General features: G+C 52.0%; 44 protein-coding genes (1 of these 44 only partly in view). 23 read left to right on the forward strand and 21 right to left on the reverse strand.

The window, feature by feature from the left end; all coding sequences use genetic code 11:
- Positions 1-72: 72 nt before the first annotated feature.
- Positions 73-1,473: an MBL fold metallo-hydrolase RNA specificity domain-containing protein gene (locus tag H144_RS0123850; protein ID WP_019944626.1), complete on the reverse strand. Its 1,401-nt coding sequence runs from the start codon at positions 1,471-1,473 to the stop codon at positions 73-75.
- A 39-nt stretch (positions 1,474-1,512) separates the two neighbouring features.
- Complete coding sequence (gene hpt / locus H144_RS0123855) at positions 1,513-2,040, reverse strand: hypoxanthine phosphoribosyltransferase (protein ID WP_019944627.1); 528 nt, start codon at positions 2,038-2,040, stop codon at positions 1,513-1,515.
- A gap of 268 nt (positions 2,041-2,308) precedes the next feature.
- On the opposite strand from hpt, the gene H144_RS0123860 reads away from it, so the two are divergent.
- Positions 2,309-3,424: a tetratricopeptide repeat protein gene (locus H144_RS0123860; RefSeq protein ID WP_229207978.1), complete on the forward strand. Its 1,116-nt coding sequence runs from the start codon at positions 2,309-2,311 to the stop codon at positions 3,422-3,424.
- A gap of 90 nt (positions 3,425-3,514) precedes the next feature.
- Here H144_RS0123860 and H144_RS0123865 read toward each other — a convergent pair whose 3' ends face one another.
- The 5 genes from H144_RS0123865 to H144_RS0123885 all read right to left on the reverse strand — a co-directional run bounded on the left by H144_RS0123865 (position 3,515) and on the right by H144_RS0123885 (position 13,238).
- Entirely contained in the window at positions 3,515-4,915 is a 1,401-nt protein-coding gene (locus H144_RS0123865; protein ID WP_262485421.1) for a dipeptidase, read from the reverse strand.
- 66 nt (positions 4,916-4,981) lie between these two features.
- A complete protein-coding gene (gene plsY / locus H144_RS0123870; RefSeq protein WP_026350949.1) occupies positions 4,982-5,632 on the reverse strand; it encodes a glycerol-3-phosphate 1-O-acyltransferase PlsY in 651 nt (216 codons plus the stop codon).
- A 154-nt stretch (positions 5,633-5,786) separates the two neighbouring features.
- The gene (locus H144_RS0123875) at positions 5,787-10,466 is read right to left on the reverse strand and encodes a hypothetical protein (protein ID WP_019944631.1); all 4,680 of its coding nucleotides are present in this window, start codon (positions 10,464-10,466) and stop codon (positions 5,787-5,789) included.
- Between the two features lie 10 nt (positions 10,467-10,476).
- Positions 10,477-11,313, reverse strand: coding sequence for a 50S ribosomal protein L11 methyltransferase (prmA, locus tag H144_RS0123880; protein WP_026350950.1), 837 nt, complete (start codon positions 11,311-11,313; stop codon positions 10,477-10,479).
- Between the two features lie 110 nt (positions 11,314-11,423).
- Positions 11,424-13,238, reverse strand: a complete 1,815-nt coding sequence (locus tag H144_RS0123885) for a glycosyltransferase (RefSeq protein WP_019944633.1) — start codon at positions 13,236-13,238, stop codon at positions 11,424-11,426.
- Between the two features lie 392 nt (positions 13,239-13,630).
- Here H144_RS0123885 and H144_RS0123890 point away from each other — a divergent pair, with 392 nt between their 5' ends.
- Together H144_RS0123890 and H144_RS0123895 are read left to right on the forward strand one after the other, a co-directional pair.
- Positions 13,631-15,136, forward strand: coding sequence for a glycoside hydrolase family 10-like protein (locus H144_RS0123890; protein WP_229208000.1), 1,506 nt, complete (start codon positions 13,631-13,633; stop codon positions 15,134-15,136).
- A gap of 2 nt (positions 15,137-15,138) precedes the next feature.
- On the forward strand, positions 15,139-16,356 hold the full coding sequence (locus H144_RS0123895) for an NADH-quinone oxidoreductase subunit D (protein WP_019944635.1): 1,218 nt from the start codon (positions 15,139-15,141) through the stop codon (positions 16,354-16,356).
- A gap of 46 nt (positions 16,357-16,402) precedes the next feature.
- On the opposite strand, the gene H144_RS0123900 is transcribed toward H144_RS0123895, so the two are convergent.
- Both H144_RS0123900 and H144_RS0123905 read right to left on the reverse strand, forming a co-directional pair.
- Positions 16,403-17,413, reverse strand: coding sequence for an aspartate-semialdehyde dehydrogenase (locus H144_RS0123900; RefSeq protein WP_019944636.1), 1,011 nt, complete (start codon positions 17,411-17,413; stop codon positions 16,403-16,405).
- A 187-nt stretch (positions 17,414-17,600) separates the two neighbouring features.
- Positions 17,601-18,185 (reverse strand): 5-formyltetrahydrofolate cyclo-ligase, encoded by a 585-nt coding sequence (locus H144_RS0123905; protein ID WP_019944637.1) that lies wholly within the window; start codon positions 18,183-18,185, stop codon positions 17,601-17,603.
- Positions 18,186-18,301: 116 nt separating this feature from the next.
- Here H144_RS0123905 and H144_RS0123910 point away from each other — a divergent pair, with 116 nt between their 5' ends.
- The 3 genes from H144_RS0123910 (at position 18,302) to H144_RS33725 (ending at position 21,027) form a co-directional block, all read left to right on the forward strand.
- Positions 18,302-19,513, forward strand: a complete 1,212-nt coding sequence (locus tag H144_RS0123910; protein ID WP_019944638.1) for an NADP-dependent isocitrate dehydrogenase — start codon at positions 18,302-18,304, stop codon at positions 19,511-19,513.
- Between the two features lie 117 nt (positions 19,514-19,630).
- Positions 19,631-20,875 carry a BamA/TamA family outer membrane protein gene (locus H144_RS0123915; RefSeq protein WP_033403265.1) on the forward strand — a complete coding sequence of 415 codons (1,245 nt, stop codon included), beginning with the start codon at positions 19,631-19,633 and terminating at the stop codon, positions 20,873-20,875.
- A gap of 8 nt (positions 20,876-20,883) precedes the next feature.
- Complete coding sequence (locus tag H144_RS33725) at positions 20,884-21,027, forward strand: hypothetical protein (RefSeq protein ID WP_019944640.1); 144 nt, start codon at positions 20,884-20,886, stop codon at positions 21,025-21,027.
- A gap of 3 nt (positions 21,028-21,030) precedes the next feature.
- On the opposite strand, the gene H144_RS0123925 is transcribed toward H144_RS33725, so the two are convergent.
- Positions 21,031-22,557, reverse strand: coding sequence for an RtcB family protein (locus H144_RS0123925; protein ID WP_019944641.1), 1,527 nt, complete (start codon positions 22,555-22,557; stop codon positions 21,031-21,033).
- 182 nt (positions 22,558-22,739) lie between these two features.
- On the opposite strand from H144_RS0123925, the gene H144_RS0123930 reads away from it, so the two are divergent.
- Positions 22,740-23,954, forward strand: coding sequence for a pyridoxal phosphate-dependent aminotransferase (locus H144_RS0123930; RefSeq protein WP_019944642.1), 1,215 nt, complete (start codon positions 22,740-22,742; stop codon positions 23,952-23,954).
- Positions 23,955-24,055: 101 nt separating this feature from the next.
- Positions 24,056-25,132 carry a ferredoxin--NADP reductase gene (locus H144_RS0123935; protein WP_019944643.1) on the forward strand — a complete coding sequence of 359 codons (1,077 nt, stop codon included), beginning with the start codon at positions 24,056-24,058 and terminating at the stop codon, positions 25,130-25,132.
- A gap of 55 nt (positions 25,133-25,187) precedes the next feature.
- On the opposite strand, the gene H144_RS33475 is transcribed toward H144_RS0123935, so the two are convergent.
- The 10 genes from H144_RS33475 to lipB all read right to left on the reverse strand — a co-directional run bounded on the left by H144_RS33475 (position 25,188) and on the right by lipB (position 36,391).
- Complete coding sequence (locus H144_RS33475; protein WP_026350951.1) at positions 25,188-27,098, reverse strand: M56 family metallopeptidase; 1,911 nt, start codon at positions 27,096-27,098, stop codon at positions 25,188-25,190.
- Positions 27,099-27,100: 2 nt separating this feature from the next.
- Positions 27,101-27,475 carry a BlaI/MecI/CopY family transcriptional regulator gene (locus tag H144_RS0123945; protein WP_015813170.1) on the reverse strand — a complete coding sequence of 125 codons (375 nt, stop codon included), beginning with the start codon at positions 27,473-27,475 and terminating at the stop codon, positions 27,101-27,103.
- A gap of 184 nt (positions 27,476-27,659) precedes the next feature.
- Positions 27,660-28,784 (reverse strand): DNA polymerase III subunit beta, encoded by a 1,125-nt coding sequence (dnaN, locus tag H144_RS0123950; RefSeq protein ID WP_026350952.1) that lies wholly within the window; start codon positions 28,782-28,784, stop codon positions 27,660-27,662.
- 105 nt (positions 28,785-28,889) lie between these two features.
- Entirely contained in the window at positions 28,890-30,545 is a 1,656-nt protein-coding gene (gene gldG / locus H144_RS0123955; protein ID WP_019944645.1) for a gliding motility-associated ABC transporter substrate-binding protein GldG, read from the reverse strand.
- Between the two features lie 114 nt (positions 30,546-30,659).
- Positions 30,660-31,550: a 3-keto-disaccharide hydrolase gene (locus H144_RS0123960; protein WP_019944646.1), complete on the reverse strand. Its 891-nt coding sequence runs from the start codon at positions 31,548-31,550 to the stop codon at positions 30,660-30,662.
- A gap of 83 nt (positions 31,551-31,633) precedes the next feature.
- Entirely contained in the window at positions 31,634-32,005 is a 372-nt protein-coding gene (locus H144_RS0123965) for a GxxExxY protein (protein ID WP_019944647.1), read from the reverse strand.
- 55 nt (positions 32,006-32,060) lie between these two features.
- Positions 32,061-34,445 carry a ribonuclease R gene (gene rnr, locus H144_RS0123970; protein ID WP_019944648.1) on the reverse strand — a complete coding sequence of 795 codons (2,385 nt, stop codon included), beginning with the start codon at positions 34,443-34,445 and terminating at the stop codon, positions 32,061-32,063.
- Between the two features lie 35 nt (positions 34,446-34,480).
- Positions 34,481-35,215, reverse strand: coding sequence for a 3'-5' exonuclease (locus H144_RS0123975; RefSeq protein WP_019944649.1), 735 nt, complete (start codon positions 35,213-35,215; stop codon positions 34,481-34,483).
- Positions 35,216-35,255: 40 nt separating this feature from the next.
- Positions 35,256-35,669, reverse strand: a complete 414-nt coding sequence (locus H144_RS0123980; RefSeq protein WP_019944650.1) for a hypothetical protein — start codon at positions 35,667-35,669, stop codon at positions 35,256-35,258.
- Positions 35,669-36,391 (reverse strand): lipoyl(octanoyl) transferase LipB, encoded by a 723-nt coding sequence (lipB, locus tag H144_RS0123985; protein WP_019944651.1) that lies wholly within the window; start codon positions 36,389-36,391, stop codon positions 35,669-35,671. The genes H144_RS0123980 and lipB overlap by 1 nt, the downstream gene beginning before the upstream one ends.
- A 182-nt stretch (positions 36,392-36,573) precedes the next feature.
- Here lipB and H144_RS0123990 point away from each other — a divergent pair, with 182 nt between their 5' ends.
- The 14 genes from H144_RS0123990 (at position 36,574) to H144_RS0124055 (ending at position 56,424) form a co-directional block, all read left to right on the forward strand.
- A complete protein-coding gene (locus tag H144_RS0123990) occupies positions 36,574-36,804 on the forward strand; it encodes a hypothetical protein (RefSeq protein ID WP_019944652.1) in 231 nt (76 codons plus the stop codon).
- A gap of 317 nt (positions 36,805-37,121) precedes the next feature.
- Positions 37,122-37,481 (forward strand): YraN family protein, encoded by a 360-nt coding sequence (locus H144_RS0123995; RefSeq protein ID WP_019944653.1) that lies wholly within the window; start codon positions 37,122-37,124, stop codon positions 37,479-37,481.
- 81 nt (positions 37,482-37,562) lie between these two features.
- Positions 37,563-38,429: a sugar phosphate isomerase/epimerase family protein gene (locus tag H144_RS0124000; RefSeq protein ID WP_019944654.1), complete on the forward strand. Its 867-nt coding sequence runs from the start codon at positions 37,563-37,565 to the stop codon at positions 38,427-38,429.
- 81 nt (positions 38,430-38,510) lie between these two features.
- A complete protein-coding gene (locus H144_RS0124005; RefSeq protein ID WP_019944655.1) occupies positions 38,511-41,420 on the forward strand; it encodes a PVC-type heme-binding CxxCH protein in 2,910 nt (969 codons plus the stop codon).
- A gap of 110 nt (positions 41,421-41,530) precedes the next feature.
- Positions 41,531-42,106, forward strand: coding sequence for an RNA polymerase sigma factor (locus H144_RS0124010; RefSeq protein WP_019944656.1), 576 nt, complete (start codon positions 41,531-41,533; stop codon positions 42,104-42,106).
- A 198-nt stretch (positions 42,107-42,304) separates the two neighbouring features.
- Positions 42,305-43,357 (forward strand): FecR family protein, encoded by a 1,053-nt coding sequence (locus tag H144_RS0124015; RefSeq protein ID WP_019944657.1) that lies wholly within the window; start codon positions 42,305-42,307, stop codon positions 43,355-43,357.
- A gap of 223 nt (positions 43,358-43,580) precedes the next feature.
- Positions 43,581-46,964, forward strand: a complete 3,384-nt coding sequence (locus H144_RS0124020) for a TonB-dependent receptor (RefSeq protein WP_019944658.1) — start codon at positions 43,581-43,583, stop codon at positions 46,962-46,964.
- 26 nt (positions 46,965-46,990) lie between these two features.
- Positions 46,991-48,559 carry a RagB/SusD family nutrient uptake outer membrane protein gene (locus H144_RS0124025; RefSeq protein ID WP_019944659.1) on the forward strand — a complete coding sequence of 523 codons (1,569 nt, stop codon included), beginning with the start codon at positions 46,991-46,993 and terminating at the stop codon, positions 48,557-48,559.
- Positions 48,560-48,756: 197 nt separating this feature from the next.
- Positions 48,757-51,510: a DUF1553 domain-containing protein gene (locus H144_RS0124030; RefSeq protein WP_019944660.1), complete on the forward strand. Its 2,754-nt coding sequence runs from the start codon at positions 48,757-48,759 to the stop codon at positions 51,508-51,510.
- On the forward strand, positions 51,510-52,991 hold the full coding sequence (locus H144_RS0124035) for a DUF1501 domain-containing protein (protein WP_019944661.1): 1,482 nt from the start codon (positions 51,510-51,512) through the stop codon (positions 52,989-52,991). The genes H144_RS0124030 and H144_RS0124035 overlap by 1 nt, the downstream gene beginning before the upstream one ends.
- A 3-nt stretch (positions 52,992-52,994) precedes the next feature.
- The gene (locus H144_RS0124040; RefSeq protein WP_019944662.1) at positions 52,995-53,315 is read left to right on the forward strand and encodes an L-rhamnose mutarotase; all 321 of its coding nucleotides are present in this window, start codon (positions 52,995-52,997) and stop codon (positions 53,313-53,315) included.
- 48 nt (positions 53,316-53,363) lie between these two features.
- Complete coding sequence (locus H144_RS0124045) at positions 53,364-54,869, forward strand: c-type cytochrome domain-containing protein (protein WP_019944663.1); 1,506 nt, start codon at positions 53,364-53,366, stop codon at positions 54,867-54,869.
- A gap of 134 nt (positions 54,870-55,003) precedes the next feature.
- Complete coding sequence (locus tag H144_RS0124050) at positions 55,004-55,906, forward strand: sugar phosphate isomerase/epimerase family protein (RefSeq protein WP_229207979.1); 903 nt, start codon at positions 55,004-55,006, stop codon at positions 55,904-55,906.
- Between the two features lie 71 nt (positions 55,907-55,977).
- Positions 55,978-56,424, forward strand: coding sequence for a barstar family protein (locus tag H144_RS0124055; RefSeq protein ID WP_019944665.1), 447 nt, complete (start codon positions 55,978-55,980; stop codon positions 56,422-56,424).
- Between the two features lie 44 nt (positions 56,425-56,468).
- Here the strand turns inward: H144_RS0124055 and pnuC are convergent, their stop codons facing one another.
- Positions 56,469-57,077, reverse strand: coding sequence for a nicotinamide riboside transporter PnuC (gene pnuC / locus H144_RS0124060; RefSeq protein ID WP_019944666.1), 609 nt, complete (start codon positions 57,075-57,077; stop codon positions 56,469-56,471).
- A 206-nt stretch (positions 57,078-57,283) separates the two neighbouring features.
- On the opposite strand from pnuC, the gene mfd reads away from it, so the two are divergent.
- Positions 57,284-57,671: the beginning of a transcription-repair coupling factor gene (gene mfd, locus H144_RS0124070; protein WP_019944668.1), read on the forward strand. The gene runs 2,960 nt beyond the window's last position; only the first 388 of its 3,348 coding nucleotides appear in the window; the start codon lies at positions 57,284-57,286; its stop codon lies beyond the right edge, outside the window.

Here is a 57,671-nt window from a genome sequence, read left to right on the forward strand (position 1 = left end):
GCAAAGATAGCAATCTTGTTTTGGACTTTACAAGCGTTCCTTGGTTTGAAAGGCGAAAAAATCTGAAAAATTTTAAATTTTTACCCCTTCATACAGCGCCGGAATGTGGATTTTGGGGTATCCGGCCTTTTCCAGCTTCAATTTGAAGGCGATTTGCGTCTCATATTCGCCATGGACGAGGAACACTTCCTTCACCCGCCCGGGCGTTTGGCAGGACAGAAATTCCAGCATTTCATTGTAATCACCGTGGCCGGAGAAAGAATCCATCGTCTCGACGCGGCATTTCACCTCGAAGCGCTCGCCGAAAATGTTCACCTGCTTGTCGCCGCGCTTCAATGCGCCCGCGAGGGTATTGGCGGACGCGTAACCCACGAGCAGGATCGTCGAGTTTGGGTCGCCGATGTTGTTTTTGATATGATGTTTGATACGACCGGCTTCGGCCATTCCCGAGGCCGATATAATAATGCAGGGCTCGTGCCGGTCGTTGAGGGCGATCGATTCCTGTACGTCCGAAATGTAATTGAGATAAGGAAACGCGAACGCGTCGCCGTCTTTTTCGATGTAATCGAGGATTTCGGGGTTGAAACATTCGTCGTGCTCCTTCATGATGGCCGTGGCGCGGATCGCGAGCGGGCTGTCGATGTACACCGGTATCTGCGGGAGCTGGCCGGAGCTCGAAAGCTGGTCGAGGGCATAGATGAGCTCCTGCGTGCGGTCGATCGCGAAGGCGGGGATAATGAGCTTGCCGCGGCGGTGAATGCACGTTTCCTGCACAATGCGCAGCAAATGGGCATGCATATCGATCTCCTTTTCATGCAGCCGATCGCCGTAGGTTGACTCGCAGATGATATAATCGGCCTGCGGAAATTCCTCAGGCTTGCGGAGAATGCGGTCTTCCGGGCGGCCTATATCGCCGGTGAAGGTAACCTGCTTGAATGTACCGCCGTCCGGAATACTCAAATGCACGGCAGCGCTGCCCAGCAAATGCGCGGCGTCGGTCAGGATCACGGAAATTTCGTTTTCTTCCCCCAAAAAGAATGTCTGCCCGTAACGCACCGTTTTGAAAAGAGTCAGGGCGTGCGCGGCGTCTTCGGCATTATACAGTTCTTCCAGGAGCGGGCGGCCTTGCTTTTTGCGGCGATGATTAATGCGTTCGAGGTCTTTTTCCTGGATATGGGCGCTGTCGAGCAGCATCACGCGGCAAAGGTCTGCCGTGGCGGCTGTGCAGTAGATCGGTCCTTTGAACCCCTTGCGCACGAGGCGCGGGAGCAGGCCCGAGTGGTCGATGTGCGCGTGCGAGAGGATCACATAGTCGACGTCGGCGGGTTTGAAACCGAATTCCTGGTTGAACTCGTCGGTTTGAATACCCTGAAAAAGCCCGCAATCGAGTAATATTTTCGTTCCTTTTTCGGTGGTAATGAGGTGCTTGCTTCCGGTAACGGTGCGTGCGGCGCCAAAAAATTGGATAAGCATAAAGGTCTGGAATTTAGAACGTTGGTAATAAAGAGGGAGTTAGGCCAGGACGTAAATCGCGTCGAGGTTGCGCCCGATGCCGTCGTAGTCCAGCCCATAGCCGACCACGAATTGGTTGGCGATCTCGAAGCCTACGTAGCGCATAGCCACCGGTGTTTTCAATGCTTCCGGTTTGTGCAGTAAAGTAGCAATTTCAACGGATTTGGGCGACATTCCCTTCACTTTTGCGACAAGCTGCGACATCGTCAGCCCCGTATCCACAATGTCCTCGATAATGATCACATCGCGCCCCGCAATGCTCGCGTCCATGCCGATAATCTCTCTTACGGAGCCCGTGGAGGCGGTTTGGGCATACGACGAAAGCCTGATGAAGTTGATCTCGCAAGCCAGCGAAATGTTTTTGACCAGCTCGCTTGCGAATAGGAATGCCCCGTTCAGCACGATGATGAATACCGGGCAGGACTCCGCATAATCGGAATTAATGCCGGCAGCTAACTCTGCAATGCGTTTTTCGATCGTTTCCCGCGAAATGAAAGGGACAAATGTTTTATCCAGAATGTTAATCATAATTTTGAAGTGCGGATCAAGTTCCGGAAGACAATTAAGCGGCCTTTCGGAGACAGCAAATACTCTGAGGATCAATATTAACTCTTTTTTTAAAAACCGGGCCGCTGACAAACGCAAAATATAAATCGCACGTTAATAGGAGAGATTTACCCCTGCTATGAGAAAATCAGTTGTTAATACAATCATATTCTGCTGTTTAACTGTTATCACCAATCAATTTGCCGTCGCTCAATTGTATTCTTCGGCGGAGCTAGACAAGAATTACGCCATGGTCCTCCAAAATCCTGGCGTGCAGATAGAATCCAGCGAGGCGATCAACAAATTGTACAATTACCAGTTTTACGAAGCGGATGCCGAGTTCCGGTGGCTCAAATACCGGTACCCTAAACATCCCATGCCCCATTTTCTGATGGGTCTCGCAGAGTGGTGGAAAATTGTACCAAACACAGAGAACGAAAACTACGACAAGGCTTTTCTCGCACAGATGGACTCGACCATTACCCTCGCGGAGGAATTGTACGATAAGCAGGAAAGCAAAATAGAACCGGCATTCTTCCTCGCCGCCGCATATGCATTTAAAGGCAGGCTGTACGCCGAGCGCGAAAGCTGGGCGAAAGCAGCATTTGCAGGTAAAAAGTCATTGAAATATTTCGAACAATGCAAGGGGAACGGCGACCTTTCGCCGGAATTGCTGTTCGGCGACGGTCTGTACAACTACTATGCCGAATGGGTCCCCAAAGAATACCCGATCCTGAAACCAATCCTAGCTCTTTTTCCGAAAGGCAATAAAAAGCTCGGCGAACAGCAGCTGGAAAAGGTGGGGAACAATGCATTTTACACCCGCGTGGAGGCCCGGTATTTCCTGTTGCAGATTTACAGCATGGAAAACGAGTACAGCAAGGCATACGAAATGGCCAAATATATGTGGCAGACGTTCCCAAATAACCCGTATTTCGAGCGGTACTTCTGCCGCACGGCATTCGTGACGGGCAAAATGGCGGAAGCCGAGCAGGCCGCGACGAATATTATCAGTAAGATCAACCAGGGTATGCCTGGTTATGAGGGGGTTAGTGGAAGGAATGCCGCTTATGTGCTGGCCTACTACAATATGAATTACCACCGCAACTACGACGCGGCCGCCGATTTTTACAAAAAGGCCATCGACTATTCCACGCAGACCAATTCGCTGAATGCGGGTTATTACGTTTCGTCGCTGCTTGGTTTAGGTAAAATCGCCGAGCATAAAAAAGATTACGACGAGGCGCTGCGCTACTACAAACTCGCCGACGATCGTGCCGATAAAAAGTCCAGCCAGGATAAAGAAGCAAAAGCAGCGATCGCGAATTTGAAAAAGATGAAACGCGAGCAGCGGAGAAAGCGATAGGCAAGCATTGTTGCACGATGCTTCGACTCCGCTCAGCATGACATAATATTGTCTCGCTAAGCGAAGTCGAAGGGCTTTGTAGATGGCACCTTATCGTTTCAACTCCGCGTAATGTTTAAAAAACAGCGGGATCGTCTCAATTCCCTTGTAATAATTAAACAATCCATAGCTCTCGTTCGGCGAATGCAGGGCGTCGATATCCAGCCCGAAGCCCATCAGGATGCTTTTGCAGCCAAGTTCCTGCTCGAACAGCGCCACAATAGGAATGCTGCCGCCGCCGCGGGTAGGGATGGGTTTTTTACCGAATGATTCTTCCATTGCCAGTTCCGCCGCGCGGTATTCTACTGAATCCGTGGGTGTCACATAAGGCAGGCCGCCATGGTGGGGCACGACTTTCACTTTCACGGACGCCGGCGCGATGGATTCGAAATGTTTTGTGAAAAGTGCGCAGATCTCGTCGTCGGTCTGATGTGGTACGAGGCGCATGGAAATTTTGGCATTGGCTTTGGACGGAAGCACCGTCTTGGCGCCTTCGCCGATGTATCCGCCCCAGATGCCGTTAACATCCAGTGTAGGCCGCACCGAGGTCCTTTCAATGGTAGTGTAGCCGCGCTCGCCGGCCACGTCTTCGATGTTCAGGTCTTTTCGATATTCTTCCAAATCAAAAGGCGCGGCATTCAATGCGGCGCGTTCGGCGGCCGTCAGTTCCTCCACTTTATCATAGAAGCCTGGAATGGTAATGTGGCCGTCCTCGTCTTTCAGCGAAGCGATCATTTCACAAAGAACATTGATGGGGTTCGCTACGCCGCCGCCATACACGCCCGAATGAAGGTCGCGATTAGCGCCTACCACTTCCACTTCGACGTATGTTAGTCCACGCAGACCGGTTTCAATAGACGGTACATCGTTCGCGATGATGCTCGTATCGGAAATAAGGATCGTGTCGCAATGCAGCATTTCCTTATATTTTCGGACAAATGTCCCTAGATTCGACGACCCGATTTCTTCTTCTCCCTCGATCATCACCTTCACGTTACACGCAAGCGTACCCGTCGCGAGCATGATTTCGAGGGCTTTGATATGCATATAAAACTGCCCCTTGTCGTCGCAGGCGCCACGGGCATAAATACGGTCGTTTTTGATGACCGGCTCGAACGGGGGAGAGTTCCAGAGCTCGTAAGGGTCTGCCGGCTGCACGTCGTAATGGCCGTAAATGAGCACGGTAGGCAAGGCAGGATCGATGATTTTTTCGCCGTACACAACAGGGTGCCCTTCGGTTTCGAAGATTTCGGCCCGGTCGGCGCCGGCTTCGGCAATGCGGTCGCGCACATATTCCGCCGCTTTGAGCATATCGGGTTTGAATTTCGAATCGGCGCTAACCGACGGGATGCGGAGCAGGTCGAGCAATTCGTTCAGAAACCGGTCGCGGTTCTTCTCAATATATTCTTGCATTGAATGGTTGTTTTTAGTCTTAACTGAATCGGCCGTCAAGTTAAAAAAATAACCCCTAAGGTTGTGCCTCAGGGGTTCGGATTAACAGGGTTAGATTGGGTGTAATCAGCTTCTCGCTTTGGATTTCGCGAAGATGTTCACGCGGTTCTCATTGCCGTTGAGCAGGCGTACAATGTTTTTCTGGTGTGTGAAAACAACGAGAATAAACATCGTAAAACCGAAAACGACGAGTAACGGCTCGGGGTGCCCGAATGCACCTGTCCACGAAAGTACCGGGAACGCCAGCGTAGCGAGGATCGAGCTCAGCGATACGTATTGAGAGGCAATTAGTGTCAGAATGAATATAGTGATGCAAACAGACGCCAGCTCAGGGTGAATGGCGAGTACCATTCCGAGCAGTGTGGCAATGCCTTTACCGCCTTTGAAATTCACAAAAACGGGGAAAATGTGGCCGATTATGGCGATGATACCGAAGATGATCTTGTACATCAGCAGCTCGGTTTCGCCTATTTCGTTCATATAAAAAAGCATGGAAGCAAGGCACGTGGCCGTCCAGCCTTTCAGCACGTCGATGAGCATTACAACTGTCCCAGCGCGTTTGCCTAATACCCGGAATGTGTTGGTGGCACCCGCGTTACCGCTGCCGTGTTTCCTGACATCTATTCCAAAATACCCAATGCCGTACCAGACTGAACTTGGGATGGAACCCAGCAAATAAGCAGCAACAATCGCAACTATTAATAAGGCAACACTCATTTTGTACTATTCAAAGATAAATTTAAATTACAAACAGTTTTTCTCAAAAATACGATAGTTGGAGGATTTTACAAGCAAAACTGATGCAAAACTATCATTATGCATACGATTTTTCAAAAATTAGCAGAAACTATTGTAAATGCTGCTAATAGCCCTAGAATCCCTCGGTAGGTTCCGCTTTTTTCTTCTTTTCTTCGGTTTGGGAGGCAGCCGTTTTCTTCTTCGCAGTTTTCACGAGCTTCGCTTTCTTCAATGCCGGCTGATAGAAATCGTCGAATCGGTTAACAAACATATCCTTCTCTTCAGTTCCAATGCTCACGAGCGTCATGTCCTTGGATTTCACATTCTTAGACTTCGCCACGATCTCGTCGTTGAAATCCAGCATCGACGAAACGACGCCCAGCTCGCCCTGTTTCAGGTCAAAATAATACCAGACGTCCGGGGAAGCTTCAAGGTATAAGCTAAATTCATCGCCTTCCACGCCCCGGCGCAATTCGAGTACGCCGGTCATTTGCGCATTGATATTGTTACGCCCGAAATGCGACACACCGATAGGGCCCTGCGAGTAGTAGGCGTTATGCACGGGCGACCAATGCAGGTTCACATTCGAGAGCACCATCGGTATATCCAGCGACGGGGATGCTTCGAAAATAGGCTTGTAACCCCCAGCTGTCAGTTTCATGTAGGCATCGACCCCTTTCGGGCCAATCAATGCGGACAATTTGCGGTTCAGCTGATCGGGATCGTCGTCGGCCGCGGTGCTGTTGGACTCGGCGAGGTTGGTTTCCACAATTTTCGCGGTAAGCGTCGGCACGATCGGTGTCAATGCAGGCGCATTGAAGAGTAGCATCGTGTTGAAGCGGAATTTCAAGCTATCCACCTGCACTTCGGCACTGCCTACGGTTTGAAGCCAGTTGGCCTGCATGAGTTTAAATGGCCCTGCGAACGTTGCCAGGCCGGTTTTATCGTCAAATGTCAACGCATTACCCTCGTCGATCAGACCGTCGGCACCCGGCGGCGGGTTCACGCGGAACGCTTTTTTATCCTCATCGTAGCTAAGGTTGCCCTGTGCCTGGTAAATGTCCTCGTCGCCGTCCGAATCCTTCGGCGAAAGGAAGCTCATGTACATTCCCTTGGCCTCATTGTAATGCAAACCCACCGAAAGTGGGATTTCGTGTTCGTTTTTGAGGTCTTTATTGATTTTTATCGAAACCGATTCGCCCGGCGAATCCTGGTACACGATCCATGAGCTCTGGAAATCCTTCCGGAACTTGATCACCGGCTTCACAAAGCCGTCCAGTTTCAGCGAAGGTTCATATGCGACGAGGTTGATAGCGCCCTTATATTGAATGCGGGGAGATAGGAAGAGATTCTCTGCCTCCTTAATGTCGGCGCGGGCCGTGGTGTAATACTTGATGCCCGGCGTAGCGGCTTTATCCTTCGGCTTGCGCTTGCCTTCCTCGCCGGCACCCACTTCCACGAGTTCGAAATTCTGCATTTTGATATTAAATGTGTCCTTCCGCGCCGTAATGTACTCGTAAGTCGCAGAGCCCTCGAAGTGGTTGCGCGAATCGATGCGGATATCGGCATCGCGCATGTGATGCGACACGTTCAGCGTGTCGATTTCAATGCGGGCCTTTTTCAGGGGCACGATTTTACCCTTCGCATCGACAGCCACCATGCCGCCGTTCGGGATGATTTTCACGTCGGCAGTTTGGATAAAAGGCACACCTTTGATGTTCAGGGTTACTTTTTCAATGTCGTAGGTCGCTTCCGAGCCGTTGAATGTCAGCCCTTCCTGATCGGGATCGGTAGAGGTGTACGACGATGTTTCACCCAGACCTTTCATCAGGATCGTTTTTTTCGTCATGTCCCATTTCGCGCTGCCGATAAGCGTTTGGTAAGAGGCCGTCGGGATCTGCATACCGGAAGAATCGCTGCCGAAACCCGATTCGTCGGTAACGAAGTTCGCGATGCCGGTTTTGAAGTTGAAATCCACATTGACATTATTCCCGGTTAGCAGCTTTTTGGTCGACTTTACATCTGTACTATTGATCGCAAATGCCGATTTATTAGCCAGAAACCCATCCTTATTGAACTTGATGTCCGGCGAAGTCAGCTCGGAATCCGCGCGTTTCAGTTTACCATTTCCATACAAGCCCGTCGAGCGCAGGAGCAAACTCCCTTCCAGGTTGGTCGTGCCCTGGTGAAATGCGAACGATTTGCCCGTGGTGCTGATAAACATGCTGTCTGCATTGGGATACCATTTCAATGCATAATCTTTCAGCGCTACGGCCGGGAAATAACCTTTGCCGATGGTCGCTTCCTTAATGCTGGCTGTTTCTCCGGTAGCCATCAATGAGTCGGCGGTTAGCAGGACATTTTTAGCGGGCATAGTAGCCGAGAGGTATTTTAAAATGGCTTTCGAATGCAAGCCGCTGTTGTCCATGGTGAGCGTGTCCGTGAACTTGGCCAGAGCTTTTCCTTCGTAAAGCTTCATATCCGTTACCGGCGGCTTGTAATCGAAGCCCAGCGAGTTGTCGGGCATGCTTTTCAGGATCGTTTGCAGGGGCGGAAGAATGCCGTTGGAATTGAATGTTCCTTCAAAAATCACGTCACGCTGGTCGAGGCCGTCCATATCGATCTTCGGGATCTTGAAAAATACCTCGCGCGGGTAGAGTACCGTCCCTCGCTCCGGCTGGTCAAAATAGACGATCATACCGTCCGGTACCACCAGTCGCGGCGACTTTTTAATACCTTTCTGGATACCTGATTTGTTTTTCGGATCGCTGAGGTAGAACGTACCGCCTTTTTCATACTTCACGTGCCCACCGACCTCGCCTTTCTGGCCTTTCGCAAATTTATCACGCGGCGTAAAGGTGATCGAATCCGACGGTGCCACATTCACGAAGAACTGGTTGTAATCGAACTTGATATTCTGCCCGCGAAACTGGTAGTTCGAAGCGACCATCTGTCCATTCAACGTGAAATTGCGGTTTTTACCGATAATCACCTTCTTATCCGACGGTACCGCGTAGATTTTCAATGAGTCGCTGACGATAAACCTGGAAACCCCGAGCACGGTGAGCATGGTGTCAGGCAGGTAGATCGTCGCATTGGCCAACTCGTCGTTCGCCGCGAACTGGCCGCTTACCTGGAAATTGTCGTAGTCGGCCTTGTCCATATTCGCGAGCACGTACATGGCGCCTTTTTTGCTCAATGCGTATTCGTCCGTGGCTTTGTTGTAAGTGAAATAGTCGTCGAGCGCGAGCCGCTGCAATGCATTGCGGATGATGACCGGTTTCTGGTTGAATTTTGCTGCCAGTTCTTCCGGTAAAAACGACGTTTTTTTCGTCTGCTGGGCATAGCTCGCCGCCATGATCAGCGGCTGAAAGCCATATTCCTTCGCAATCTCCCGGAACCTTTCCTTTTTGAAATAATCGATCGATTCCAGGCGCACGGGCACTTCGGTTTTACCATTAATGCGCAAAAATTCCACTTTATCGGTCGGGAAACGCCAGCGCATCGCCTGCGACCAGATGTTCATTTTGTGATAGGAATCCTTGTAGGGGAGCGGACCATAGTCGGTTTTATCCATCCGGCCCAACCGCACCAGGCCTTCATCGTCATTATATTTAAAAGTCACGCCCGGATGCACGAGCGAATCCGCGCCCAGGGGCATGGAATACAATGCCCAATTGGCTGTAAAAACAGAGTCCTTCAACGCGAAACGCTTGCTGCGTACGCTGAATGCCGGTTTTTCCTGGTATTTGACTTTGATCGTCGAATACTTGTCATTCAAAGCCGAGCTGTACCGGTCGAGGCCGATCAGCGAATAGCCGCCTTTATAGTCGATATTTTTCCGCACCTCTTTCAGTTTCGCATCGATATCGTTCGAAACAAACCGCGGGTATTGTGCCGGCTGTCCTTTGATGCGCTTAATGCCCCGGTACTCCACCGTTCCTTTCACGGGCGCCGCCAGGTAGTTGTCGGAATGCAGCGTGCTGTTTTCGGCTAGTAATCGCGGGTGATTGATGTTGAAAGAATAGGCGTCGAGGTCGGCGTAAATGCTCGAATCACCCGCCGTCTGCCAGGTAAACTTGCCGTTTTTACCGACGAATACCCCATCGCGCAGCGAAACGCTACCACTGGCCGGCCCGAAAACGACCGAGTCGCCACCTGCTACCATCGCGAAAGTCGCGTTTTCGAGATCCATTAACGGTCCGGCGATAATGGGCAATGGGTTGGATTTCGGGGCTATTACGTAGTTGGTATCTATCGGCGTGTCCCAGCCGTCGTTCGCCGTCGCCGTTTCTTTGGCGACCGTCGAATCGGCTTTGGTGTCGAATCGGTATTTGAAATCCCCGCCCAGTAAATAGAGCGTGTTGTAGTTGCTGCCGTAAAGCTTGTTGCTTTCGGTGATCGGCAGGGCTGTTTGCAGTACTTTCTGGAAAGTTTTGGCGTCGTATTTTTCGCCTGCTTTAGTGGCTACGTCGAGGAAGCCGTCCAGCTTATCCGGTGCTTTTTTGGCCAGAGCATGTGTGTTGCGGATCAGCAATGCGAGCAGCGGCCCGCCTTTTTGCCCTTTGGCCACCTGCGTTTTCACAATGCCGATGAATTTCGCCTGCTGCTGCGGGTTGATGCCCGACATCCAGACGCTGTCCAGCTGGACGGTCGAGCGGATATATTGCGGGTTCCGGCTACCATCCATCAGTTTGCGGAGCTGCGGCATGAATTGTGCCGGGTCGTCGGCCAGTTTGAGGTTCTGGGCGGCCGCGTTTTTTCCGATAAATGTCAGCAGGTAAAGCAGTAAGGCAAGGCGAAATAGCTTCATGGTTTACAGTCTATTTGATCTTTTCAAAAACAACGGTTGCCCATTGGTTGCGGGTATTCGACCTGAGTTTTTTCAAGCCGTTTTCCGCGGCGCATTTTTCAATATCGGCCTGGTCGGTTTCATAAAACCCGCTGGTAACGAGCCAGCCGCCCGGTTCCAGGTGTTGTACGTATGTTGGAATTTCAGCCAGGAGGATATTCCGGTTGATATTCGCGAGCACCCCGCCGAAAATTTTCGCTTCCGGCACATCCTGGATCGTTCCCTGAAATACTTCCGAATCCGCCGGCAGATCATTCATTGCGAAATTCTCGCGGGTATTTTCCACAGCCCATTCGTCGATATCGAAGCCCAGCAGGTGCGCAGCGCCCAGTTTGTACGCCAGGATCGCCAGAATCCCCGTTCCGCAACCCACATCCATGATCGAAAGTCGTTCGTGGGGGAGGTTAAGTTGCTCGTTCATGACGAGCCAGGTCGTTTCGTGGTGCCCGGTGCCGAACGACATTTTCGGCTGGATCAGCAAATCATAGGTAAAAGAGGGATCGGGCTCATGAAACGTCGCCCGCACGCGCACCTGGTCACCCACCTCGATCGGCTCGTAGCTTTTTTCCCACTCCTCGTTCCAGTTTCTTCTTTCTAACGATTTCCAGGTTGCGGCTATTGTCGTTAAATCCAGGTATTTGGCCGTTAAATCAGCGATGGCCTCCTCCCTGAAATCTTCCTCCTGAATGTACGCGAGCAGCCCTTCGTCGGTCTCCACAAACGACTCATACCCGGCCTCGCCGAGCTCCGCCATCAATATCTCCGAAAACTCGGGGTCCACTTTCAAATCCAGTTCGATGTAATTCATTGTAATAGTTATTGGTAAAAATTGCGTGGTGAAGGTGTTGAAAATTTTCAGGAATGCAATAAAAAGGCCCATTAACATCGGTCAATGGGCCTAAAATCAATGCTTAGCTATCACGGCTTCCGTCTCTTCGCTGCCAGATCGTGCGCGGTGTCATAATAGGACCGCAAATTCATCCAGTCGAAAACATCCGAGATATTTTCTACGCGGTTGCGCTGCATAATGCGGTCGCGGCGCTGCATGCGCACGAATTTGAAGAGAATGTCGGCGAGCTGGTCTGCTGCCTGGGAAAAGGTCTGCGATTTGCGGTTGATGACGTAAATGCCCCGGTTTTCGTAGTCGCGCATGATTTGCATGATGTAATCGCCGAAGCCGGAAAGGTCGCTGGTAACGGTGGGTACGCCGCGGACAACGCATTCCAATGGCGTGTAGCCCCACGGCTCGTAATAGCTCGGAAACACACCCAAATGGCAGCCGCGTACGAACTGGCCGTAATCGAGGCCGAACAGCGGGTTCGTCGACGCGATGAAATCGGGGTGGTAGACGATCTTCACACGGTCGCGCTCGTTGTTGACCAGGTTCGCGCGCTTGCAGAAATCGGTAATGCCGTCTTCCTGTTTCAGGTCGTGGGTAACGAATGCCGGCAGCTTATCCGTTTTCCAGCTCTGGATGGTCCTGCGCAGACGCAAACGCCAGTATTCGTCAACAAAATCGTTCAGATCGGGCATTTTGTGGTCGGTGCCGGATGCCGTAGCGAGAAAAAGTTTTTCTCCTACTTCCTTCTCGATGGCGGTACAGGTTTCCTGCAACTCGTTCAGCACGGCCCGCGATTGCAGTACGTCCGGGTTCACCGACATGTAAGGCTGTTTGGTGACGATAAACATCACCACGGTCATATCCATATTGGCCTGCACCATCTTCCAGTTCAGGCGCGCGAGGGCTTCCAGCGTGAGGTCGTAACCCTTATTGGAATACTCATAACGGCCCGACGTGAAAAAGTAGAGCGTTTTGTCCAGATCAAACGAATAGCTGGGAAAGAAATGCCCCATGACGAATTCGTGGATGCGTTCCTTATGCTTCAGGTGCAGATTCTGAAATTCGTGCACAGCCTGGAACCGCACAACGTTCAGGCCATTCGGGGTCACGAGATCGGGCATGCGGCCGAGGAACACCTCGCATTCGCGGGCGGTCACGTCGCTTACCGTCGTGAGCACGTGTGCATTCAGCGCGGCCTGGCGCTCGACGGCGCATTGCGCCATGATGCCGTAGTTTTTAGCTTCCTGTTCCCAGTCGAAGAAAGGAAGTTTGTTATAAAAACCCGACACATTTTGCGCCAGATAGCGCCCGAGCATGGTCGCGTGGGTAGTGAACGTCGTCGCGATCTTGACATTCTCGCGTTTCAACTCCGGCAGCCCGCTGCTCGCCATCCATTCGTGGAACTGGGCGAAGATTTCCTCGCGTTTCGCATTCTCGTCCGCGTATTCTTTCAGGAATATACGTACCAGTTCGCCGAAGCAAAGTGTTTGGTTGACAAGGTGTTCGACGTTGATCGTCGGGATGCGGTTCTTTTCCCAAAGGTTAAATTTGATCGCATCGAGCTGGCCCATGATGCTGTCGAGATCGAACAGCACCACACGAGGCTTACCGGTAACAAGCCAGTAGCCGTAATATACCGAGAAACCCATTTCCCGCATTCGCTTCACGATACGCCCGGCCGGTGAATCGTCCAGGTCGTGAATCTGCTCAAATTCGGAAGACGCCTTTTTTTCGAAATAAGGTCCCAGCAAGAAGTAGTTATCCTCCCACTTTTCAACCATGGCAGGTACTTTGGTCCTTATGACAGTGTATATCCCTCCAACTTGATTACAAACCTCCCATGCAACTTCGAACAGGACGTTTTTCTTAGTGGTTTTGACAAATGGTTCCAATTAGGGTACAGTTTTAAGCGTTACTAGGGTATTTAAAAGGGGACTATGCTTCCGTTTATGTCACAAAAATCCTTGTTATTACACAATAAATATGCAGAAAAATAATTCAGAATAACAACAATCGGATGGTTGTTAACGCAGCCGTAAAGGCGGTTTAAAACATCATTCCAGCGTTAAAATATAATTAAGTCAAGAAAAGCCTGTCGGCAGCGATTTTCTTATGCCGCTCCAAATCGGACTGTTATTGCTCGAAATTAAGACGGTTGTCGGCTAACTTTGTTCCAAAATACGTTACTTTGGTCGGATTAACATTTTGCATTGGTCAGATAGTGAAAAAAATTAAAATTGTTGCGCTTTCCTTTGCCGTGATGATGTTTCTGCTGGAAGGTTGCATGGCTCAGAGCGCGGACACGGAGAGTAACCTGCCCCCGAAAAGAGAATTTAGAGCGGTCTGGATTGCCACTGTCGACAATATTGATTGGCCAAGCAGCAAAAACCTTCTCCCGGAAGAGCAGCAGGAAGAATTCTCGGAACTGCTCGATTTTCATAAACGAGTGGGTATGAATGCGGTGTTCGTGCAGGTGCGCGCCGCGGGGGATGCCTTCTATGCCAAAAGCCCGGAACCCTGGTCCGAATGGCTTACCGGCGTGCAGGGCCGCAAACCCAACCCGATGTGGGACCCGCTCGACTTCATGATCGCCGAGGCGCACAAGCGCGGCCTCGAATTCCACGCATGGCTGAACCTCAACCGCCTTGTCCATAAATCTTCGAAAAGCGTCTCCGCCGAAAACATCAGCCGGCTCCATCCGGAATGGATCCTGAGCTACGACGGCTATAAATTGTTCGATTTCGGCATTCCCGAGGTGCGGAAATTCATTACCGATATGACCGTGAACGTAGCCCGGAATTACGACGTCGACGGTATCCATTTCGACGATTACTTCTACCCTTATGCCGCGCCCGGCCAGGTGATCCAGGACGACGCGACGTTCCGAAAATATTCCGACGGCTACACCAACAAGGCCGACTGGCGCCGCCATAATGTGGATTTATTGGTAAAACAGATCCACGAGGCGCTTGAAGCATTGAACCCGAAGCTCAAATTCGGTATCAGCCCGTTCGGCGTGTGGCGCAACAAGGACCGCGACGCCGAAGGCTCCAAGACTTTCGGCGCATTGGCTTCCTACGACGACCTTTTCGCCGATAGCCGCCGCTGGGTAAAAGAAGGATGGATCGACTACATTGCCCCGCAGGTGTATTTTTCCTCCGGTTTCAACCGGGTACCGTATAAGAACCTGGTCGACTGGTGGAACGAGAACCGGTTCGACCGTCATTTATATATAGGTATGGGCGCCTACCGCGTCGGATACAAGGATAGGGACACGCATTGGTCGAATCCTGCCGAGATACCCAACCAGGTCCGTTATTTCCGGGAAGCGGAGGCCGACGGGTCTATCTTTTTCAGTTCGAGGTCGCTGCGGGCCAACAGCCTGGGCTTTGTGGATTCATTGAGGAGGGATCTTTTCAAATATCCCGCGTTGATCCCTACCATGCCCTGGAAGGACCGCGTGCCGCCATTGTCTCCCAAAAGCCTGAAAGCTACATTGTTATCGCGGGGCATCGAGCTTACCTGGGAGCGGCCCGATGCCGCGGCGGATGGCGATAAGGCCTGGTATTACGTGATTTACCGCTTTCCGCCGGAAGAAAAAGCGAGCGCCCACGACCCGCGCCGCATTCTCGGAATGTGTTATGAGGGAGAAAAATTCGTGGATATGACGGCGGAATCGGGCAAAAGATATGTTTATTATGTTACGGCTGTGGATCGGCTGCACAACGAAGGCCGGCCGATCGGCCCGCTGCGCGTGGAAGTACACGACCAGAAGCTAGTCAGGTTTTAGGTATGAGCAATTCTATCCAATACGAATATAAACCCGAGCATTTTGTGGCCTCGGTGCCCACGAAATACAATTCGGCCAACCTGCGTACCGAGGAAATGGTGCTCAATATGGGCCCGCAGCACCCGTCGACGCACGGCGTATTGCGCCTTGAAGTGGTGACGGACGGCGAGGTGGTAATCGACGTAGTGCCGCATTTGGGCTACCTGCACCGCTGTTTCGAAAAACATGCCGAGGCATTGCCGTTCAACCAGATCATCCCGTATGTAGACCGCATGGATTACGTGGCTGCGATGAATACCGAACACGCCTATGCCATGGGTGTGGAGCGAATGCTCGGCATTGAAAACGACATTCCCAAACGCATTGAATACATCCGCGTCGTGGTGGCCGAATTGAACCGGCTGGCTTCCCACTTCGTCGCATTAGGCACCTACGCGATGGACATCGGCGCGTACACGCCGTTCCTGTGGATGATGCGCGACCGCGAACAGATCCTGCGCCTGCTCGAATGGACGTGCGGCGCGCGGATGCTCTACAATTATATATGGATAGGCGGGCTGTTCTACGATTTGCCGGTTGGTTTCGAAGAGCGCTGCTCGGAGTTCATCAAATATTTAAAACCCAAGCTGATCGAATTGCAGCAGCTGGTGGTGGATAACAAGATATTTATCCAGAGAACAGCGAATGTGGGCGTGCTGCCTTTGGAGGTGGCCATTAATTACGGCTGCACCGGCCCAATGCTGCGCGGCTCCGGTTTAAGATATGATTTAAGAAAAGTGGATGGTTACTCCGTGTATCCCGAGCTGGACTTTGAAATACCCATTGGCGAAGGAAAGCTGGGCAAGGTAGGCGACTGCTGGGACCGCACCTGGGTACGCGTGAAGGAATGCTGGGAGTCGGTGAAAATCATCGAACAAAGTCTCGTGCAGTTGCGGGGGGATTACAAAAGAACCCGCGATTTCGATCCGCAAGCTGTTGTTCCAAAGAAAATCCGGCCGAAGGCGATGGATTTCTATGTTCGCGCGGAGAATCCGAAAGGGGAGCTGGGCTTCTATTTCCGCACCGACGGCCGCGCTGATATCCCGGTCCGCTGCAAGGCGCGGGCTTGTTCATTCAATAACCTTTCGGTAATCGGGGAAATTTCAAAAGGCGCACTGCTCGCGGACCTCGTTGCTGTCATCGGGTCGATCGATGTGGTAATGGGGGAGGTCGACAGATAATTATAAATGAAAAGAGCCGCGTCGCGGCTCTTTTCATTTATAATTATCATGCTTCCGCAGCTACACCAACTAAATCGTGTTTCGCAAGGAACTCAGCGATTTGAACTGCATTGGTAGCAGCGCCTTTGCGCAGGTTGTCGGCTACGATCCACAAATTCAGCGTTTTAGGCTGAGACTCGTCGCGACGGATACGGCCTACGAAAGTTTCGTCTTTGCCGTGGGCAGTCAAAGGCATCGGGTACAATGCATTTTTCGGATCGTCCTGCACGATGACGCCTTCGGTTTCAGCCAGGATCTGGCGTACTTCGTCCAGGTCATATTCGTTTTCGAACTCGATGTTAACAGCCTCGGAGTGACCGCCGATCGTCGGGATACGAACAGTGGTTGCGGTTACCGCAATGCTGTCGTCGCTCATGATCTTTTTCGTTTCATTGGTCATCTTCATTTCCTCTTTGGTATAACCGTTGTCAAGGAACACGTCGATGTGCGGCAACACGTTAAGGTCGATCTGATGCGGGTACACTTTGCCTTTGCTGTGATCGCCGGCACGCTCCGAGAACAATTGATCTACGGCAGCTTTACCGGTTCCTGTTACCGATTGGTAAGTCGAAACTACCACACGCTTAATTTTATATTTTTTGTGCAACGGGTTCAGCACGACTACCATTTGGATGGTCGAGCAGTTCGGGTTGGCGATAATTTTATCTTCTTTGGTCAATTCGCCCGCATTGATCTCGGGAACCACCAGTTTTTTGGTCGGATCCATACGCCATGCCGAAGAGTTGTCCACCACGGTAATGCCTGCTTCCGCGAACTTCGGTGCAAGGGCCAATGAAGTGCCACCGCCGGCCGAGAAGATCGCGATCTCCGGTTTGGCAGCAATCGCATCCTCGAAGCCGATCACCTTTATCTGTTTACCCTTGAATGTAACTTCCTTACCAACAGACCTTTCAGATGCGACGGCCAATAGCTCCGTCACCGGGAAATTACGCTCTTCGAGCACTTTGAGGATTTCGCCGCCCACCAGACCGGTAGCGCCTACTACTGCGATTTTCATTCTTGCATTAAGATTAAAAATGGATAGAATATGATTTACTCCTTGCGAAAGACATACGCCGCCCTCGCGAAAAGTGCCGCAAATTTACGCAGTTTTTTAAAATGATACCGGAAAATCAACCATTAATGCATTAAAATTCAGGAAGGAACGCCTAAGACCCACATTTCAGACCAGTTTACTAGGCTTTTCAACTTTTGAAATCATACAGTCTTTCAGGAGTGATGCAGGCGTCCAGCGGAATGTCGTATTCATCAATATCCGCTATTTTATCTACTTCCTCAAAGAGTGAAAGGCCCATTTTAATGCAGTCAGGGCGGGTTTGGGGCAGAAAACGGTCGTAGTAACCACCGCCGTAACCGACACGGTAACCCTGGCGGTCAAACGCGAGCAGCGGGACGAGGACAATGTCGATTTTTTCGGGAAGTATGCGCTCGGAAGTCAATGGTTCAGGCTCGGGAATGCGCCATTGATTTGTGATCAGATGTGTAAAGGGCGTCACGAGAAAATGCTCCATATCACGCGTTCCGGGAATGATATACGGCGCTGTAATGCGCAAGGTGGGGAATGCGATGCGGAAGGATGCGATGATGAAAAACGTGTTGACTTCCCGCGAACCCAGCTGCGGCAGAAAGGTATGGAGCGTTTTGAAATGATTCCCTTGAATATATTTTTCAAGATTCTGCGCAATGAGGGCGTTTTTTTCGATCAGCCAGCGTTCGTCCGCGTCCTTTCTTTTCTGTAAAAACTCCTTGCGCAATGCAGCCTTTCTCATCGGGTACTGTCGTCTTTTTGGGGATGTAATCGGAGGAAATTTCGCCTTTTTATTCTATTGTTCGTACTTTCACGGTCTGATTTCAAAATCTTTAACTATTGTATAGAATTTAAGACATGAGCAAAATTAAAGTTGACAATCCCGTCGTAGAACTGGATGGCGATGAAATGACCCGCATCATCTGGAAATTTATCAAGGAAAAACTGATCCTCCCTTACATCGACGTAGATATCAAATACTACGATCTGGGTATCGAGTACCGCGACGAGACCAACGACCAGGTGACTATCGACGCCGCTAACGCGATCAAAGAGTACGGCGTGGGTATCAAATGCGCAACAATCACTCCTGATGAAGACCGCGTAAAAGAATTCAACCTGAAACAAATGTGGAAATCGCCTAACGGAACCATCCGTAACATCCTCGATGGTACTGTGTTCCGTGAGCCGATCGTCATGCAGAATGTGCCTCGCCTGGTTACCAACTGGACGGCGCCGATTATCGTAGGACGCCACGCATTCGGTGACCAATACCGCGCTACCGACTTCGTTGTTCCAGGAAAAGGTAAACTGACGATCAAATTCGAAGGCGAAGACGGACAAGTGATCGAGCACGAAGTGTACCAATACAAAGGTGCCGGTGTAGCGATGGCTATGTACAACATCGACGAGTCGATCCGCGGTTTTGCACGCTCGTGCTTCAACGTCGCTTTGGACAAAGGATGGCCGCTGTACCTGTCTACGAAAAACACGATCCTTAAAAAATACGACGGCCGCTTCAAGGATATCTTCCAGGAAGTGTACGAAACGGAATACAAAGGAAAAGTACATTACGAGCACCGTCTGATCGACGACATGGTGGCTTCTGCATTGAAATGGGAAGGTAACTTCGTATGGGCTTGTAAAAACTACGACGGTGACGTTCAGTCGGATACCGTTGCGCAAGGTTTCGGTTCACTGGGTCTGATGACTTCAACTTTGGTTACGCCGGATGGCAAGGTAATGGAAGCTGAGGCAGCACACGGAACAGTAACCCGTCACTACCGCGAGCACCAGAAGGGCAAGCCAACTTCCACTAACCCGATCGCTTCCATTTTCGCATGGACACGCGGACTGGCGTTCCGTGGCAAGCTGGACAACAACCAGCCGCTGATCGATTTCGCTAACGCCCTGGAAAAAGTGTGTATCGAAACTGTGGAAGGTGGACAAATGACCAAGGATTTGGCTATCGGCCTCCACGGAAACGATGTGAAGCACGGCGAGCATTACCTCTACACAGAGGAGTTCCTGGAAGCTATCGACACTAATTTGAAGGCTGCATTAGCATAAAAGCCATATTTAGTGGTACAAAGCCATCGGTTTCGCGAGAAGCCGGTGGCTTTTTTTGTGGCGGGTACTATTTTAATATATATTACTAGGAATGTGCTTAACAAACCCGACCTGGTAATGAAACTTTTCTACATAGCGACCGCGCTTATTCTGCTGACCGTGAACGGTTTGCAGGCCGGAAGCTATGCAGCTATCAGGCAGGTAACGCGGCCCGATACGATCGCCTCAGCCGATTCCGCCCAAAAAGTGATGCAAAAAGACCTGATCGACGTGCTCAGGAAGTGGAAATCAAAGGACAAGTCGGATTCGGTGCGCGTTCCCAAAATTAAATCGGGCAAGCCGATCTTCTCGCTTGTGCCCGCGGGCGGGTACACGCTGTCGTCAGGCCTCACGGGATCGCTCAATGCGAATATCGCATTCTATACAAGCAGCCCCAAAACGACCAACATTTCGAGTATTACCACCAATTTCATTTACACGGAATACAAACAAATGACGATTCCTGTCCAGGCGAACATCTGGACGCGGAACAACGACTATAATTTCGTCGTCGACTGGCGATTTTTCAAATATCCGCAAGACACGTATGGTTTGGGTATGGATTCCAAAATCAGGGATGCCACAAATCTGAAATACAAGCATTTAAGGCTCCACCAGACGGTATTGAAGAGAATCGGCAAGTCATTTTTTGTGGGACTGGGTTTTGCCTATGACAAACGCTGGCAAATTATGCAGTCGGACAAGGAAGAGAAGCTGAACCAGGACATTAAGGATTATGGATTGGGGAACAAATCCTCGTCCGTAGGCCCGCTGGTGACGGTAGCCTACGACAGCCGCACGAACTCGATCAACCCGCTGAAAGGCTTTTACAGCAACGTACAGTTCCGCCCGAACATGACGGCCCTCGGCAGTACAAACAACTGGCAGTCGATCGTGATCGACGTCCGCCGCTACTTCAATTTCCCGCAAGGCAGCCAAAACACCCTGGCATTCTGGAATTACAACTGGCTCACGATCGGCAAACCCCCTTACCTCGACCTGCCCGCTACGGGCTGGGACCCGACGACGAACCTGGGCCGCGGCTACATTCAAGGCCGTTTCCGCAGTCCTAACCTGCTTTACCTCGAAACTGAATACCGCTTCGCATTGACCAAAAACGGCCTTTTCGGAGGCGTACTTTTCGCCAACGCACAAAGCGTATCCGACTGGCCTTCCAAAAGCTTCCGCCGCATTGCCCCCGCGGGAGGGTTAGGCATTCGGATCAAGGTAAATAAAACTTCGGGCGCTAATATCGCGATTGACTATGGCTTTGGAATGGATGGGTCGCGGGGGTTGTTTGTGAATTTGGGGGAGGTGTTTTAAATAGAGGAATGAACCTACATGCACAAATTATAGAAGAGGACGGCAAGCCGAAATTCGCGGTTTTGCCTATCGGCGAGTACGAGACGTTAATTAACGAACTTTCTGAATTCGACAGCCTGGAAGACGTAAAAGCTCAGCTGGGGATAGACTAGCGACTAATCCTCCCGTCCCTCTTTCCGATTCGCATCCGCCATCCGCACAATCTTAGGCGAGAACTTCGCGAGCACGTGTACAAGCTCGGATTGCGCGGCGATCACATCTTCAATATTCTTGTATACCATCGGCGATTCGTCCAGGTCTCCGCCAATGAGCTGAATACCATTGTCTTGCAAAATTTTATTCATCTGGCTGCGCGTGGTGGTGGTGAATGCCTTCGTGCGGGACATGACACGGCCGGCGCCGTGGGAGGCGGAGTTGAGGGATTCGGGGTTGGCTTTGCCGCGGATCACGTAGCCGGGTTGGCTCATCGAGCCGGGGATAATGCCGAGTTCGTCGGAACCGGCGGGCGTGGCGCCTTTTCGGTGGACGATCACTTCGCGACCGTCGTCAAGTTTTTCCTTCCAGGCGAAATTGTGGTGGTTTTCGATGATTTTTAATGGCTTCTCTCCCAGTGATTTGGCCATTTTGTTATGGATTTCGTGGTGATTGGCAGAGGCGTAATCGCCGGCGAGGTTCATCGCAATCCAGTAGGCCTGGCCTTCTTCGGTATCGAGGTCGAGCCAGGCGAGGTGGGCTGCCTGTTTGGGCAGGGCCGTCCGCTGCATGGCCAGTTTGGAATAATAATTGGCTACACTGCCGCCGAAGCCGCGCGAGCCGGAATGCGAGAGCAGCGACAGGTATTCGCCTTTGGGTAAATTCAAAAGCGGATCGTTTTCAAATACTTCCACAATGCCCCATTCTACGAAATGGTTGCCGGTACCCGACGTGCCGAGCTGCCTGTATGCCTTGTCTTTCAACGAGCGGATCACCTTGGTGGCTTCCCATTCGGGCTGGTCCATGACGCTTTCGTCGTATTTTCGCGCTGTTTCACCACCCATGCCGAATTTGGTATTTTCGGTCAGTATCTTTTTCAGGAAGTGCGGCTCGCGTTTGAGGTAGTCGGTCGGCATGTCGAAGACCGACATGCACATGCGGCAGGCAATGTCGACGCCTACGGCGTAAGGGATCACCTTGTCGGGTTCGGTGGCAAGGACGCCGCCGATGGGTAATCCGTAACCCTGGTGCGCGTCTGGCATTAATGCGCCAGCGACAGAAATGGGTAAACTAACGGCAGTCTCCATTTGCGCCAATGCGCCTTCCTCAATATGTTCTTTCCCGAAAACTGCGTAGTCCAGCTTGTTTTCCCGAAGACTGAAAGCAGTCCTGGCTTGTGCCGTTTTTTCCTCCGGCACGGGTACCGCTTCCTCGCTTTTCAATACTTCTTTACCGGCTTCTGTCAGCGCAATTTCAGTACCGGCTTTTCGCAGATCATAAACCGTTTTGGCCAGGTTAGTGACCTTTTTCTTCGAAAAAGCATACTTTTTAGGGTCGCTCAGCATTTTGGCGAGCATCAGAAAGACCTTCTCTTTCGGATATTTCGCCCGCTCGTGCAGGCCGTTCGCGACGCGCAGGAAAGCGGTATGCAGGTTCTCCGGCACATTGGCCAGCAAAACGATTTCTTCTATGGTAATGGGTGTGTCCATGAACAAATATCGCTGAATGTGCCGCTATTTCAAGCAGATCGGGTTTGCCGCCTGCTCATTGGTATAGCTCCATTAAATCTTTCTTGACATAATACAATGCAACTGTTAAAAAAGCAGTACCTTTGCGGGCAATTTGTTGATACAGTTCGCAGTACCTTCTTTAACTAAATTAAAACGTTGCAATGTCCGCAGTAGCAGAGCAAACTCAATTGGCCGACCGCATCAACGCCCTCGAAGAATCTTCGACGCTGGCGATGACCAAAATGGCCCGTGAACTGGCCGCACAAGGCCACAAAGTAATCAGTCTGAGCGTTGGAGAGCCAGACTTCAAGACGCCCGCACACATTTGCGAGGCCGCTAAAAAAGCCATTGACGATGGTTTTCATGGTTACTCACCCGTAGCAGGTTACCCTGATCTGCGAAAGGCTATTGCTGACAAGTTAAAGCGCGACAATAATATAGATTGGAAACCCGAAAATATCGTGGTTTCGACCGGTGCCAAGCATTCACTGGCAAACGTGATCCAGGTCCTGGTAAATCCGGGCGACGAGGTGGTGATTTTCGCGCCTTACTGGGTGAGCTATTCCGAAATGGTGAAACTCGCCGAAGGAAAATCCGTAGTGATCGATGGCGCATTCGATAACGACTTTAAAGTAACTGCCGAGCAACTTGAAGCGGCCATTACGCCACGTACCAAAGTGGTCATGTACGCTTCGCCTAACAACCCGACAGGCGCTGTTTATTCAGAAAAAGAACTGAGAGAAATCGCTGCGGTACTCGAAAAACACGAAGGTGTTTATGTGCTGGCCGACGAGATCTATGAATACATCAACTTTACCGAAGAAGGCCATTTCAGCATCGGTTCTATCCCCGCATTGAAAGACCGCGTGATTACCGTGAATGGCGTGGCGAAAGGCTATGCTATGACAGGCTGGCGGATCGGTTTCATCGCAGCGGCCAAATGGATCGCCGACGGCGTTGAAAAATTGCAAGGCCAGGTAACTTCGGGAACCAATTCGATCGCTCAGAAGGCGGCCACCGCTGCATTCAACGGCCCGAAAGAGCCTTCGATCGAAATGGCGAAAGCATACCACCGTCGTCGCGACCTCGTGGTAGGTTTGCTGAAAGACATTCCCGGTTTCAAAGTGAATGTACCGCAAGGCGCATTCTATGCTTTCCCGGATGTGAGCTATTATTTCGGAAAATCGGACGGTGAAACGACGATCAACAATTCCGACGATTTCGCTAACTGGATTTTGAACAAATCTTACGTTTCAACCGTAGCAGGATCAGGTTTCGGCGCTCCTAACTGCATCCGTATCTCGACCGCCGCTGCCGACGAAGCATTGGAAGAGGCAGTAAAACGCATCAAAGACGCCGTAGCGACTTTGAAATAATCTTAAAATGAAATCATAAAAGCCTCATGGGTGTTACCTGTGAGGCTTTTGTTTGTTTTTAAAACAGCAGAGAGCCTATCGCTTAAAGCTTACAGCCCACAATGAGCAAATATTATTTCTTAAAAGTCAAGGAAGTAGAGAAGGAGACCGAGGAGGCTGCGACCATTCATTTCTGGCACCCGATCAACGAAGTAGTGCAATACCGTCCGGGGCAGTTTCTCACCTTGCTGCTGCCTTTTGAAGATAAAAAGATCAGAAGGTCGTATTCGATGTCGAGCTCTCCTTACACGGATGTGTCGCTGGCGATCACGATCAAGCGCGTACCGGGCGGCTATGCCTCCAACCTGCTGCTCGATACCCTGAAAGAAGGCGATGTGCTGGAAACTTTGGAACCGATGGGCCATTTCTTTCCCAAGCAGGCAGACGACCAGACACGCCAGGCCGTGTTCATCGGTGCCGGAAGCGGCATTACGCCATTATTCTCCATTCTGAAATCTATTCTGATGGTCGAGCCGGAAAGCGAGGTTTTCCTCATTTATGGCAGCCGGAAAGAGGATACCGTTATTTTCCGCGACAAAATCGCAGCGCTGGAAGAGAAATACGGCAAGCGGCTGACCGTCGTGCATACATTAAGCCAACCCGAAGAAGGCTGGAAGGGCGAAACAGGCAGGTTGAACAAAACGCATTTGCTCAAAATCATTGAAAAACTGCCTAACCTGGACAAAAAGGAAGCTGAATACTTCATTTGCGGGCCGGAGGATATGATGGAGGAATCGCATCGTGCATTATCCATTCTGGCGGTTCCTGAGCATAAAATCCGGAAGGAGAGCTTCATTACAGCCACATCGGCCAAGCCAGGCGAGGTGGCTGTGGAGCCGGAAGCGGAAGACGACGATTCGCCCAAAACACACGAGATCACGCTGTTTTATGAAGGTACCGAATATAAAGTGCCTGTCAAACCGCACGAAACGGTGCTGGAAGCGGCATTGAATATGGACATCGATTTGCCCTACTCGTGCCAGGCGGGCATGTGTACCGCATGTATGGGCCGGTGCACGTCGGGTAAGGTGATGATGGACGAAATGGATGCATTGTCGGAAGCGGAAGTGAATGAAGGGTTCATCCTAACCTGCGTGACACACCCGACTACCGACGATGTCGTGATTGAAGTGGAGTAATCATAACGAGGTATATCAATGAAAACGGCAGCGACTCAATCGCTGCCGTTTTTGCTTACTTGTCTTTGGGATCTTTCTTGGGCGGAAGCGGCGGTTTGGGCGCCGGGGCCGGTTTTGCAGGGAGAGCAGGAACGACTTTCGCAGGCGCGGCTACCGGGGCCGGGGGTGGGGGAGGAGGCGTTCCGGCGCGCCGTACGCGTCCGTTCCGCGCTACCCGCGGCGCATGTGGAGGCTCCTCGATACCCTGCATTTTCCGGTAGCTCAACGTTTCAAGGCCAATATTTTTGCCGAGCTCGTTGATTTTAAAATGCACTTCCTCGATCTCTCTTTGCAGCTTTTGCTCAGGTTCGGATGCTTTATAAGCTTCCTTCGTCGCATTGGAAATCTGATTGTTATACTCTGAAATGGCTTGCTCCTGAGCTTTGATCTGCTGCTCGAAATCAGCGAGTTGCTTATCCAGTTCCGCGTCGCTGAGCTTCGATTCCTTGCCGTCCTGGTTGAACAGTACCGATCTTTTTTCCATCAAATCGGACCTCAATTCCTCGGCGCGATGCTTTTTCCATTCGATCTTCTCGACTTCGCGTTCGAAGCGCTCGGTTTCAAACCTGTATTTTTCCCTCTCGCGGTACAGGTCCTGCAATTTGGCGTGGTAGGGCTTCAATTCCTCGCTCATCGCGCGGATCTTTCGGTTCAGCTCCCACATCTTCCGTTCCAGCGTATCATTGCCGGTGGTTTGTCCGAGATCCATCTCCGGTGCGTCGACATCGACATCCACTTGTGCCAGCTCCGCCTCTATACTTTCGTGCATACGCTCTTCGATAGCCACTTCCGCCATTTCCTCTATTTCACGTTCCTGCCGGGCTTCTGTTTTCACAGGTTTCCGCTTTTTTATGGCCAGATGTCTAGCTGCTTTCTTTTCCTTATCCTTTTCAACTTTCTGCGCTACGGCATAGGCGGAAATGCCGAGCACCAATCCTACTGCGAAAATCATCGCCGGCAAGCTTGAAAACGTGCGCACGGGTTTCGGGTTCAGGCCCAGAACGCGCTGTACGCGGTGTAGTAACAGCGGTTTTTTGGAGGCGAACGCCATCGCCAGGCCGGGAGTCGCCTGCCATTCCGCTACTTTCACCAAGGCGTGCGCCAGCGACATTTTATCGCCGCAAACTGCCAGTGCAATGTCGTCGCAGCAATGCTCGCGTTCCGCACGGACCTTTTCGGAAAGCCACCAAATGGCCGGATGGAAGAAAAATATCACTTCCACGAACGATTGGAGCATATTCACCAGGTAATCGTTCCGGCGGATGTGCGCCAGCTCGTGGGCGAGGATTGCCTCGACCTGCGCCGTGGAGAACCCGGAAAGAAGACCGATCGGGATCAGTACCACCGGACTGAATGCGCCTATCACCATGGGTGTGAGCACTTTGGCAGTTTCACGGAATTCGACCGCCTTCGAGATATTCATTTTGGCAATGATTACCCCGAAACGTGCCCGCCATTCCTTATCCATCACCACCTGCGCATTCATGCGGAGCCTTTCGGTGAATATCCAGCTGCCCGCGAAACGTAGCAGCAGAATACCCGAGCCGATGAGCCAGCAGATCACGAGTTCATCTAAATGGGCCGTGAGCCACATTTGGATTTTAAAAGTAATGGGAAGGTCCCGGGAAACTTCCGCCCACGTGCGGGAAGCGGATAATGCGGTGTAGTGCGCCAGTGCTTTGGTACTGGAAATACCGCTGGTGGTTTTAGGATAGTAGTAAATAAATGTCGCTACGGAGGCGAGCACCTGGGAGAAGAGGAAGCCGACACCCGCGAGATAGCGTGTATTGGCCGACTTTTTCCTCAAAAAATAAAAGGCAGCGACGCCGATCAACATCAGCAGGGTGCCCTGCCAGATGGAGTGGATGAGTGTCCAGCCGAATGCGGAAACGGCTGGACCGGGTAAAAGGTTTGAGAAGAATTTCATGGCTAACGATTGTTTTCAAGGTTATTTAATAACTCACGAATTTCGTCCAGTTCTTCCTTGGAGGTAGTGTGATTCCCCAATGCCTGCATGACCATTTGGGCCGCAGAGCCCTGAAAGAGTGTCTCGACCATTTTGCCTACCAGGTTTTGCTGCGTTTCCTCTTTGCCGAGGAGCGCGACGTAAATGTGCGACCGTCCCTGCTCCGTGCGGTAGAGCAGCCCTTTGTCATGCATGATCTGCATGAGTTTCAAGGTGGTGGTGTAACCCACATCTTTGGTTTCTGAAAGGGCATCATGCACGGCGCGAACGGTACTGGGTCCTGCCTGCCAGAGGTAGTTCAGGATTTCAAGTTCGGAGTCGGTTGGCTTGATGTACATGGTGTTTTTAATTACGATAATCTTCGTACCAAATGTCTACGAAAAAAATCGTACATGCAAGCGTTTACTACGATTTTTTTCGTAGTAAGAAAATTTCCAACTCTAATACATTGATAGATAGGCGGTTAAATGAAAAAGCCCGGTCGCTAGCGACCGGGCTTTCGTATGCTCAAAGGATTAAGTCCTAAACGTAAGTGTTCAGCATGACCGGCATGACGAGCATCAGGATGTCCTCGTTTTCTTCCTGATCCACCGGGATAATAAGTCCGGCACGGTTCGGAGCGGACAGTTCGAATGTGACGGTCTTGCTGGACAGGTTACCCAAAACTTCGATCAGGAATTTGGCGTTGAAACCAATTTCCATATCGTCGCCATTGTACTCGCACATCAGGCGCTCGTTCGCTTCGTTCGAATAGTCGAGGTCTTCCGCAGAGATGACCAGGTCATTCAGCGCCATTTTCATGCGCACCTGGTGTGTGGTGCGGTTAGAATAAATGGAAATACGTCTCAGGGAGCTGAGGATCTCCATTCTGTTGATGGTCAATGTATTCGGGTTATTGGTCGGGATCGCGTTTTCGTAATCCGGGAAACGTTCGTCTATCAACCGGCAGATCATGCGGATGTTACCGAAGCTGAAAAATGCATTGGACGAAGTGAATTCCGCCTTAACGGGCACATCTTCCGACGGCAGACAGCTTTTGAGCAGGTTCAATGCCTTCCGCTGAATGATCATCGAAGTGTCGATGTCCGATTTAATGTCGGTACGGCGGTAGCGCACGAGGCGGTGACCGTCGGTGGCTACGAATGTCGCGCTTTCAGCACCCATTTGAACGAAAACCCCTGTCATAGCCGGGCGTAGATCGTCGGTGCTGGTTGCAAACAATGTGTTGGAAATAGCCGAACCCAATGCCGAAGATGAGAAATCCACGGACTGGCCGCGGTTCACCGCCGGTGTTTTCGGGAAATCGATCGGATTTTCGCCCGACAGTTTATAGCGGCCGTTATCGGAAATAATTTCGGTACCGAAAGTTTCGGCATTTACCTGCAAAGTAATCGGTTGCTCGGGCAGGCCGCGAAGGGTGTCGAGCAGCAGCTTTGCTGGAATGGCAATAGCTCCTTTTTCGGACGATTCCACTTCAATTTCCGTGATCATGACGGTTTGAAGGTCGGATGCAGTTACGGTCAGAGAATTTCCGTCGAGCGTGAGCAGGAAATTTTCGAGAATTGGCACAATTGGGTTCGTTGAAACGACACCGTTTATAGCAGACAGCTGTTTGAGTAGAACTGATGACGAAACGACAAACTTCATAATTCGTGACGTAAGTGTTTAGTTGATAGATTTATATGTGGAAGATTCCGAAAAATCATTTTGTAGGGAACAAAAGTATGAAAAATTACGGAAGCGCCACCGGGGTTACGACGCAAATTTTCGAATGCGGAGATAATACCTGATCGCCCCAAAAACGCCAATTAGTACTACGGGCAGTAAGAGATTTAATGCCTGCCAGAACTTCCGGTTTTCCCTGATCTCTATTTTATCCAAAGCGCGGATCGCGATTTGTTTGCCTCTGGCATTGATCAGTCCGTTGGCGTCCGTCATGTAATCCAATGCGTGCAGCACGAAATCCTTATTTCCGAATGTCTGCTTCGTCACGCGGTCGTAACCGAGCGGTAACGGGGCATTCCTTTTATAATCATAATCATTCACGATCAGGTCGCCGTCGGAGCAGATGATCACCTTACCCCTGTTACCATTGGCCTTAAACTTCGCCGCCCTCGGATCATCGGGCAGAATCCGGTTTTGAAAGAGCGATGTGAATGATCCTTCGAGCAGCACGCCCGCCAGCTTGCTGCCAGAGCGGTACTCTGCGGGATCGGGGTCCTTTCGCGCCTCGTTATAACCCACGAACGCGGGCGCATTCACGAGCTGCGTGTAAGGCGAGGTCATCAGCAGCGGCGTTTTGGCAATGCCGTTTGCTCCGCCGACGGTGTCGATCGAGCTCAGGAAGCGGCTGTAAACGGCATTCAGGTTGCGGGTAATGGTATGTTTTCCAAAGTTGTTGAGGAGCGGGAAGAACCGCCACGGCACAGGACGGATATCGGCATTATCGCCTACATTGCCCACGTTCAGCAGGATTTGGGCGCAATTCAGATCTTTGACCAGATTGGTATTCATTCGGATACCCCATTTGAAAAACAAGTCGCCCAGGTTCAGATCGAGCGGTTGCGCGTAACTGCCGTCGAGGCTCACGCTATCCACACGGGCGCCATCCACGAAGAACAATGCTTTTCCTCCACCTACTACATATTGGTCCAGCTTGTATTTTTCTTGCTCCGAAAACGCGCTGTCCGGTTTCATTACAATCAGTGCATCAAGGCCTTCGTAGGATTCTGGATTGTTCATGTCCAGGAAAACATCATAGCTCTGCTGGATCGTCGCGATGAGGTCGCTCAGGCGTGCGGGGGAAATTTTGGTATGACTAACGACAAACCCGACCTTTTTGCGCTCGGGATTGGCGAGCACGCGAATGGCCGAAGCCAGTTCGAACTCGACGCCCTCGTAAGACTGGTTCAATTGCTCCTCGGGTGAGCTCGCCTTATTGCCTTTTAATAACTGAACCGGCACCGACAGCGTATCAGCCTGCACGATCACGCCGGGGAAAATGATTTTCTCGGTGCGTTTGCCGTCCTCGTTCGCGAAAACGTTGGTCGGGTTCAGTCCGCGGTCGATCAGGCTCATGTATTGTTTCTGACGCTGCTCTTCGCTTGTCGCGTCGGAAGGGTCGGAGTAGTTGACGATCAGGTGGCCGTTGGCGTAGGTTTTAAATTCTTCCAGCGTCTCGCGGGTAGCGCTTTCGAGGCGTTCGAAGCCGGCAGGGAAGTCGCCGGAGAGGTATACATTCACGATGACATCCTTTTCAAGGTTACCCAGGAGTTGTTTGGTCGCATTCGAAATGCTGTAACGTTTATCCTCGCTAAGATCCCACCGGAAAAAGAACGAGGTGGCCAGCCAGTTGACCCCGGCCAGGACAACCACGAGCAGTACGAACCGGGTAATGGTATTTTTCATTCGCGCAAAGGCTGATTTACAAACAGAAAATGGACGATTCAGACGAACCGTCCATTCTTGCAAAAATATAAAAAACCGAAAATCAATCGGGTTTTATTGCCCGGTTGGCCAAGGTTATTTCTTTTTATACGTGCAGGCAGCGTTATCGGCCGCCACGTAATACGACTTGTAGTTCGTCGCTTTCGGGTCCATGCAGCCTTTCAGATTCAGCAGTTCGATATTCCGGAAGTCGATGGGATGGCTTTCGGCTTGCAATGCAATGTAGCCGCTGCCGAGCTTCGTGCCGTCTTTCCTGACCCATTCGGCCTCATTGCCTACTTTGCCGTCCTTGAACGTATGGTTTTTGCCGACATAGCCGCCGCCGATGCGCGGATTGGTGTAAACAAGCACCGTATCGCCGCCGATCATATGGTAAATGATCGAATCGCCCAGCACGATCGCCTCTGCATCTACCCACTGGTCGCCATTGTAAGTTTTGGAAGAGGAATTAATGCAATGCGCTTCGGCCAGTTTGCCGTCGATATCGACGATCGTTCCCGGTGTGCAAAGGTTACCGGTGTTGCGTTCGCCGGCATTCAACCCGCCGAGATACTGCATTTCCAGTGAAATCGGGAAATCCTGGTCGAGTCCGAGGCTCGCCGCCGACTGCGAATGCAGCATAATACCGCTATTCCGCACATTCCACGACGCTCCGCCCGGCACCTGGTTACCCGTAAAGCGGTATTGCAGCCTGATCTTGTAATGCGAGTAAGGTTTGTTGTAATACATATGGCCGTACTCCGTCGTGAACTTGTCGTATTCCTTATAGTTCACCCGGATCATGTTATCCTCTACCAGGAAGGTGTTTTTGTAATTGTCATTCACCTTATGGCCTGCGATCTTGACGTCCCAGCCGGTCAGGTCCTTGCCGTTGAAGAGGGATTGCCATTCTTCTTTGTCTTTCTGCGCTAACGCGGTAAGTGTAATGGATAATGTGATTGATAGGCAGATTAGTTTTCGGATCATCTTGGGCTTTGTTTATTTTGGAGCCACGAAGGCACGAATTTTCACAAAGAGCTTCGTGTCAATTCGTGCCTTCGTGGCATTAATTAAAGAAGAAGCCGCTTGTATTCTAACTTCCCGCGCCCAAAATTCACCAACAGCCCCAGCTTATTTCCTGAAACTTTCAGATAATTCAAAGTCTGGGCAACATGCTCGTCAGTAAGGCAAGAGACGCACTTGACTTCAAGAATAATCTTGTCAAAGACAACGAAGTCCGCGAAAAATTTATGCGGGAGCAAAATCCCTCTGAAAAACACAGGGTACTCTTTTTCACGCTCGTAAAACATGCATTTTTGCCGGAAAAGTATTTCCAATGCATCCTTGTAAACAATTTCAAGAAAGCCATGACCAAGCTCTCTGTGCACCTCGATGCATTTGCCTATAACAGCGTAAGATTCCTCTTTATAAACGATTTCCATCTTGAACAGGATTAATGATCCTGTTTAGACGTAAGAAATTAAAAAAGGTAACGAACTACCGCCTCCGCCGCTTAGGCTTCGCCGAGCTGCCCCCTCCGGTACCTCCGCCCCCGCGCTTCACGCGCCCGGAACCGCGCGGTTCCTTTGGCTTGCGCTCGCGTGGTCGGCGATCACCATCCCGGTTAAAGTCGGGTCGGCTGAATTCGCTGCGGCGGCCGGGTTTGGTGCCGGCCAGGTAGAGGTCCATACTCCGGCGGGCGAGGTTGGTTTCCTTCACTTTCACCTTTACGCCGTCGCCAAATGCATATATTTTCTTCGTGCGCTGCCCGATAATGCGGTAATTTTCCTTGTCCAGCTCATAAAAATCGTCGCCGAGGTCGGTCATGCGGATGAGGCCTTCGGAAGCCGTTTCCGTGATCTCCACGAAAATACCGAACTCCGTCACGCCGGTGATAATACCGTCGAACTCCTTCTCCGGGTCCATCATTCCCATAAACTCGACCTGCTTATATTTGATCGACGCCCTTTCGGCCTCGGAAGCCAGCCTTTCCCGGTCAGACGAATGCTTGGAAGCCAGTTCGTAAGGCTCGCTATCGACATTCTTCCCGCCGTCGAGGTAGTGCTGCAACAGCCTGTGCGCCAGTACGTCGGGGTAGCGGCGGATGGGCGAGGTGAAGTGTGAGTAGCGCCGGAATGCGAGACCGAAGTGGCCGAGGTCGGCAGTGCTGTAACGGGCCTTCGCCATCGTGCGCACCGCGAGCGATTCGATCAGGTTTTGCTCAGGCTTGCCTTCTACTTTTGCCAGCATGGCATTCATGGATTTGGCGATCTTGCTTTCTTCTTCCACTTCCAGTTTCAGGCCCAGTTTGGCCACAAAATTGGCAAATGTCTGCAAGCGATCAGGATCAGGTGCCTCGTGGATACGGTACACCATCGTGTTTTTGTCCTCGCCTTTTGACAGCGAATAAACATATTCGGCCACGCGCTTGTTGGCGAGCAGCATAAATTCCTCGATCAGCTTGTTTGAATCGTGGCGTTCCTTCGTGTAAATCCCCAACGGCTTTCCTTCCGCGTCGAGCCGGAAGCGCACTTCCGGCGTTTCGAAGTTGATAGCACCTTTTTTGAAGCGTTCTTTCCTGAAAATCTTCGCAAGCTTGTTCAGCGTGTCCAGTTCTCTCGGGAAATCGCCTTCGCCGGTATCGAGTACCGCCTGGGCTTCTTCGTAGCTAAATCGGCGATCGGAGTGGATGACCGTTCTGCCAAACCATTCTTTCAACAATTTACCTTTGGAAGTAATCTCAAAAATCGCCGAAAACGCCAGCCTGTCCTCATTCGGGCGCAGCGAGCAAAGATTGTTCGACAATTTTTCAGGCAGCATCGGCACGGTCCGGTCTACGAGGTAAACCGATGTCGCGCGGCGGAACGCCTCTTTTTCCAACTCCGTACCAGGCACCACATAATGCGAAACGTCGGCGATATGCACGCCTACTTCCACCACGTCCTCGTCGAGGTACCTTACCGACAATGCGTCGTCAAAGTCCTTGGCATCCACCGGGTCGATGGTGAATGTGAGCACATCGCGGATGTCGCGGCGTTTGGCGATATCTTTTTTGGCAATCTTGTCCGGTATTTTCTGAGCTTCGGCTTCCACTTCCTCGGGGAAATGGTAGGGTAGCCCAAATTCGGCCAGGATCGCGTGCATTTCCACGTCGTTGGTTCCGGCTTTGCCCAGCACGGCTACGATTTGTCCCTCGGCCTGGCTCCTGCGTGTGGGCCATTCGGTCACTTTCACGATCACTTTATCGCCGTGACGTGCCTCGCCTACTTCGTCCGGTTCCAGGAAAATAGGGTCGTATAGCCTTTTACTGTCCGGCTGCACCACCGCGAAACGGGGGTTAATTTCGATGATACCCACGATTTCCGCATTCGAACGCTCCACAATGTCGGTCACGCGCCCTTCGGTACGGTTCCGCCCGGAATCGCCGCGCGATTTGGAACGAATATTCCTCGAAAGCGGCTGTACCTGCACGATATCGCCATCCCAGGCGCCATTCAGGAGTTCGAGATCGACATAAATATCGTCCTCGCGCCCCTCGATCACGACGAATGCGAAACCTTTGTTCACACGCTCTACGCGACCGGTAAGGCCCGTTTGCTTCGTTTTGAGCGGAGCCGCGTGGTATGTACCGTTTTTGTTATAAACCAATCTGCCGTCCTGTTCCAGTTCGTGCAGGATTTCGTTAAAAAGGAGCCGTACTTTTTTGTCGTGCACCCCGAAATGATCGTGAACATCGAACGGGCGAAATGCGTGTTCGGCATTCAGATCGAAAAAAGCGGCGATATCCGCCTTCAGATTATCAATGGAAGAAACGATGTGATGAGGCGCCGAGGCCTCCCGCCTTTCGGGCTGGTGTTTCTTTTTACTATTCTTATCTCTCATGTATTCAATTAATATAAAATGTGCCGCCGCCGCGGTTATTCCACCCGTACGATATTTTGTTCCGGCACCTGGCTCATGCAATGCAGCCGCAAATACAATTGCGCCAGCACGACCACGTCCTCTCTGCAATATCGGGAAATTTTAGCCAGATCATTTTCCTCGTAGTAAACCTTTGTGACCTGGTCGCCGCTCATTTCGTTTTTGCTTCCGGGAATATCAAAAACGGCAGCCAGCAGGTCGAGAGAGGTGTAGCTTTTGTAATCGCCGAATTTCCAAAGGTCCATCGTGTCCTGGTGGAGAAGTTCCCAGGGTTTCTTACCGGTGATCTGTAATGCTTTGGGGATTTCAATACAGTGGATCAGCATTCGCCGGCAAATGAACGGAAAGTCGAATTCCTTGCCGTTATGGGCGCAGAGGATCAGCTGTTCGGGTGGGTACTTTTCGATCAACGCCTTGAATTGCAGCAGCAACTGAACTTCATCGTCACCGGCGAAGCTACTCACTTTAAACGCAATCTCCTCTTTTTCGTTCCAATAGTATGCGCCGAATGCAATGCAGATGATCTTGCCGAACTCCGCGTAGATCGCGCCACGGTCGTAAAAGTAGTCGGCATTGGCGATGGTATCGTCGCCTTTTTTAAGGGTAAGCGCCTTTTTGTCCCAGAGCTTTTGCATGCGCTCGGGCAACTGCGTGTAATGCGCGTGCGAACACACGGTCTCGATGTCGAGGAGGAGCAGGTTTTTGGTGCGGCGTTTAAAATCTTCTGTCATAGTGTGTAGGTTTGAAAGTGTGTAGTTTAAACGATGGTCTTTATTCGTGCAAAACGCCTTCCAGCCCCGGTGGATCGATCGTCATCATGTTGTCCTCGACGATGCTGTCCGGCACGAAAATGAATTTCTTGTCGTAAATCTGGCTGCCGATAAAGTAGCTGACCCAGAACTCGTTATTGAGGTGAAAAACATCCGGCATAATCGGCTCCACCACCACGTGGCCGCCGGCCGGTATTTCAGGGAAAAAATGCCTTAACGTAGATGTCCGCTGGTCGGTATTCGTGCCCGATTCACTGTTACTGTAACCCTTTGAAGTCACGAAAACGCTCGTTACCGCCTCGTCGTTGCGGTTGATCACCACCACGTTCCATTCTTCGGCATTCAGCTCATTGACACTGCGCACGATCGCGACCTGTATTCCCTTCACGGGATGAAAAACAATATCCTTCTTCATTATCCTACCTGCAATTCCATGCTGAACAACTGCGCCAGATGGTTTTTCAATTTATAAGAAACTTCTTCCAAATCCACTTCCCGGCCCAATTCCGCCGAAAGCGACGTCACCGCCTTGTCGTCTATCCCGCACGGCACGATGTTTCCAAAATACGACAAATCCGTATTCACATTCAATGCAAACCCGTGCATGGTCACCCAGCGACTGGCTTTTACGCCGAGTGCGCAGATCTTGCGCGGATTATTCTGTGCTTCAAAGTCGATCCATACTCCCGTTAATCCACTGATACGGCCCGCTTGCACATTATAATCTGCCAATGTCAGAATAATCGCCTCTTCCAGCGTACGCATGTACACATGGATATCCGTGAAGAAATTATCCAGGTCGAGGATCGGGTACCCGACAATTTGCCCCGGCCCGTGATAGGTAATATCCCCTCCCCGGTTGATTTTGTAATATTTCGCCTGCTTGGCGGCCAGGTCGTCCTCGCTGACGAGCAAATGGTCGGGCTTGCCGCTTTTGCCCAGCGTATATACATGCGGGTGCTGGCAGAAAAGCAGGAAGTTCGGCGTCAATTGCTGATTTTCCGCATCCAGCCCGCGGTTCTGCGTCTTCACCGCGATCGTTTCTGCAAAAATCTTTTCCTGGTACGTCCACGCGTCCTGGTAATCGATCAGGCCCAGGTCCTGGAAATATACTTTTTTATTGATCAGGGCATTCATTTTAAATATTTCAAAAAATTTGGGGGGTGATAAAGTTACCAATTTCAAGATGTGACGTCTAAATGTTCAGACCGGAGGCCCCGGCTAATGAAACATATTGTACACACATGTCCCGGTTTCACAACGCTAATTTATTAGCTAAATGTTCGTTAAATTTGTTAGTACAACTAAATTAGGTGGTTATGAAGATTTTACTGGATGTGAAGACTGAAAAAGCGGAGCTCTTGATGAAGATGCTTCGAAAACTTCCTTACGTCAAATTCAAGCCACTTTTGCCGATCCATTTCAAAATTTTGGACGAGGCAATCGAGATTGTTGACGAAATCGAGCTAATCGAACAGGGAAAATTGGAAACCAGGGAAGCAAAAGAGTTCCTGGATGAATTACTCTGTCAGAACGACGCAAAAGTTTGAAATTGAGCTCAAACGACTCTCAAAGAAGCATATCTCTTTGCCAAACGAGGTTTTGAAGTTGATACTCTTTCTTGAATCGAACCCTACGCATGGCACTCCCTTGGGTTTGGGCTGTTACAAGATAAGGCTTGCAATTAAATCCAAAGGGAAAGGCAAGTCGGGTGGAGCGCGTGTCATCACATATGTTCACGTTACAAATAAATCGGTGCAGCTTTTGTCAATCTATGATAAAAGCGATCGATTAAAATGACCAAGCTGAGAGAACTTGTTTCAAAGCTTGATCAGGGTTAGCATTCACACGTTAGTACACACACATCATGGCAGCACATAACGACCTCGGCCATTGGGGCGAAGCCTCCGCGGCATCCTTTCTTTTGGAAAAAGGCTTCAAAATCATTGCGAAAAATTACCGTAACTGGCAGTCGGAGATCGATCTGATCGTCGCCAAAGATGATATGCTCGTTTTTGTCGAAGTAAAAACGCGCAGCGGGACGGCATTCGGCATGCCGGAAGAATTCGTGAATGCAACCAAGGCAAAACTGGTCATGCGGGCGGCAGAACAGTACATTTTCGACGTCGATTGGGAAAACGACGTCCGGTTCGATATTGTTTCCGTCCTCATTTTGCCTGACGGCAGTACCGAAATCCGTCATATCGAAGACGCATTCAGCCGGTAACGTTACCCGCGGCGATAAGTAGAAAGGAAATGCCCGCAGATTTTGAAGATGTTTTGTAAGTATTTCAAAATCTGTCAGTCCATGAAAGAAACGCAGCTGCTCAACCGCCGGGAAATGATCAAAAGCAGTGCATTGCTGCTGGCATCTGCTGCCTGGAACGCCGATAATTCCCATGCACCCCGGTTTCAGATTGGCGCCTGCGACTGGTCGGTGGGCCGGCAGCTGAGCCCCGAGGCATTTGAGCGGGCGAAGCAAATCGGCCTGCATGGCATTCAGGTGAGCTATAATACCGGCAAGGACGAAAAGGGTCTCTCGGACCCGGCCACATTGCAGGGCATCCACGATGCCGCGGCGCGTACGGGCGTGAAGGTGTCAAGCCTGGCGATCGGCGAGCTCAACCGCGTACCTTATAAATCCCAGCCGAAAACGGAAGAATGGGTCTGGAACAGCGTCGACGCAGCGAAAGCGCTGGGCGTGAAAGTGATTTTGCTGGCATTCTTTTCAGACGGGGACTTGCGGAATGACGATGCCGGTAAAAAAGTGGTAATAAGCCGTCTGGAAAAGGTGGCGCCGCATGCCGAGAAGCAAGGCATTACTTTGGGTATCGAGTCATGGCTGAGCGCGCAGGAGCATTTGGACATCATCAATGCAGTCGGTTCCAGGGCGGTGAAAGTCTATTACGATTTCCGCAATTCCACCGACGCCGGTCATGATATTTTCAAGGAAATACCCATGCTCGGCAAAGATATGATCTGCGAAATCCACATGAAAGAGAATGGCCAGCGTCTCGGAGAAGGCCCGCTCGACTGGCCGCGGGTAGCCAGGGCGGTCAAGGACATCGGCTACGAAGGCTGGATGCAGATCGAAGGTGCAACCCCGCAAGGCGCCGAAATCATCCCAGCCTATCAGCATAACCTCAATTACCTGAAAGGACTATTTCTAACCTAGATATAAGAAGGAAAAAAGGGAGGAAGGAGGAAAGGGACGAAGAAAGATTCCCTCCTCCCTTTTTTCCTTCAAAAATTGACCATGAACATAACCAATACATTACCGCTCCGCAGAACCGGTATTTTGGCCGGAAGCGTGCTATTGGCTGCCGCTTTCAGCATGATTTCCATTCAAAATGGCCCGGAGATGCCGAAACAGTCTTCCGTACCAATGGCAATGGCCGACGATTCCTCGCGCCTGTATGTGCCCGACGACCTCGAAGCCACCTTATGGGCCGAAGCGCCGATGTTTTTTAACCCGACCAATATGGATATCGACGCCAATGGCCGGGTGTGGATTACGGAAGCCGTCAACTATCGCGATTTCAATACCAAACCCGCCGAGCGCCTCAGCCACAAGCAGAAAGGCGACCGTGTAATGATCCTCGAAGACCGGGACGGCGACGGCAAAGCGGAATCTTCCAAAGTATATGTGGAGGATTCGCTGCTGACCGCGCCACTCGGTATTGCCGTGATCGGTAACAAAACCATCGTTTCATGTGCGCCTAAACTGCTCATTTACACCGATACAAATGGCGATGATAAGCCGGACAAACGGGAGGTTTTCCTCACCGGCTTCGGCGGCTTCGATCACGACCATTCATTGCATTCGCTCATCGTGGGGCCGGATGGCAAGTATTATTTTAATACGGGCAATGCCGGTCCGCACAAGGTTACCGATAAAAGCGGCTGGACATTGCGGAGCGGCAGCCTATACACCGGCGGCACGCCTTATAACAAAACCAACGAAGGCAATCAGAAGTCGGACGACGGCCGCATTTGGGTCGGCGGCCTCGCATTGCGCATTAACCCCGACGGCACGGGCCTGAAAGTGCTCGGTCACAATTTCCGCAACAGCTACGAAGTATGCCTCGACAGCTACGGCAATATGTGGCAGAACGACAACGACGACCAGGTGATCACCTGCCGCGTGTCTTTTTTGCAGGAAAATGGCAATGCAGGCTATTTCTCGGCTGACGGTACCCGTTACTGGCAAGCCGACCGTCGCCCCGGCCAGGACATTTTCAGCACGCATTGGCACCAGGAAGACCCGGGCGTGATGCCGGCAGGAGACAATTCGGGCGCAGGTTCGCCCACAGGCATCGTGTTTTATGAGGGAGATGAATTGGGTAAAAACTATCGGGGTACATTGCTCAGCTGCGAAGCGGGCCGCAATGTGCTGTTTGCCTACCAGCCCAAACCGCTGGGCGCCGGTTTCGTGTTGAACCGCCGTGACCTGATCAGCTCATTTCCAAAGGTTTCGGAGCGTTACGAATGGTACGAAACCGATCAGGATTACCGCAAATGGTTCCGGCCGTCGGATGTGGCAGTGGGCCCGGATGGAGCCATTTACATTGCCGACTGGTACGATCCGGTCGTTGGCGGGCATGCGATGAAGGACAAAAAGGGCTACGGCCGCATTTACCGCATTACGCCGAAAGGCAAAAAACTGACGACCCCGCAGCTGGATTTTACGACGACGGCCGGGCTGATCAATGCCTTGAAGAACCCCGCTATTAATGTCCGTGCTTTGGGTTTTGAAGGGTTGAGGGCAAAAGGGCCAGCGGTTATACCGGATGTTAAACAATTACTGACGGTTGAAAATCCATATCACCAGGCGAGGGCGATCTGGCTGCTGGCGCAGCTGGGCGAGCAGGGTAATGCCGAGGTGGTCAAACTGCTTTCTTCGGGCAATGCCACCCACCGGTTGGCGGCATTCCGTGCATTGAAATCGACGGGTAACGCAAATGCATATTTGGCGCAAATGTCGAAGGATCCGGATGCCGCAGTAAGAAGGGAAGTAGGCATCGCATTGCGAGATGTACCTTATGATCAGGCATTTGTGAGTATTTCAAATCTGATCAGAAACTATGACGGTAGGGACCCGTGGATGCTGGAAGCGATCGGGACGGCGTCGGACGGGAAGGAGGAAAAGGTGTACGCCTATGTGCGGGAAGCATTCAAGGGCGATCCGGCGAACTGGAAGCCGCAGCGCGCGGGCCTGGCCTGGCGCCTGCATCCCGTAAGCGCGGTGGAAGAGTTGAAAATCAGGGCTGGATCTGCGAGGGTTTCGGAGCCGGAGCGGCGTAAAGCACTGACGGCCATCGGTTTTATCAAAGACAAAAAGGCGGCTGGGGCGATGATCGCATTATCGAAATCGACCTTGCCGGATGTTTCTTCGAATGCCTCCTACTGGATCAATTTCCGCAAAAGCAACGACTGGGCCGACCTTATGAACTGGGAAGAAGCCACGGCGCAGGTGATGACGCCCGCGTACAAGCGCATGCTCGATCTCAAAAAGACCGTAGCCGATAAAACGCAGCCCGTGTCGCAGCGCATTGAAACAGCGAAACAAATGGCTTCCGACGCGAATGGCGGCAATATTCTCGTGGACATGCGCGTGCAAGGCCAGCTGCCGGATACGATTGCGAAGTCGGTCAGTGATATTATTTTCAAAAACCCCGACCAGAATGTCCGCGTCGTCGCCAGCCAGTTTTTCCCGAGAAACGGCAAGGTGTTGAAAACCGATTTCATTTCGAGAATGAATGCCGATCCGGCGCACGGAAAACAGATTTTTGCCAACACTTGCGCCGCTTGCCATAAACACGGACAGTCCGGTGCCGAGATAGGCCCTGATTTGACAACTATTCATAAGAAGTTCGATAAGGCGGCATTGCTGGACGCGATCGTGAATCCCTCGGCGAGCATGGTTTTCGGCTATGAAAGCTACACGATCGTCTCCAAAAAGGGCGACACTTATTTCGGGTTCTTGCTGAGCGACGGCGCGAATGTGGTCTTGAAAGACGCTGCCGGCCAGCAGCACACGATCAAAGCAGTGGAGATTAAAAGCCGCGAAAAAATGCCGTCATCGCTCATGCCGGAACCCACCGCACTGGGCCTGAACGAGCAGGATCTGGCCGATTTGACAGGTTACTTGCTAAATTTCAAGTAGAAGTACAATGCCGGATTTGGAAAGTGATAGCGTTGTTTTCTGGATAATAAAAACAATTAATATAACTTTGTCGCAATCCTATTCCCGAAATCAACGAAACCCAAGCTGTAATGGTGGATAACGACAAAGCCGGCCACCTGCTTCTCGCATTGCAAAATGGGGATGCGGAAGCATTTACGGCGATTTACAAGGCGTATTGGTACGACATGTTTCTCGTGGCATACCGCAAGCTCCGTAACAAGGAGGCGGCCGAAGAGATCGTGCAGGACATCTTCCTGCGGCTATGGCGGGAGCGGGATTCGCTGCGGGTGCAAAATTTGAATTACTACCTTTTCGCTGCGGTTCGCTACGAGGTCATCGATCACATCCGCACCCAGGGCCCGACGGTCGAATACCTCGATTACTACGAACTTTCCAACGGCATTCAGGATGCGGGCACGGAAAACCAGCTCGCGCTGGACGATTTGCTGCGCGTCATCGACGAATGCCTGCATATCCTGCCCGAAAAAACGCGGGAAATTTTCCGCCTGCATAAGCTGGAATACTGGCCCATCGCCCGAATCGCCGCGCGTTTCGGCCTGTCGGAAAAGGCCGTCGAATACCACCTCACCAAGTCCGTTCGCCTCGTCCGTACACATTTAAAAGAGGTAATGGTGCTGCTGCTAGCCACCTCCGGCCTGCTATAAGCCCGCTAACCGCCTACACTTCCTCCATCCTCCTTCTACTCCCTCTCCCCCAATTATCTTTTTCAAAGAACTTTCTCTTCTGCAACCTTTTAAAATAGTATTATTCAAATATTTTCTAAATCTATTTAGGGAGTATGAGCATTTTTTCGGCTTGTATTCAGATAGCCGGCATTTATCCTGATCAGCCATTACACATCAATGAACAATAAGGAATGGCAGGCCCTGCTCCTGAAATACCGGGAGGGGAACTGCACCAAAGAGGAAATATTGAAAATCCATTTGTGGTACGAAAACCTCAGTCCAGATGGGCTTGCTACGCTCGGCGAGCAGGAAAAGCGCGATATGGAGCACCGGATGCTGGGCCGACTGGCAGCGGAGACTTCGGAAGCGGTTTACACCGAGCCGATGGTGATTCGTCCCTGGTGGAGTAGGGCGTCGGTTTACCTATCGGCGGCGGCGGCTGTGCTGCTGGTCGTCAGTTTCTGGGTATTCTTCGGAAACCGGGGCGGCAGGCGTGGTGTGATGCGGGAAAAAATGTTTGTAGAAGCGCCAAACGGCCGTCTGATCACCGAAGAAAACAATACCAATATGCCTAAGCGGCTGACATTGAGCGACCGAAGTACGGTAATCCTCGAACCGGGTGCGCGCATTGTTTTTCCTGCGGCATTTACAGGCGATAAGCGTACCGTGCAGCTAACGGGTAATGCGTTTTTTGAAATAACCCGTAACCCCGACCAGCCTTTCCTCGTTTACAGCGGCAAAATCATCACCCGCGTGCTCGGGACGAGTTTCCGGATCAAAACCAATGCGAGGGATAAGGCGCTGGAAGTGGAGGTCGTGACGGGCAAGGTTTCCGTTTTTGAAAACCGCGAAGCATTCAGCGAAAGTGATTCTATTGATAATCAGGATAATGGTGTGGTGCTGACGCCGAACCAGCGGGTAACCTATTTCTCCGAAAGCCGCCATTTGATGACCGGCCTGGTACCGGAGCCGGTGAAAGCGACGCCTGCGACCGTGGAGGCAAAACTGGTTTTCAACGATGAAAAACTCGCAAAAATCGCACAGGCATTGCAGGAAACATACGGCATCGAAATCGTATTCGCGAACGACCGCATTGCGCAGTGCACATTCACCGGCGACCTCAGCGACATGCAGCTTTACGATAAGCTGGCGCTCGTTTGCAAATCCAACGGCGCCGATTACGAAGTGAAAGGAACACGCATCCTGATCAACGGACACGGCTGCGACTGATTTTTTGACACCCTAAACCCTTAACTATGGCGCTATAAACTACCTCACCGGCCCAAAAACAAAGAAACCGATAGTGTACCACCACTACCGGCTTCGAGAAAGCCTGCTCGCATGATCCTGGACAGACGGCAAGCAGGCGGATGTCCTGTTTTTCACAAATAGAACCTTCAAAAATATGCAAAAAACCCAACAGTTAAAATGGTGTGCATCACTGTGCATGGTCATGAAAATAACATTTGCCCAAATCCTTTTTGCAGTGGTCTTCACGACGCTCACCCACGCCGCGAGCGAGGGCAGGGCGCAGGAGATCATGGAGAGAATGGTGACGATCCATGCACAGAATGCGGAGCTGCGAAATGTCCTGCGCGATATCGAAGAGCAGGCCGACGTGAAGTTTGCGTACAGCCAGAAAAACATCCGTGCCGAACGTACGGTGGACGTACATATCAACCGGCAGAAGCTTTCCGCAGCATTGAGCTCACTGCTCGACCCGCTGCACATTGCCTATGAACTAACGGCAGGCCGAATTTTGCTAACGGCGGAAACGGGCGCTGTTACCGAACCACAGCAAATGGAGCCCGCCGAAGCACCAACCGCCCCGGCATTGGCGCTCATCAAAGGGAAGGTAATCGATGAAAACAATGCGGGCCTGCCCGGCGTGAGCGTGATCGTAAAAGGCACGCAAAAAGGCACGACGACGGATCAGGACGGGGCATTCGCGCTGGATGTGCCCGAGCAGGCCAGCGCCGTGCTGGTATTCAGTTTTGTGGGTTACAAACCGCAGGAAATAGCTGTGGGAAGCCAGACCAACATTTCGGTTACCATGCAGCCGGATAACCAATCGCTCGAAGAAGTGGTGGTGGTTGGTTATGGATCGGTTAGGAAGAGCGATTTAACGGGCTCCGTAGCGAGCATTAAAGGCGATGCGATCCGCGAAATGCCGGTCACTTCGGTGGACCAGGCGATCCAGTCGCGGGCGCCGGGCGTACAGGTAACGCAGACGTCGGGTGCGCCGGGCGGTGGCATTTCCATCCGCGTGCGCGGTGCCAACTCTATCAACAGCGGCAGCGAGCCGTTGTACGTCATCGACGGCTTCCCGATTTATCCCGACAATGGCGCGCTGGGTACCAGCGGCAACCGCCAGCCGACCAATGCGATGGCGACCATTAACCCGAACGAAATCGAATCCATTGAAATTCTGAAAGATGCCTCCGCGACCTCCATTTACGGTTCCCGCGGCGCGAACGGGGTGATCCTCATTACGACCAAACGCGGCAAAGAAGGCCAGAGCCGCGTCGATTACGACGGTTCCTACTCGTTCCAAACCATTGCGAAGCAAGTGGATGTGCTCAACGGCGCCGACTATGCCCGATACATTAACATGCTGGAACGCAGCCAGGGTGGTAATCCGCGGTATTCCGACGCGCAGATCTCGCAAATCGGCAAGGGTACCGATTGGTGGGACGTGATCTCGCGTACAGGCGCGCTATCCAACCATCAGCTGTCGTTTACAGGTGGTAATAAAGGAATGCGGTATGCTTTCGTGGGGAACTATCTGGATAACAAGGGTATAATTAAAAATACGGATTTCAACCGCTACGGTTTCCGGATGAACCTGGACAACGATTTCCTGAAAGGCAAGGCGACGCTGACCAACAGCTGGTCTTTCAACCGGTCGAGCAGCAGCAATGTGCCTACCGACCGCGGCGGGCCGGGCGGGATCGTGATCTCGGCATTGGGCCTCGACCCTACCGGGCCGGTTTACGACCAGAATGGCGCTTATCAATACGCGAGTTACGACCAGCGCTTCCTGACCAACCCGCTCGCGGAGGCGACCGAAGGCTATGACCGGGATTATACCAACCGTCTTTTCGGTACTTCGGCATTGACTGTCAATATCTTGCAAGGATTAAAATTCCGCACCAGCCTCGGCCTCGACATCGTGAATGCGCGCCGCACTACTTTTTATAACAACTACACCTACATCGGCCGCCAGAATGGCCGGGAGTTGCAGAAAGCGAATCGAAATTCAAACAACGTCCTGAATGAGAATATTTTAACTTACAATAAGGAAATTGCCAAAGGGCATTATCTCGACGTTACGCTCGGCTACACCTATCAGAAAGAAATCAATTATTTCGAGGCGACGACGACCCGCGGGCTGCCTTCCGACGATGTGGATGCCGTGAATATGCAAAACGGCAGCCGGCCATTGGTGCCTACTTCGGGCCGTGTGGAATGGGAGCTGATGTCGATGCTGGGGCGGATCAATTACAATTTGAAAGACCGCTACCTGCTCACGGTGACGCTTCGCCGCGACGGTTCTTCGAAATTCGGTCCTAACAACAAATGGGCGACATTCCCGTCCGCGGCGGTGGGCTGGCGCGTGGTGAATGAGGAATTTTTCAAAAATTCGGCGCTGGGCAATGTGTTCGACGACTTCAAGATCCGCGCGAGCTACGGACTTACCGGTAATTCGCAAATCCCGGTCTACCGTTCGGTAGCTGGTCTGGTACCTTACAACTATGTTTTCGGAGCCACGCCTTCACTGGTTTCGGGTTATGCGCCCAACCGCATCCCGAACTCCGATCTGAAATGGGAGAGCACTTCGATGCTCAATGTCGGGCTGGATTTTGCCTTGATCAACAGCCGCCTGAACCTGACGATCGACGCATTCCAGAACAAAACGACCGACCTGCTGCTGGACGTTTCGATCCCGCAAAGCACCGGTTTCAGCACGATTATGCTCAATTCCGGCTCGCTGAGCAATAAGGGGCTAGAATTCTCGGCGAATTATAAGTTGATCAGTAACAATACATTGACCTGGGATGTCAGCGGTAATGTGTCTATTCTGCGTAATAAAATCCTCGACCTCGGCATGAGTACGCCGTTTTTCTCAGAGACCACGAGCGGCCACCTCGGCGTGCTTGGCAGCTGGGTGCAGGCCGGGAATGCGATCGGCGTGTGGAGTGGATATAAATACGTGGGGCTGTTTCAATCCGATGAAGAAGGCAAAAGCTACTCAGCGAAGGCTGGTTATCCCAAATATGAGGACGTGAACGGCGACGGCAAATACACGACCGACGATTTCAAGATCATCGGCGATCCGAACCCGAAACTCACCTGGGGCTTCAATACCAGCCTGAAATACAAGGGGTTCGACCTTTCGGTATTCTTCCGCGGCGTGCACGGCAACAAAATCCGCAACCTGCAACAGTCTGAAATGGGTGACGGCGTGCAGAAGATCAACCAGATCGCCAATATCCTGACCGATTCGTGGACGCCGGAGAACACCAGCGCTTCCCGCCCGGTAATTGATGGCCGCCGCGACTTCATTTCTTTCCGCCGGTCGTCATTCTTCATCCAGGATGGTTCGTTCGTGCGCTTGCAGAACCTTTCGCTCGGGTATACACTCCCGGTCAAGAGCGCCTACATCCGTAATGCGCGCGTGTACGTGAGCGGGCAAAACCTCTTCCTCATCACCAAGTACAAAGGTTTCGATCCCGAAGTGAACAACCGGGGCCAGAACAACCTGAACCGCGGCGACGATTACGATGCTTATCCGCGGGCCCGCATGTTCACATTGGGCGTGAATCTTGGTATTTAATATTTCAAATTGAAAATCAGTTTGTTATGAAAAAATCTTTTTTATATAAAATCAGATTGACGGGTCTTTCTGCATGGATGCTGGCAGTAGCAGGCTGCTCGGATTTGAAGGAAAAGCCCGATTTTATCAATCCCGATACCTTCTATAAATCGGCGGCGGAGCTGACGCTGGGTGTAAATGCCGTGTACGACGATCTTAATTCGCAATACTCCGGCTACTTCTATGATCGTTATGTATTTGAATGTCTGATAGGTTACCAGGTGGGATGGGAGAAAGGGCCGCTGCAATACAACCTGGGCAATGTGAACCCGGCCGACGAATACATCGAGGCTTACTGGGGAATCTGCTACCGCTCGATCAACCGGGCGAATGCGATCATTGAAACCGCCGATGCGATGAAAGATCCGGGCAACGAGGCGCTGATCCAGCGGGTGAAAGGCGAGGCGCTGTTTTTGCGCGCATTCTACTATTACAGCCTGCTGAGCTACTTCGATAATGTGCCGCTGACGACGAAATCGACGCAGAACATTTCCGAACTGCCGTCGAACAGCGGCGGAAAGGCGGCCGTGATCGACCAGATTTATGCCGATACCAAGGCTGCCGCAGAACTGCTGCCGGCCAGCTACACCGGTGCGGACCTTGGCCGGGCGACGAAATGGGCCGCGAAATCGATTTTGATGAAAACCCAGCTGTGGGATGAGAAATGGGCGGAGGCGAAGGCGACGGGCGAGGACATTATCAACAATAGCGGCCTGACATTGTTTGCCGATTTTTCCCACAATTTTGACCTCAGCCATGAAAATCAGGGCGAACGGATTTTCGAAGCGCAGGTTTCGGCTACCGCGAACCCGAACGAATTCAATGTGCATTCGATGCACTTCAACCCGGAGGATTTTCCAAGCGAGCTGGGCGGATCGGGATGGAGCTGGATAAGTGCCACCCAGGAATTCCGTGCAAGCTATGATCCCAAGGACAAGCGCATTGCAGGAACGTTCATTGAGAGTTATCCAACGGGCCGTTTCGGCAAAATCAACGGGGCTTACCCGATCGTGCATTGGAGCGAAAAGGCCGATTATAATCTCTCCCGTTTTGGCGGCGTGGTCAAATCGGACGCGAACCCGAACGATCCGGCACAAATGATTTTCGGGAAAGCATGGGCTGCGAAAATCGTCGAACTGGACAAAAGCAATGCGGCGACGGAGAAAAACACAATTTATATCCGCCTGGCCGATATTCTGCTCGGGCACGCGGAGGCCTGCAACGAAAGCGGCCAGGGTGACGCTTACGCGTCGATCAACAAGGTACGGGCCCGCGCCGGCCTGACACCGCTGAAAGGACTCACGCAGGCGACCCTCCGCGACGCCATCATTCATGAACGCATGCAGGAGTTTGTATTCGAGCAGGTAATGTACCCCGAGCTGCGCCGGAAAAGCAAGCTGGGCGGGCCTGTGGATTACCTCGGAAAGGAAATCAGGCATTTTGCCGAGAAATACAGCCTCGACCGCGCACCCAAAGCCCGGGATTATGTGCTGCCGCTGCCGCAGAAAGAGCTGATGGGTAACCCGAATGTCCGCCAGAACCAGATTTGGGAATAGCCGCCGCGGAGCAATCGAATAAGTAACATGGCGCTTGCGGCGTCGAATTGGGTATTTTTCACTAAATTGATTCTTTTAGCCAGAGTAACAGCAGGATAACTGCCGCCGGCTTTTGATTCAATGGGAAAGTTCAGCGACGCCGCAGCGCTGTATATTGAGAAGGTAAATAGCAAATTCATTTATATCTGATTGAAGTAATGCAGACCAGATTTTTGATCGGTTTAGTGGTGGTGGCGGTGCCGGTAATGTATTTTTCCTGGAATGGCCTGCCGTGGGACAAGAAGGTGGATTACAATGCCGATGTAAAACCGATCCTCAACAAACATTGTATGGGCTGCCACGGCGGGGTCAAGAAGGCCGGCGACGTGAGCTTCCTGTTCGAGCACGAAATGCTGGAACCCGGCAAATCGGGCAAGATTCCCGTAGTACGCGGCGACGCCGATGCAAGCGAAATGATCCGCCGCATCCTGTCCGACGATCCCGACGAGAAGATGCCGAAAAACGGTACTCCGCTGAACGACAAGGAGATCGGTATTCTCAAACAATGGATTAATGAAGGTGCGAAATGGGAAACGCATTGGGCTTACAAAAAGGTCGAGAAGCCGGATGTGCCTTCGCTCAACAGTTTCAGTAACCTTTTCGGTCTGCTCAATACAGGTGATAAGGGCTGGGCTAAAAATGAAATCGACCATTTCGTCGCAAAAAAACTCGAAGAAGAAGGACTGAAAACCTCGCCCGAAGCCGACCGCGCGACTTTATTGCGCCGGGTTAGCCTCGACATTACCGGCCTGCCGCCGACCGAAAAGGAAGTGCAGGATTTTGTAAACGACCAATCACCGGATGCGTACGAAAAGGTCGTGGATAAGCTGCTGAAATCGCCCGCATACGGCGAAAGATGGACGTCGATGTGGATGGACCTCGCCCGCTACGCCGATACCAAAGGCTACGAGAGCGACGGCGGTCGTACCATGTGGCGCTACCGCGATTATGTCGTCAAATCTTTCAATGACGACAAGCCTTTCGACCGCTTTACCATTGAACAGCTGGCCGGTGATCTGCTGCCGGAAAAGCGAAATGGTTTCCCCAAAGAGGAAAACGTCATAGCCACTGGTTTTCACCGGAATACAATGACCAACAACGAGGGCGGTACCGACGACGAAGAGTTTCGTACAGCCGCATTGATCGACCGCGTGAATACGACCTGGGAGGTTTGGCAGGGCACTACTTTTGCCTGCATCCAATGCCATAGCCACCCTTACGATCCCATTCCGCACGATGATTATTACAAGTATGCCGCATTCTTCAACAACTCCCGCGACGAAGATGTGTGGGACGAATGGCCGAAGCTAAGGTTCTATAAAGGCGAGGATTCCGCCCGTTTCGAGCGTGTAAAGCAGTGGGTGCAAAAGTATGATCCCAAAGAGTTTGAGGCGAAAACGCAGTTCATGAAAGTGGTGGAGCCGAAGATCAATGCGCACAACTTCGTGAAAGGCGACCAGTCTACCGTGCTCGTGATTTCCTATTATGGCGTGAAAGATAAGGGTAATGCCCGCATTCCGCAGGTAAACCTCACGGGTGCCGATAATGTGGTAATGAACATCGGTACCAAAGCCGAAAATGCCGTTTTGACCCTGCACCTGGATAAACTCGACGGGCCTGTGCTTTCAACGATCAAAGTCCCGACGCGCGACACGGTGCTCATTGCGCCGATCACCAAAACCACGGGCAAACACGACATTTACCTCTCATTAACCAGCCCGAAAGCGCCGGAAGAATGGGTACGTATTACATGGGCGGCGTTCCAATCGGCATTGCCGGGAGCGATGGAGGCCGGTTATCCGCAAATTGTGGCCGATTACGCAACCGTACTGACCCGTCCGACAGAAAGTATGCCGGTGTTGTGGGAAGGAAAGGGTGATTTTGCCCGAAAAACCAATGTATTCGTCCGCGGAAACTGGATGGTGAAAGGACCCGAGGTAAAACCTGACGTGCCTAAACTGCTTGCGCCGCTGCCATCGGGATCGTCCCGCGACAGGCTCGGCCTGGCCAAATGGATCGTAAGCCGCGACAATGCATTGACCGGCCGCGTGATCGTGAACCGCTTCTGGGAGCAGCTTTTCGGCAGGGGAATCGTGGAAACGGTGGAAGATTTCGGCTCCCAGGGCGCGGAACCTTCGCATCCCGAATTGCTCGACTGGCTGGCGGTGTCGTTCATGGACGACTACCAATGGAGTGTAAAAAAACTGCTCAAAACGATTGTGATGTCGGCCACGTACCGGCAGGATTCGCGCTCGGACAATACGCGTAAAGAGAAAGACCCGTTCAATGTATGGCTTTCGCGCGGGCCTCGCGTGCGCCTGAGCGCCGAGCAGGTACGCGACCAGGCGCTGGCATGCAGTGGCCTCATTTCCAACAAAATGTACGGCCCGAGCGTGATGCCGCCGCAGCCCGACAAGATCTGGCAGTCGCCGTATAGCGGCGAGAGCTGGGTGGTAAGCGCCGGGGAGGACAAGTACCGCCGGGGCGTGTATACATATTGGAAACGGACGGCACCATACCCGTCGATGACGACATTCGACGCGCCGAGCCGGGAGTTTTGCCAGTCGCGAAGGATCATTACCAACACGCCTTTGCAGGCATTGGTCACGCTGAACGACCCGGTATACCTTGAAGCCGCCGAGAAGCTGGCCTCCAAAATGAAAACACGGGGCAAAACGCCCGAGCAGCAATTGAAAGAGGGGTATCGGCTACTTACATTCAAGCCGATCGAACAAAAAAGCCTGAACGTGCTGATGAAAATTTACCAGGATGCACTGAAAGAATACCGGCAAAAACCGTCGGAAGTGGATAGCATTCTGGTGTATGGAAAAGATAAATCGCCGGAACTGGCGGCGCTCACCGTATCGGCGAACGTGTTATTAAATCTTGACAACGTTGTCACGAAGGAATAATGGAGAAATTATTAAGAGAATTACAACACGCCGACGTATTGCGCCAGACGCGCAGGCATTTTCTGCAATCGGCCGGTTTCGGGCTGGGCACATTAGGGCTCGGCTCCTTACTGGGTTCGTGCGGCCCGTCGGCAGCGGGTGACGCTGCGGGCGCCGGCGATCCGCTGGCTTCGGCCGGAATCCCGCAATTTGCCCCGAAAGCGAAAAGGGTCATTTATATCCATATGGCCGGCGCACCTTCGCAGCTCGAACTGTTCGACTACAAGCCTGAGCTCGAAAAATACCACGGCAAGGATTGTCCGGCAGAGTTTTTGGAAGGTAAGAAGTTCGCATTCATCCAGGGCGTGCCCAAAATGCTGGGACCGCAGGGGAAATTTGCGCGATACGGGCAGTCAGGCGCGTGGCTGTCGGATTACCTGCCTCATTTACAGACCGTGGCCGACGAAATCACTTTCTTAAAAGCCATGCACACCGACCAGTTCAACCACGCGCCGGCGCAGCTGCTCCTGCATACGGGTAGTGCGCGCCTGGGACGCCCGAGCCTGGGCGCATGGGCCGTGTACGGACTAGGCTCCGAAAACCGCAATTTGCCGGGTTTCATCGTGCTCGCTTCCGGCGGCCGCCAGCCCGATGCGGGTAAAAGCGTGTACGGCGCGGGCTTCCTGCCTTCGGTGTACCAGGGCGTGCAATGCCGTACGGGCGGCGACCCGGTGCTTTACGTGACCGACCCGAAAGGGATGAACCGCAATATCCGCAAGCAGACGATCGAGGCGATCAATGAAATTAACCGCCAGACCTACGAGGAGGTGCGCGATCCCGAGATACTGACCCGCATCAGCCAGTATGAAATGGCTTTCCGAATGCAAATGTCGGTGCCGGAGGTAATGGATGTTTCGAAGGAACCTCAATTTATTCTCGATATGTATGGAGTAAAACCGGGCGAAGGGAGCTTTGGTATGAACTGTCTGCTGGCAAGAAAACTGGTCGAAAACGATGTGCGGTTCGTGCAGCTGTTCGACTGGGGCTGGGATGGCCACGGTACCAATGCCACCGACAACGTGGAAGGCGGCCTGCGATCCAAATGCGAGATTTCGGACCGACCCATTGCCGCATTGATCAAGGATTTGAAGATGCGCGGGTTGCTGGAAGAGACGCTGGTCGTATTCGGGGCGGAATTCGGCCGGACGCCGATGCAGGAGAACCGAAATGGCGTGGTAATGCCCTACATGGGCCGCGACCATCACCTCGAAGCCTATACGATGTGGATGGCCGGTGGCGGCGTGAAACAAGGCCACAGCCACGGCGAAACCGACGAGCTCGGTTATTATGGGGTAAAAGATCGCGTCCACGTGCACGATTTGCAGGCTACGATCCTGCATTTGATGGGCTTCGACCACGAGAAATTTACCTACCCGTTCCAGGGCCGGAATTTCAGGCTCACGGACACCGAAGGAAAAGTAGTGAAACAAGTTATCGCATAATTCATGGCGCAGGGAACAGTAAAGGCATTCCGGATGCAATTGAAACCCGGATTCGAAGCGGAATACAAAAAGAGGCATGACGAAATATGGCCGGAACTGAGCCAGCTGCTCAAAGAGGCCGGGGTTACGGAATACTACATTTTCCTCGACGAGGCCACGCTTGCGCTTTTTGCATTTCAAAAACTGGCCCCTGGCGAAACGACCGCCAGCCTTCCTGCGCTGCCGATCATGAAAAAGTGGTGGGACCATATGGCCGACATGATGGACGTGAACCCCGACAATTCGCCCATAGCCATTCCGTGTCCGGAAGTTTTCAGATTATAATGCATTGATATTTAAATACATCCTAACCCATAACATTTGATTCCCGGTATGCTCGTTCCTCTTCTTGATGCCTCGCCCTGGGCCCTTTTTATCGGGCGGTTTCACCCGGTGCTGGTGCATTTACCCATTGGTTTTCTGTTAATCGCGGCTTTGATAGAACTCGGTCGGCGTACGGGCAAGATCGCCGTTAGCGAATCGACGGTGGTGTTTGTGCTGTTCTGGTCGGCGGTGAGCGCGACTTTCGCCTGCGTGGCGGGGTATTTGCTTTCGCTGGGCGGCGGTTATGATGAAGACCTGCTCGGCGCGCATATGTGGAAAGGCATTGGCGTGGCAGTATTTGCCTGGGTGGCTTGGCTCGTGAAATCCGATCGCATCGGCAGCAAAATAGCTTTTGGAAAAGCGGTTTACCTGCCCGCATTCGCGGCAGCGGTGGTGCTGACCATGACAGCCGGCCACGACGGGGGCTCGCTCACGCACGGCGACGGTTATCTCACCCAATATACCCCCGAACCATTCCGATCACTGGCTGGAATGGACCCGATCGAAGAAAAAGCAAAAGAAGTAAAACCCATTACCGACATTCAACAGGCAGTTGTATACAAGGATATTGTGCAGCCGATCCTGGAAGCGCGGTGTACGCAATGCCATAATGCGAGTAAGAAAAAAGGTGATCTGCGGATGGACGAACTCGCATTATTAATGAAAGGCGGCGAAAATGGCCCGGCACTCGTGCCAGGTAAAGGCGCGGAAAGCGACATGATCAAACGCTGCCTGCTCGACGAGAGCGACGATAACCACATGCCGCCCAAAGGTAAGCCGCAATTAAGCACGGAGCAGATCGCATTGCTCGCGTGGTGGATCGATCAGGGTGCGCCGGCGGATAAAAAGGTGTCCGAACTGACCGTGCCCGATCCGGTAAAACCGGCATTGGCTTCGCTGGGAGGCGGTTCGGCAAGCGGCGGCTCAGGTGCTGCGAAACAGAAAGAATCAGCCATTGCTACCTTGAAAGTATCGCCTGCGAAAGAAGCCGACATTCAGGCATTGCGCAAGGCGGGGTTGATCGTGAATACATTATCCCAGGATCAGAACCTGCTGGAAGTAAGCGCGGTGAATGCGCCGAATTTCACGGATAAGGATATTGCATTGCTGATCCCGCTGGCCGAGCAGATAACCTGGCTCAAACTGGGCGGCACGCAGATCACCGACGGCGCTTTGAAGGATGTCGCGAAGCTCAAAAACCTGACGAAACTACATTTGGAACACACCGCCGTGACCGACAACGGTCTGGCGGAAATCAAGGCATTGCCGCATTTGGAATACCTGAACCTGATCGATACCAAAGTGGGCGACGCGGGTTTGAAGAACATCGCGGCTTCGAAAACACTGCGGTCGGTTTACATCTGGCAATCGGCCGTAACGGATAGCGCCGTGGCCCAGACAGGCCGCCAAAATCCTGCCTTACAAATCGTGAACGGTTTCAGCCAGGCGGAAGTAGCGCAGTTCCTGAAAGCGGGCGACAGCACCGCCACCAAACCGGTAGCGTCCAAAAAATAGTCAGGTGTTGTCATTGATTGTCAGGTATTGTCGCAGCGCTGCATAAACTAATCCTGAACAGACCTGACCAGCATCAGCCATTCAATCATTCAGCCATTCAATCATTCAACATTAAAATGACCCGCCGGGATTTCATGAACACTGCCACCGCGGCTGGTGTGCTAACCACCTTTGAGTCTATCGCCGACGCCAACAAAGCCGCCGTGCAGTTCGACAATAAACTTTCCCTGAAAGTGCTCGGTACGAACTGGGGCTTCAAGGGCACGACCGACCAGTTTTGCGAAGCCGTAAAAAAGGAAGGTTACGACGGCATCGAAATGTGGTGGCAAGGCTCGAAGGACAAGCAAAAGGAGCTTTTCGACGCATTGAAAAGGCATAACCTCGAAGTGGGCTTCCTGTGCGGGTCCGGCGAGAAGGATTACCGGACGCATTTGAATGCATTCAAATCGCAGATCGATGCCGCCACTACGCAATGGCCCGTGAAGCCGCTTTACATCAACTGCCACAGCGGCCGTGACCATTTTACCTACGAACAAAACAAGGCATTCATCGACCATACCACCGAAGCGAGCACCAAAAGCGGTATTCCCATTTACCATGAAACCCACCGCGGCCGCATGCTTTTCGCTGCGCATATTGCCCGGAATTTTATCGAGAAAAACCCCGCGTTAAGGCTCACGCTCGACATTTCGCATTGGTGCAATGTGCACGAAAGCCTGTTGCAGGACCAGGAAGAAACTGTTCAGCTTGCGCTCGCTCGGGTAGGGCATATCCACTCGCGCGTAGGGCACGAGGAGGGCCCGCAGGTGAACGACCCACGGGCGCCGGAATGGGAAGCGGCCGTGAAGGCACATTTGGCCTGGTGGGACAAAGTGGTGGAATACAAGGTAAAAAGCGGTGAAACATTGACCGTCCTGACGGAATTCGGCCCGCCGAATTATCAGCCAACCGTGCCGTTCACACATCAGCCGCTGTCGGATCAGTGGGGCATCAATGTGCATATGATGCATTTGTTAAGAAAGCGGTATTTGAAATAAAACACGGGCCGGGGGTTGGACTTCCACGTCCATTTTTCCCTAATTTGCAGTGTTTTAAAATCAACGACTCTATGAAAAACACACACTTCCTGCTGGCCCGGGAAGAATCCGATGTCCGTAAAACGTTCCTGGGCGCATTTGTGGCCCATATCGATGGGAATAAGGCAACGTCTGTGAAGGATTTCCACGAGACCATCGCCGCCGCCATGCATTTCCCCGATTACTCCGGCAAAAACCTGGATGCGCTCGACGAAATGCTCAACGACCTCGAATGGATCGAAGAGCGGAAGGTCATTATCTATATCGGCAACTCCGCCGACTGGCTTTCCAAAGAGAAATCCGAAGAGAAACTGCTGACGATCATCGACATTTTCGACGCGACCGCCGAAGACTGGAAATGGCTCGACGAGGAAGAAGAAGGCGTTGAAAAAAAGGAATTACAAATCGTTTTTCAGGATTCGCCGCGCATCCGCACGCTGCTCGAAGATCAGGAAATCCCGTTCGATACGCTGGACTGAGCGGTGGCGCTTAATCGCGACGTCCGGTATTTGGTCATGTACGGTCAGGAATGCCTGACAACATCCCTTCGCCACTGAACAAACCCAATCGCTGCCAGTACGAGGAACACCGCGTATAAAATGGCGGTGAGATGCAGGTCTTTGTAAAAATACATGACCACATAAGCCGCGTCGGCAACGAGCCAGATGATCCAGTTTTCGAGGTATTTGCGGGCCATCATCCATTGCCCGATCAGGCTGGCGATGGTCAGCGCGGAATCGGCGTAGGTAAGGCTCGCATTGGTGAAACGGCCGAGCAGGAAGCCCCACGACAGGGTTACGGCCATAAATATCAGCCCGAAAACCGGGTATAGCTTCGCGGGTGTATGTGTGACGCGCACGCCATCGTGATTCTGGCCGCCGAATTTCCACATCCACCAGCCATAAATGCTCGTCAGGAAGTAGTAGCCCTGCAAACCCATGTCGGCATACAGCTGCACCTGCCAGAACACCACCCCATACAGCACCGCATTGATGATCCCGAAAAACCAGCCGAGCACATTCTGGCGGGTGTTGAGGTAAACGCAGATTGCGCCCGTCACGAAGCCGAGGATTTCGAGCACCGTAGTGGGCAGGCCTGCGAGGGAAATGGGTTGGTTGAGCCAGTCGGTCATCAGGGGCGGATAATATGAAAGGTAAAAATAAAATGATATTCCGGATTTTTGAGACGCGGCATTTCAGGCTATTTTTGCATTTCAAACAACGTAGCAACAAATTTGGTACGACTGTTGTTATCAATTTTGGCCGGTCGGGAAATTCCCCGAAACGGCTTTTTGCGTTTACATTCACTGCGGCCCGGGCTGCATAGCATTTGATATAATTGGAAGTTAAAGACTTATTAACACTATACGGAGGCGACAGCTACCTGGATGTGCTGAGCACGCAGATCGCCTCCAAGGATGCTGAGGCAGCGCATGTGCAGATCAGGGGACTGGTCGGAAGTCTCGATGCCGTGGTAGCGGCCTCATTGCAGCACAAAAAGAAGTCGCCGGCACTGTATATCCTCAGCGACCGCGAGGAAGCGGCCTATTTCCAGAACGACCTGCAAAACCTGCTGGGCTCGACGGAGGTGCTTTTTTATCCCACATCTTACAAACGGCCTTATCACTACGAGGAGGTGGACAATGCGAATGTGCTCATGCGCGGCGAGATTTTGAACAAACTCAGCGCCGGCCGCAGCACGCCTGTCCAGATCGTGACTTACCCGG

The organism is Dyadobacter beijingensis DSM 21582, from assembly GCF_000382205.1.
Lineage (GTDB): Bacteria > Bacteroidota > Bacteroidia > Cytophagales > Spirosomataceae > Dyadobacter > Dyadobacter beijingensis.

Coding starts and splice junctions, on each gene's coding strand:
- H144_RS0123850 (WP_019944626.1), bottom strand. CDS start 1,473: ATGCTTATCCAATTTTTTGGCGCCGCACGCACCGTTACCGGAAGCAAG.
- hpt (WP_019944627.1), bottom strand. CDS start 2,040: ATGATTAACATTCTGGATAAAACATTTGTCCCTTTCATTTCGCGGGAA.
- H144_RS0123860 (WP_229207978.1), top strand. CDS start 2,309: ATGGTCCTCCAAAATCCTGGCGTGCAGATAGAATCCAGCGAGGCGATC.
- plsY (WP_026350949.1), bottom strand. CDS start 5,632: ATGAGTGTTGCCTTATTAATAGTTGCGATTGTTGCTGCTTATTTGCTG.
- H144_RS0123875 (WP_019944631.1), bottom strand. CDS start 10,466: ATGAAGCTATTTCGCCTTGCCTTACTGCTTTACCTGCTGACATTTATC.
- prmA (WP_026350950.1), bottom strand. CDS start 11,313: ATGAATTACATCGAACTGGATTTGAAAGTGGACCCCGAGTTTTCGGAG.
- H144_RS0123890 (WP_229208000.1), top strand. CDS start 13,631: ATGGCTCAGAGCGCGGACACGGAGAGTAACCTGCCCCCGAAAAGAGAA.
- H144_RS0123895 (WP_019944635.1), top strand. CDS start 15,139: ATGAGCAATTCTATCCAATACGAATATAAACCCGAGCATTTTGTGGCC.
- H144_RS0123900 (WP_019944636.1), bottom strand. CDS start 17,413: ATGAAAATCGCAGTAGTAGGCGCTACCGGTCTGGTGGGCGGCGAAATC.
- H144_RS0123905 (WP_019944637.1), bottom strand. CDS start 18,185: ATGAGAAAGGCTGCATTGCGCAAGGAGTTTTTACAGAAAAGAAAGGAC.
- H144_RS0123910 (WP_019944638.1), top strand. CDS start 18,302: ATGAGCAAAATTAAAGTTGACAATCCCGTCGTAGAACTGGATGGCGAT.
- H144_RS0123915 (WP_033403265.1), top strand. CDS start 19,631: ATGAAACTTTTCTACATAGCGACCGCGCTTATTCTGCTGACCGTGAAC.
- H144_RS33725 (WP_019944640.1), top strand. CDS start 20,884: ATGAACCTACATGCACAAATTATAGAAGAGGACGGCAAGCCGAAATTC.
- H144_RS0123925 (WP_019944641.1), bottom strand. CDS start 22,557: ATGGACACACCCATTACCATAGAAGAAATCGTTTTGCTGGCCAATGTG.
- H144_RS0123930 (WP_019944642.1), top strand. CDS start 22,740: ATGTCCGCAGTAGCAGAGCAAACTCAATTGGCCGACCGCATCAACGCC.
- H144_RS0123935 (WP_019944643.1), top strand. CDS start 24,056: ATGAGCAAATATTATTTCTTAAAAGTCAAGGAAGTAGAGAAGGAGACC.
- H144_RS33475 (WP_026350951.1), bottom strand. CDS start 27,098: ATGAAATTCTTCTCAAACCTTTTACCCGGTCCAGCCGTTTCCGCATTC.
- H144_RS0123945 (WP_015813170.1), bottom strand. CDS start 27,475: ATGTACATCAAGCCAACCGACTCCGAACTTGAAATCCTGAACTACCTC.
- dnaN (WP_026350952.1), bottom strand. CDS start 28,784: ATGAAGTTTGTCGTTTCGTCATCAGTTCTACTCAAACAGCTGTCTGCT.
- gldG (WP_019944645.1), bottom strand. CDS start 30,545: ATGAAAAATACCATTACCCGGTTCGTACTGCTCGTGGTTGTCCTGGCC.
- H144_RS0123960 (WP_019944646.1), bottom strand. CDS start 31,550: ATGATCCGAAAACTAATCTGCCTATCAATCACATTATCCATTACACTT.
- H144_RS0123965 (WP_019944647.1), bottom strand. CDS start 32,005: ATGGAAATCGTTTATAAAGAGGAATCTTACGCTGTTATAGGCAAATGC.
- rnr (WP_019944648.1), bottom strand. CDS start 34,445: ATGAGAGATAAGAATAGTAAAAAGAAACACCAGCCCGAAAGGCGGGAG.
- H144_RS0123975 (WP_019944649.1), bottom strand. CDS start 35,215: ATGACAGAAGATTTTAAACGCCGCACCAAAAACCTGCTCCTCCTCGAC.
- H144_RS0123980 (WP_019944650.1), bottom strand. CDS start 35,669: ATGAAGAAGGATATTGTTTTTCATCCCGTGAAGGGAATACAGGTCGCG.
- lipB (WP_019944651.1), bottom strand. CDS start 36,391: ATGAATGCCCTGATCAATAAAAAAGTATATTTCCAGGACCTGGGCCTG.
- H144_RS0123990 (WP_019944652.1), top strand. CDS start 36,574: ATGAAGATTTTACTGGATGTGAAGACTGAAAAAGCGGAGCTCTTGATG.
- H144_RS0123995 (WP_019944653.1), top strand. CDS start 37,122: ATGGCAGCACATAACGACCTCGGCCATTGGGGCGAAGCCTCCGCGGCA.
- H144_RS0124000 (WP_019944654.1), top strand. CDS start 37,563: ATGAAAGAAACGCAGCTGCTCAACCGCCGGGAAATGATCAAAAGCAGT.
- H144_RS0124005 (WP_019944655.1), top strand. CDS start 38,511: ATGAACATAACCAATACATTACCGCTCCGCAGAACCGGTATTTTGGCC.
- H144_RS0124010 (WP_019944656.1), top strand. CDS start 41,531: ATGGTGGATAACGACAAAGCCGGCCACCTGCTTCTCGCATTGCAAAAT.
- H144_RS0124015 (WP_019944657.1), top strand. CDS start 42,305: ATGAACAATAAGGAATGGCAGGCCCTGCTCCTGAAATACCGGGAGGGG.
- H144_RS0124020 (WP_019944658.1), top strand. CDS start 43,581: ATGAAAATAACATTTGCCCAAATCCTTTTTGCAGTGGTCTTCACGACG.
- H144_RS0124025 (WP_019944659.1), top strand. CDS start 46,991: ATGAAAAAATCTTTTTTATATAAAATCAGATTGACGGGTCTTTCTGCA.
- H144_RS0124030 (WP_019944660.1), top strand. CDS start 48,757: ATGCAGACCAGATTTTTGATCGGTTTAGTGGTGGTGGCGGTGCCGGTA.
- H144_RS0124035 (WP_019944661.1), top strand. CDS start 51,510: ATGGAGAAATTATTAAGAGAATTACAACACGCCGACGTATTGCGCCAG.
- H144_RS0124040 (WP_019944662.1), top strand. CDS start 52,995: ATGGCGCAGGGAACAGTAAAGGCATTCCGGATGCAATTGAAACCCGGA.
- H144_RS0124045 (WP_019944663.1), top strand. CDS start 53,364: ATGCTCGTTCCTCTTCTTGATGCCTCGCCCTGGGCCCTTTTTATCGGG.
- H144_RS0124050 (WP_229207979.1), top strand. CDS start 55,004: ATGAACACTGCCACCGCGGCTGGTGTGCTAACCACCTTTGAGTCTATC.
- H144_RS0124055 (WP_019944665.1), top strand. CDS start 55,978: ATGAAAAACACACACTTCCTGCTGGCCCGGGAAGAATCCGATGTCCGT.
- pnuC (WP_019944666.1), bottom strand. CDS start 57,077: ATGACCGACTGGCTCAACCAACCCATTTCCCTCGCAGGCCTGCCCACT.